The sequence below is a fragment of the Ruegeria sp. BG3 genome (assembly GCF_056538485.1).
In genome coordinates this window covers 168618-223461 of the sequence record NZ_JBQFTE010000004.1, presented here as the reverse complement: position 1 = coordinate 223461, position 54844 = coordinate 168618, and the positions used below count along the sequence as shown (strand labels likewise).

The following is a 54844-nucleotide window of genomic DNA, read 5'->3' as shown; positions in this document are numbered from 1 at the left end:
TCATTGCCATGCTCGAAGATCAAGAGCCCTGCTCAGACGTTGCCCAGCAGCTGTTTGCAGTCGAGAAAGCAATCACCAATGCCAAACGGGTTCTGATCCACGACCATATCGACCATTGCCTGACATCCGAGGACGTGTCGGCCATCGAAGATTTCAAAACCATCACAAAGTACCTCTGACCAATGCTCAGTGTCCTGCAAAATCGCACCTATCGCCACCTTCTGGCAGCTCAGGTCGTTGCGTTGACGGGGACCGGACTGGCAACGATCGCGCTGGGCCTTCTGGCCTATAATCTGGCGGGCGAGGCTGCGGGGATGGTGTTGGGCACGGCTCTGACCATCAAGATGGTCGCCTATGTGGGGATCGCCCCACTGGCGGCGGCGTTTGCAGAACAGCTCGACCGGCGCAGGATGCTGGTGGTACTGGATCTGATCCGGGCCGCGGTCGCCCTGTGCCTGCCCTTCGTGTCAGAGGTCTGGCAGGTCTATGTGCTGATTTTCGTCCTGCAATCAGCCTCGGCCGGGTTCACCCCCGCGTTTCAGGCCACGATTCCCGATGTCCTGACGGATGAGCATGACTACACGCGCGCGCTGTCTTTGTCGCGGCTTGCCTATGATCTGGAAAGCCTGCTCAGCCCGATGCTGGCGGCTGCGTTGTTGGTCTTTGTCAGTTTTGACACGCTGTTTTGGGGGACCGGAGCTGGGTTTATTGCCTCGGCGCTGCTGGTGGTATCGGTTGTTCTGCCCTCACCCAAACCCGCGGAGCGACGCGGAATATACGACCGGACAACGCGCGGCATCCGCATCTATCTATCGACAACACGATTGCGCGGCCTTCTGGCACTCAGCTGGTCTGCAGCCGCGCTCAGCTCCATGGTGATCGTTAATACGGTGGTCCTTGTGCGCGCGGACCTCGGCCTGTCCGAAAGCGCGGTGGCGATTGCTCTGGCTGGGTTCGGAGGCGGCTCGATGATCGCGGCCTTCGTACTTCCCTCTCTGCTGGATCGGTTCAAGGACCGCCGGGTCATGCTGACCGGGGCGACACTTGGCGTGCTGGCAATGGCCGGAGCAGCCATGACATCCGGAACACTCTCCCTACCGCTGCTCACGACCTTCTGGGCCTGCGTGGGCTTCGGCTATTCAATGACTCTGACACCCTCAGGCCGCCTTTTGACCCGCTCGGCCCGGCCCGAAGACCGACCCGCCGTATTTGCCGCCCAGTTCACCCTATCCCATGCCTGTTGGCTGGTCCTCTATCCAATATCGGGGGGGCTGATGACCCGTTTCGGCGCGACCGTGGTCATGACCACGATAACCTGCGTTTCTGCCTTGGGCATCGCTGCTGCACTGGTCATCTGGCCGCGATCCGACAAAGCCCCCTCGGCGCAGAAGCCTTGAGCCTCCGGGCGCTTCTGCTCTACACAAAAGCGACCTTGCCGGAGGCTCCATGGATCAGCTCGACCGCCGCATCATCACCGCGCTGCAGCACAATGCCCGTGAATCGACCACGAATATCGCGGCCAAGTTGGGCGTGGCCCGCACCACCGTGCATGAGCGGATCAAGCGCATGGAAGAGCGCGGCGTGATCGCGGGCTATTCCGTTCAATTGCACGCCACCGACGATGCCCCGCGCGTGCAGGTGATCGTGATGCTTGAGGTCCAGCAAAAGGAAACCACCCGCATCATCAAACGGCTTGAGGCCTACCCCGAGGTCAAACGTTGCCTGTCGATCAATGGCGAATTTGACCTGCTACTGTCTGCCGAGGCCCCGCGGATCGAGGATCTGGATATTCTGGTCGATGAATTGGCTAAAATCCCCGGTGTTCTGCGCACCAATACCAGCGTCGTGTTCGGGCGTCGGATCGACCGAAAATGATGGGGCGATAACCCTCTGTAAACCGATCACTGGCTAGCTTGGCCCGGAATGACCCGAATCCCGGACCGGCAGAATGCCCCAACGTTTCGTCTCGATCGTCTTTGTACTGACGCTTGCGCTGATACCGCAGGTCGGGCGTGCCATGCCGGATGCCCGAACGGGTGATATCTGCGATCAGGCCGCACGCCGCGCTGCACTGTCCGAAGGCGTACCACTGGACGTCCTGCGCGCCATTTCACGGGTCGAGACGGGGCGGACCCATGACGGGCGGCTGCAACCCTGGCCCTGGACCATCAATGTCGAAGGGCAGGGCTATTGGTTCACCTCCGAGGATGAGGCCAAAACCTATGTTTTCCGGATTTTCAAAGCCGGCAAGCGCAGCTTTGACATCGGGTGTTTTCAGATCAACTACCGCTGGCACGGCAAGGCCTTCCGCTCGATCGACGCGATGTTCGACCCGCAGGAGAACGCCACCTACGCCGCAAAGTTTCTCAAAGACCTCTACGCCGAGCTTGGGTCCTGGCCCGCCGCCGCCGGGGCCTATCATTCGCGCACGCCGTCATTGGCCGAGGCCTATCGCGGTCGGTTCCAGACCGTTCTGGCGCAGCTGGACGGGGCCGTTCCGCCGCAAACTCATGTGGCATCGCGGGACCCTTTCACAGGGGCAGCCGCTCCGCTGATCCCGGTACAACCAGTTGAATCCAATGGTGGGTCTCTGGGGTCTTTGGTTCCGGCGGCGGGTGCTGCCACCGCCTTCATCGCATTCAACTAGGAGGTCAGCGTGCCCACCATAAACGCCCGATCCCTGTTTTCGCCCACCGTCTTGTTGGCGCTGGCGCTGATGACCGTCATCGTGATGATGATCTTGCCGATGCCGGCCTGGGTGTTGGATGTGGGGCTGGCCGCGTCCTTCGCGCTGGCTATTCTGATTTTCACCCTGACGCTGTTCATCGAACGCCCGCTGGATTTCTCATCCTTCCCGACGATCCTGCTGGCCTCGCTGATGCTGAGGCTGTCGCTGAACGTCTCATCCACCAAACTGATCATCGGTCAGGGCCATACCGGGCCAAATGCGGCGGGCAACGTGATCGAAGGCTTCGCCAACTTCGTGATGGGCGGCAGTATCTTTCTGGGCCTCGTGGTGTTCTGCGTCCTGCTGATCGTGAATTTCATGGTCATAACCAAAGGTGCCGCGCGGATGGCCGAAGTCGGTGCTCGCTTTGCACTGGACGGGATGCCGGGCAAACAGCTGGCCATCGACAGCGACATGTCCGCCGGGGCCATCGATCACCAGCAAGCCAAAGAGCGGCGCGAACGCGAACAGCAGGAGACGACCTTCTTCGGCTCGCTCGATGGTGCGTCGAAATTCGTCAAAGGTGATGCGGTCGCCGGGCTGTTGATCACGCTGCTGAACCTTGTGATGGGGCTGGTCATGGGCGTGATCGTGCATGGCATGCCGGTCACATCCGCCTTTGAAACCTACGCCATTCTGACCGTGGGCGATGGTCTGGTCTCGCAAATCCCGGCGGTGATCATCTCGATCGCTTCGGCCCTGTTGCTGGCGCGCGGCGGCACGCAGGGCGCGACCGACAACGCCATCTTCTCGCAACTGGGCAAACACCCGGCTGCGCTGGGCACGGTGGCTGTGTTGATGGTTCTCTTCGCCCTCGTCCCCGGCCTGCCCTTCCTGCCCTTCATGCTGGGCGCGGGTGTCTTGGGATACGCGGCCTACAGGGTCCATCAAAAGCAGAGGGCCGAGGCACTTCACGCCCAGACACAAGCGCCCGAGACGGAAACCCCTGTTTCGCAAGCGATCGGAGATATTCTGGATCTGGACGACGTACATCTGGAATTCGCGCCCGACCTTGTCAGCATGGTGCTTAATCCCGGAACCGGGTTGGACGCGCGCATTGCGAATATGCGGACCTATGTGGCCTCGACCTTTGGCCTCATCCTGCCCGAGATTCGCCTGACCGACCGCGCCGAACTGCCCACCGGCACCTATGTCATCAAGGTGCAGGGCGTCGAACAGGCACGTGGCGTGCTGAACCCCGATCTGGTGTTGGCGCTGGTGCAGGACGGGCATGAGTTTCTGCCCGACGGCAATGACGTGACCGAGCCTGTCTACGGTGCCCCCGCACGCTGGATTCTGCCCAAAGATCAAGAGGATGCCGCCCTGAACGGGGCCACCATCGTCTCACCGCCCGAGATTCTGGCGACCCATCTGCTGGAGATCATCAAGCAGAACTTCTCACGCCTGCTGACATTGAAGTCCTTGCGACGTCTGTTGTCCGAAATGACCCGCCTCAGCGATCCTGTCCGGGCCGAGGCAAATCGCAAGCTGCTGGATGAACTGATCCCCGACAAGGTGCCGATCGATACGCTGCACGCGGTTCTGAGGTTGCTGCTGGATGAGCGTGTCTCGATCCGCAACATGGCCCTGATCCTGGAAAGCGTGGCCGAAGCACGCCTGACCACCACCCAGCCCGAAGGCATTTGCGAACTGGTCCGCCAGCGGCTGGGCTTTCAGCTGGTGGCCGAGATGAAGCGTGAGGATGGCTCAATCCCGCTGATCCAACTGGCCCCCGAATGGGAGGATACGTTTGCCAGCTACCAGATTGACGGCCCAGCCGCTGGGCTGGACGTGGCATTGCCCCCCAACCTGTTCAACAAGCTGGCCGACGGTGTGGTGGACAGCGTCGCACAATCCGCCGATCACGGGTTGTTTCCAGCCGTCGTGACCTCGACCCGCCGGCGCCGCCTGTTGCGCTCGATCATGCAGGCGCGCGGGGTGTCCAATCCGGTTCTCTCCTTCGAAGAAATCGGGCTCGAGGCTCGCCCCGCCCTGGTCGGAACCGTACCCGCATGATCGCCCTGCCGCCCGAGCTGTTGGGACAACTCGGCACGGGGCTGTGGCATGCGTTTGCCGTTTTTCTGAGGGTGTCCGCTGTGGTCACCCTCTTGCCCGCTTTTGGCGAACGCAGCATCCCGGTCCGGGTCAAGCTTGCGGTCGCCGTGGCCTTTACCCTGATCGTGTTGCCAGCGGTGCCCTCCCAGCAATCCGGTCCGGGCCTGCTGCCGATGGCGCGCCTGGTCGGCACCGAGGTTCTGGTCGGCATGGTTCTGGGCATGGGGTTGCGCCTGTTTGTGCTGGCCCTGCAGACCGCCGGGTCCATCGCGGCGCAATCGACGTCGCTGTCCCAGCTTCTGGGTGGCGCGGCCGCCGATCCGGCCCCCGCGCTGGGGATGTTCCTGACCCTGGCCGGACTGGCCCTAGCAGTACTGATGGGGCTGCACATCCGCGTTGCCGAGTTCCTGATCCACAGCTACGCCATGTTCCCGATGGGGCGGGCCCTCTCGGCCCCTGATCTATCACAATGGGGCGTCAGGCAAGTCGCCCATAGCTTTGGGTTGGCCTTTGCGCTGGCCACTCCGTTCGTGATCGCCTCATTGATCTACAACCTCGCCCTCGGGGTCATTAACAGGGCGATGCCGCAGCTGATGGTTGCCTTTGTCGGCGCCCCGGCGATCACCTTTGCCGGGCTGTTCCTGCTGTTTGCCGGAGCGCCCTTGATCCTGTCTGTTTGGGCGGATGCGTTGTTCTCATTCACCCTCAACCCGCTGGAATCCGGTCGATGAGCGCGGACGACGACAGTGACAAGTCCTTTGACCCGACGCCACAGAAGCTTCAGAAAGCGCGCGAAAAAGGTGAGGTAGCAAAGTCCAACGATCTGTCCGTTGTTGCCGCCTATACCGGTTTGCTGATCGCGCTACTGACGGTCGGAAAGTTTACAGTCGATCAGATGGGCACATTGTTTGTGGTTCTGATCGACCAGTCGGATGACATCGCGCAGCTTGTTACTTCGGGGCCTGCATCAGCACCGGTCGCCGGAATGCTGAAAGGCGCGCTTTTGCCGGTGGCCCTTCTGTTTGCGCTTCCGACAGCAGCGGTTCTACTGAGCCTTATCGCCCAGCGTGCGTTGATTTTTGCACCCACCAAGTTGCAACCCAAACTCTCGCGGATCTCGCTCCTTTACAACGCCAAGAACAAGTTCGGGCGGAGCGGGCTGTTCGAATTCGCCAAGAGCTTTGCCAAACTGGTGATCTACGGCACTTGTCTGGCCCTGTTCCTCAAGGCCAACCTGACCGAGATCGTTTCCGCCAGCGCCGCTCCAGCCCACAGCTCGATCCTGCTGATGATGAACCTGCTATTTCGCTTTCTGTTCATTGTAATCGCCATCGCGCTTGCGATCGGGGTCGTCGACTACGTTTGGCAATATGCCGAACACATGCGCAAGAACCGGATGTCGCGAAAGGAAATCCAGGATGAGACCAAGGACGCCGAGGGCGACCCGCATGTCAAACAACAGCGCCGCGCACGGGCGCAGGAGATTGCGACCAATCCGATGATGGCCGATGTGCCTAAAGCCGACGTCGTGATCGTGAACCCGACCCACTATGCGGTCGCTTTGAAATGGTCCCGGGGGCCTGGGACGGCCCCTGTCTGCGTGGCCAAGGGTGTCGACGAGGTAGCCGCCGCGATCCGGTCGGCTGCGGGCGAGGCGGGCGTTCCCATCCATTCGGACCCGCCAACGGCGCGCGCGATTCACGCGACCGTCGAGATCGGGCAGGAGATCGCCGAAGAACACTATCGCCCGGTCGCTGCTGCGATCCGTTTTGCCGAAGCCATGCGAAAGCGCGCGAAAAGACAGATTGGATGAAACGCCACGAACTGCCCGCCCTGAAATCGGTCACCGAAGCGGTCTATCAAAGCGAATATCAAAAGCTGCGCCCCGTGTTGGAGGCCGAAGCGCGTGTGCAGGCTCAGTTGGCGCGTCTTGACGCACAGGTCGTGCAAACCCGTCAGGACAGTGCGGTGACCGATGGGTATCAGATCACCGGAACCGATGTTTTGTGGAATGGGTGGGAGGCCGCGACACGGCGGCAATTGAACATGGAATTGGCGCGATGCCGGGCACAGAAGCTTGCAGCCATGCAGCAACTGCGTCAGGCCTTTGGGCGCAAACAAGCCGTTGAACGTTTGAATGACACCCTCAAGGCCGAACAGAAACGCGCGCAGTCACAGCCCAAACCGTGACGACCTCAGGTATCCTGGCGGCTGACACTCATGATCAGGACCTTGGAGACATCATCGCCCAGATCTTTCTTCGCCACTTCAAGCAGAGATTTTCGCAAGGTGTCGAGGTTGTCGGAATGCGTGAAGGCTCCGTCAAATCCACCGGTATTGGCGTGATCGAACAATACTTGCAGAAAACCGTCCCGCAACTTGGGCTCGATCGCGTAGAAGGTTTCGGTGATGGCCGAATTAGCCTCAAGGCTCAGGGACATGGTGACAAGGGCTGAGATCTCCTCATCCTCCACAATCGGCACGACAAATTGCTTGGTGAGTTTAAGGTATTCGAAGCCGCCACCCTCACCCATTTTCCCCTTGTCCTTGGCGGGCTTTGCCTTTGCTTCTTTTTCCGCTTTTTCAACCTTTTCAGTCCCCTCGGGTTCTTTCTTCGTTTCACCGGACCCAAGGAAGGTTCCGGCGCCGATGCCGGCGCCCGTGCCAACGACCAGAAGGATCACGGGAAGCAGTTTCTTGATCATGAGAGCCCCTTAGAACGGCAAAACGGTATCGAGGATCTGCTGGCCGTAGCGCGGCTGTTGCACATCCGTGATCTGCCCGCGACCACCATAGGACACACGTGCCGAAGCAATCTTGTCATAGGTGATCTCATTCTTGCGCGAGATATCCTGCGGGCGCACATAACCCGCCACCAGCAGCTCTCGCAGCTCGAAGTTCACGCGCAGCTCTTGCGCGCCCGAGATCGACAGAACTCCGTTCGGCAGCACATCGATCACCGTCGCGGCCACGCGAAGGGTCAGTTTCTCATTCCGTCGCACCGAACCGCGGCCAGAGCTTGAGGCCTCGGACTCGATCCCAACGGCCTCGTCGAACGAGGCCCCTTCGGGCAGTTTATCCTGTGCCCTTTGTGGCAATCCGAACAGGTGCGGCACCGACAGATTTTCAGATCCTGACCGCGACCTGTTGGTGTTGTTGGAAATCTCAGCCTCTTCATCCAGCTCAATCACGACGGTCAGGATATCGCCTTTCTTGATGGCCCTCTGGTCACCAAGCAGAGACTGCTGCCCCCCACTCCAAAGCGACGACCGATCCACCGTTCGCTGCGGTTGAGTATGCAAGGGCAGGCCCGGCCACAGCATCGCCACCTGTTCCGGCGAATCCTCGGTCGGGGTGAAGCTGGGCGGTTTGCCCAGGTGATCCAGTCGCCCGCAGGCCGAAATCGTAAGTACCGCAAGAAGAAGGGGTTTTGACAATCCAGACATCATTTTACCTCGATTTGACCATCAGACCGGATACGGCCCGTAACTGTTGTCCGCGAGGACAGGTTCATTACTCGAATTCGGTCCCCCACCGCGCCCCGGCCCAGCGCGCGGCCTTCGGTGGTGATCGACAGCGGCTGGCTGCTGAACACCAGAACGACCAGATCATTGCGATCCACAAGCGCGGGCGGACCGACATCCGCCGCACGAATGGGGCGGCCGGGATAGAGTGCGACGCGGGCCTCCTGCCCGATCAGTGCATTCGGATCGGTCACAGCCCCCGGCAGGTCGCGGGGCTTTGTCTCAAGATCTGCGGGCGAGATGATCTCCTTCGCGCGGATCGTCCTGATCGGTACCACAATCTCGGCAAGGGCCCCAACCGGCGCCATCAGGGTCAGGCCAAGCATCAACACACGCATCAGCGCACCTGCGTCGTTGCGCTCATCATCTGATCGACGGCGGTGATGACCTTGGCGTTCATTTCATAGCCCCGCTGGGCCTCGATCAGTTCGGTCACCTCGCGCACGGCATCGACCGAGCTGTCCTCAAGATATCCCTGCCGCAATGTGCCCAAGCCGTCCTCACCGGGGACGCCCTGCACCGGCGCGCCAGAGGCCTCCGTCTCTTTGAAGAGATTGCTGCCAATGGCCTCCAGACCCTTGGCGTTCGAGAAACTTGTCAAGGTGAACTCGCCCAATCTTTGGCCTTCGGGCGCATCGTCGAAATAGGCGTAGACCTCGCCCGACGCGTTGATCGAAATGGACCGCGCATCGTCGGGGATTGTGATCTCGGGTGAGACGGCGAACCCGTCCGATGTCACAATCAGCCCTTCGGCCGAGCGTTTCAGACTGCCATCGCGCGTAAAGGCGGCCTGACCGTTTGGCAGCGTCACCTCAAGATAGCCGCGTCCTTCGATGGCCACGTCCAGATCATTCCCCGTCGCCGACACGGCCCCTTGTGCCAGCTGCACCGTCACAGCGGCAGGGCGCACGCCCAGACCCAGCTGAATACCCGTTGGCAGCACCGTCCCGTCTGAGGCATTGACCGCGCCGGCCCGCGCCATCTGTTGGTAGTGCAGGTCCGCGAACTCGGCCCGGCGCGCGTTGTATCCGGTGGTATTCATATTCGCGAGGTTGTTCGAGATCGTCTCGACACGCATTTGCTGCGCGGTCATACCTGTCGCTGCGATTTTCAATGCCCGCATGGGATGTCTCCTTTCTTAGCGCATCAGCGCCTTGAGCGCGCCGCGTACCCGTTCATGTTCGGTTTCGAGAAAGCTCTGACCCAATTCGTAGGAGCGCTGGATTTCGATCAGCCGGGTCACCTGAGCGATGGCGTTGACATTCGACCCTTCGAGAAAACGGTGCAGGACAACAGGCTCATCAACGGGTTCAATATTGCCCGTGGTACTGAACCGCGTATTGCCCTCACGCACCAGATCCTTGAGTTCTTCGACGCGGTAGACCCCGATCTGACCCAGCAACTGCCCTTCGACACTGAGCGTGCCGTCGCTGCCTACATCAATCGAGGCCGCATCGGGCGGAATGAAAACCGGCGAGCCATTGCTGTCCAACACCCGCGCGCCATCCGGGGCGACCAAATCGCCCTCGGCATTGGGAGAGAAGCTGCCCGCGCGGGTCAGGCGGTTGCCTTCCGGTTTTTCCACCATAAAGAAGCCATCGCCTTCGATGGCAAAGTCGAACTGCCCTCCGGTTTCGGTCAAGACCCCTTGCTGGTGGGAGGTATTGCGCGCCTCGGCCCGGCTCATGGACAGGGACGGATTACCCGGCATGTCGCGGACAAATTCCGAGAACACCAGCCCCTGCGCGCGGTAGCCGGTGGTGTTAGCGTTGGCGATATTATTCGCCACCAGCCGCATTTCATTCATCAGCCCGGATTGGCGGGACAAGGTGACATAGGCGGTATCCATCAGCGACCTCCTGCGATCAGCGGAACCAGGGTTCCCGTGAAAAACGTGACAAGTGTCTGGGTCATGAACCCCATCGAAATCCAGAACACGACGACGATGGCGATCAGCTTGGGCACGAAGGTCAGCGTCATCTCCTGCACCGAGGTGAGAGCCTGAAACAGACCCACGATCAGGCCCGAGATCAGCGCCACCGTCAGGATCGGGACCGAGGTGATCACCGCGACCCAAAGCGCCTGACGGACGATGTCGTAGAAAAGACCTTCGCTCAGCATGGCTCAGACCGGCATTCTCAGGATTTCCTGATAGGCCTCGACCACCTTGTTGCGGACGATCACGGCGGTTTCGACCGCAAGTTCAGTCTGGGCCAGAGCCTGCACCAGCGCATGCGGGTCGGCCTGCCCGGTCATCGCGGCCTGCGACATCTGCTCGCTCTGCTTGAGGGTTGTGGCAAAGTCCTGAAACGTTGAACGCAGGCCTTGTGCCATGCCTTCATGGTCAGGATTGGCCTGCGTTGCAGGTCGGGCCACAGTGTAGTTCTGTGCGGCGGTCAGGGATCGGATATCCATTCTGGTTCTCCTTTATTTTCTAAGCAATTCCATAAGGGACGAGGACATCTGCCGCGTCTGATCGAACATCTTGAGGTTGGCTTCGTAGCTGCGCTGGGCCTCACGTGCGTCGGCGATCTCGATCATCAGATCGACATTCGAGCCGAGGTAGTGCCCGCTTTCATCCGCGAGCGGATGACTCGGGTCGTGAATGCGCGACAGGTCGCGGCGATCCAGCTGCACGCGGCCCGCCTGCACCATCGCCTTGCCGTCCTGCTGGACGGTCTCAAACGGTACGGTTTTACGCCGGTATCCGGGCGTATCCGCGTTCGAAATATTCTCGGACACGTGCCGCAAACGGGCAGCCTGCGCGCGCAACGCACTGGCCGAGGCGGATAGGGAATGGGAAAAATCGCTCATTTCAAACGCTCCTTACCCACGGCCCAGACTGGTGCGCAGAATGCCAATGGACGAGCGATAGATCGCCAGAGCGCGGTCATGCTGGCGCTTGACCTCAATCGCTTTGAGCATCTCGCCTTCCAACGACACGCCATTGCCATTGGGATCGCCGTGCGGTTCAGCCTCAAACTCGGCCCATGTCTGCCCGGCTGGGCTGCTGCCGTTCAGATGACCCTGCCGGGTGGCGGTCATTTCGGTCTTGGCCGAGGTGTTTTCGAATGCGGTTTTAAAGGCCTCGATATCGCGGGGCTGGTAGCCCGGTGTATCAGCGTTGGCCATGTTGCGCGCAATGACAGCCTGCCGTTGTCCGGCATGGGTTGCCATTGCGTACGCTGTCTTAAAGACGTTCAGGTCAGAGAACATCGGGGCTTCTCCCTCGATCAATTTCAATCAAGGCTTAACCCCGATTCCTTTAGAAACCGTTTTCAGAACCCAGTTGGAGAACCCACAATGTCAGATCTCGATCCGATGCTTCTGAAATACGAATTCGACAGGCTGTCTGCGGTGCGCCATGTGGGCCTTGTGTCCGGCGTGGCGCATGGGGTGATCGAGGTCAGCGGCCTGACCGAACACGCGCGAATCGGTGACCTGCTGACGCTCCACCGCCGCGCGGGTCCCGATCTTGAGGGCGAAGTTCTGCATGTGGGGGCCGAGCATATCCACATGATTCCCGGCTCTGCGCCCGATGGCGTCAGCCTTGGCAACCGGGTGAGCCGGAAGGCCTCACCCGAGTTTGCGCCGGGGATGCATTGGTTGGGTCGGGTCATTGACCCGTTTGGCCGGGCGCTGGACGGGAAACCGCTGCTGCCGGGGGCGCAGGCGCGGGACATTGTGCAACCTCCTCCGCCCGCTGTTGAGCGCAAACCGCTGGGTGAGCGGATAGCAACGGGTCTGTCTGTACTAAACACCATCCTGCCGATCGTGCAGGGCCAGCGCGTGGGTCTATTCGCTGGCTCGGGTGTGGGGAAATCGACGCTGCTGGCGACTCTGGCCCGGTCGATGCAGGCGGATGCGGTTGTGGTGGCTCTGGTCGGGGAACGCGGGCGCGAAGTGAATGAATTCGTGGCCCATGCGCTGGGGCCCGAGGCGATGAAACGCGCGGTTGTGGTGGCGGCGACCTCGGATCAGTCCGCTCTAGCCCGTCGCCGCTGCGCGTGGTCAGCGATGTCGGTGGCCGAGTATCTGCGAGATCAGGGCCTCAACGTGTTGTTCCTGGCCGATTCGGTCACGCGTTTTGCCGAGGCGCATCGTGAAATCGCCGTGGCGATGGGGGAATCCCCCTCGCTTCGCGGGTTCCCTCCGTCGGTGACCCCTTTGATCGCCAATCTGTGTGAGCGCGCCGGTCCGGGCACACAGGCGCAGGGCGACATCACTGCCGTTTTCAGCGTTCTGGTCGCTGGCTCCGATATGGACGAACCCGTTGCGGATATCTTGCGTGGCGTTCTGGACGGCCATATCGTCCTGAGCCGCGACATCGCTGAGCGCGGGCGATTCCCCGCGATTGACCTCAGCCGCTCTGTGTCGCGCAGCCTGCCTGCCGCCGCGACTGAGGCCCAGAACCAGATGATCTCGGAAGCCCGCAAACTGGTAGGCAGCTACGAGCAGTCCGAGGTGATGATCCGGGCCGGGCTCTATGCCGAGGGTACGGATCCGCTGCTGGATCAGGCCGTGCGTGTTCATGATGAGCTGGACAGCTTCTTCGGCAAAACCGATCCGGAGGGTATTGAGAACAGCTTCAACCGGTTGTCCCTGATCCTGCGCAGGGCATCTGCGGGTTTGCCGCGATGAGGCGAAATCCCAAGCATTTTAAGTGTTAAGCCGCCCTTAAGACCTGCACTGCTACGCCTGTAAGTGGGTGATAAAAAGGTGGTGGAGATGGGTGCGCAAACCAATGCGGCGCCAATCATCATCAAGAAGAAGCGTGTATCAGGTGGCGATGGCCATCACGGTGGCGCGTGGAAGGTCGCATATGCGGACTTCGTCACGGCCATGATGGCTTTCTTCATGTTGATGTGGCTGCTAAATGCAACGACCGAAAAACAACGCAAAGGGCTGGCGGATTACTTCTCGCCAACGATTCCGGTGAACCCGGTCTCAGGTGGGGGCGATGGGGCCTTTGGCGGCAACAACATGTTTTCCGAGAAAACGATGGTGATGGACGGATCGGGTGCAAGCGCCCGTTTCCCGACCGATGCCCGGAAGGCGCGCGGCTCCACCGGGGTGGATGCCGACGGCGCAGGCAAAGGAACGACCGAGGAGTTCTCGACGCTCGAGGCGCAGCTATTGGGGCGCACGGGTGAGAGTATGGTGTCGGACAAAGTGCTGAAGCACATCGTCACGCGAGTCACCGACGAAGGGCTGGTGGTCGAACTGTTCGACACCGAGGATCAGCCTCTGTTCGAATCGGGAACAGACAAGCCGACCACGATGATGCGCGCGCTTGCCCTATTGGTGGCCCGATCATCGGATCTGGTGCGCAATGACGTCGCCGTCGAAGGGCATGTCAGCGCGTCTCCGGTGGTTCTGGCCGACAACCCGGCTTGGGATCTGTCCACCGCGCGGGCGCAGGTTGTCCGGCAGCTTCTTGAGGATAGAGGGTTTTCAGAACAGAGGCTTGACCGGGTGACCGGGCACGCGGACCGAGAGTTGTCGAACAGCAATCCCATGGCCGTGCGCAACAACCGGATCGAGGTGATCTTTCTGCGAAATCGCTAAAGGATAGGTGGCATTTTACCTGTTAGCGCGCTGTTAAGGCCCAGCGCGTTACCTGTTGCATCAACGATTGACGCAACAGAAGGGCGTGCCAATGACCATTTCCTCTTCGCTGAATGCCGGTGTGGCGGCGTTGAAGGCCAATGCCAACAGGCTGGCTACGATTTCAGACAACATCGCCAACTCCTCAACCTACGGCTACAAGCGGGTGGAGACGGATTTTCACTCCATGGTCACCTCGGGCCAGGGGGGCAGCTATTCCGCCGGTGGTGTGCGCACTACGAGCCAGCGACTGATTGATCAACGCGGCTCGCTGGTCACAACGAACAACTCGACCGATTTGGCGGTGCGCGGGCGGGGCATGCTGCCGGTGCGGCCAAGCTCGCAGATTGCGGGTGGCTCGAATGAGATGCTGCTGACCACCACCGGGTCGTTTCGCACCAATGATCAGGGCTATCTGGTCACCGAATCGGGTCTGGTGCTTCTGGGATGGCGCGCGAACCCGGATGGCTCGATCCCTGCTGTGCCACGGGATACGCCCGCGGCGCTTGAGCCCATTCAGCTGAGTGTAAACCAGCTGTCCGGTGCTCCGACAACACAGATGAACCTTCGCATGAACCTGCCCGCGACCGCCACAGATGCGGGCGCGCCGGGTGATACGCAGCCTCTGTCCGTTGAATATTTCGACAACCTGGGCAAATCCGAGAGCGTCGATATCGAGCTGGTACCAACCGTTCCGGCAACAGGGTCCGGCAATGAATGGACCATGATCATGCGCGATTCAGCGTCAGGCGGGGCGGTGATCGGCGAATACACTCTGACCTTCACCGACAGCCGGACCGCTGGCGGTACGCTTGCCACGGTCACTCCTGTTTCGGGCGGCGCGTATGATCCGCCAACCGGCAGCGTAGTGGTGAACGTCGCGGGCGGACCAATGGAGATCAATATAGGTCAGATCGGCGATGCGGATGGGATCACGCAGCTTTCGGACACCTTCGCTCCCGTCTCGATCACGCGCGACGGGTCAGCGGTGGGAACGATGACCAGCGTTCAGGTCGATGAAAACGGATATGTCTATGCCTTCTACGACACTGGCGTCAGCCGCCGCATGTTCCAGATCCCTCTGGCAGATGTCCCAAACCCCAACGGCCTGACCGCGCTGGATAGCCAGACCTACGCACCCTCGCGTGAAAGTGGCACGTTCTTCCTGTGGAATGCGGGCGAGGGCCCCACGGGTGACCTCGTATCCTTCGCGCGCGAGGAATCCACCACGGATGTCGCGACCGAGCTGACCTCGATGATCAAGACCCAGCGCGCCTATTCCTCAAGCGCCAAGGTGATCCAGACCGTCGATGAGATGCTGCAGGAAACCACCAATATCAAACGCTGATTTTGACCCTCGGAAAGGACCCGTCGGATGAACCTGTCGACAGCTTTGAACAACGCCATGACCGGCCTGACCGCCACCAGCCGGGGTGCGTCGGTCGTTTCCGGAAATATCGCCAACGCCCTGACACCCGGTTATGCGAAACGCTCATTGGAGCTGACCACCAGCCTGATTTCAGGCAATGGCGTCCGCACCGCAGGCATCATTCGGCATCAGGACCCGGTTCTAACGGCCAATCGCCGCGCCACTGACGCCGATCTGTCGCACCAATCCGCTTTGGCCGACTTTCACACTCAGCTTGAAAGGGTCGTGGGCACGCCCGAGGACGCGGCATCTCTCTCCAATCGTCTGGCCGAGTTCGAAAGCAGCCTGATCACCGCCGCCAGCCTGCCTGACTCGGTCGAGCGTTTGGACCAAGTGGCCCGTAGTGGCAGCGATCTGGCCGCTAGTCTGAACCGGGCATCCGAAGGATTGCGCCAGTTGCGTTCGGACGCGGACCGGACGATCGGGTCGCAGATCGCCAGCCTGAACCAGACCCTCAAGGACATCGAGGATCTGAACGCTAGAATCCCTGCGATCCGGAACTCGGGCGGTGACATCAATGCCTTTCTGGATCAGCGGCGGGTTCTGATCGACCAGGTCAATGAGCTGATTCCGGTCAATGTCGTCCCGCGCGACAATGACCGTGTTTCTCTCTACTCTGATGGCGGGCTGATCCTGCTTGAGGGCAAAGCGGCTGAGTTTTCCTTCACCACAACAGGCGACACTCAGCCCCATATGACTGTTGGAAACGGCCTGCTATCGGGGCTGGAGATGAACGGAAACCCGGTCCGGACCAGCGGTGATACCGCGCAGATCCGCGGCGGGGCCCTGGCGGCCCAGTTTGAAATCCGCGACCAGCTTGCGCCCGAGGTGCAAACCCAACTCGACACGGTTGCGCGTGATTTAGTGGAGCGGTTTGAAACACCCGGGCTGGATCCAACGGCCTTGGCCACCGATCCGGGTTTGTTCACGGACGGCGGAAACCGTCTGGATTTGACGATGCTGACCGGGATTGCCTCTCGCATCAGCCTCAACACGGTCGTCGACCCGGATTCCGGTGGCGACAGCTGGAGGCTGCGTGCAGGTCTCGGCGCTGCTGCCCCGAACGACCCCGGAGATTCGACCCAGCTGCAGGCCTTCAGCGCCGTTCTGGTTGAATCCCGCCCGGTCGCCGGGGCGATCTTTGGCACCGGCAACATGCGCGCCTCAGAGATCGCCGAGGCTATGATGTCGCGCGTTGGCGCAGATGCCCATGTCGCCGAACAACGCAAAACATTCGCCACCGGTGCCCAGAAGCAGATGCAGCAGCTAGAGGCGGAGCAGGGCGTTGATACCGATCAGGAACTGCAACAGTTGATGCAGATCGAACAGGCCTACGCGGCCAATGCGCGTCTCATCTCGGTCGTGGATGAGCTGATGGACACTCTATTGAGGCTATAAACATGACGCTGACATCCATAGGTGATCTTGCCCGAGGTCTGACCTTGCAGACCCGGTCCACCCAGATCAAGCAACAGATTGAAACGCTTTCGTATGAAATGTCGACCGGCAAGGTGCAGGACGTCTCAGGCCATCTGGGCGGCGACTATTCGCATCTCCTCGATTTGGACCGCAGCCTGACGCGATTGGATGCGTTTGGCACCGCCACGTCCGAGGCCAAGCTGTTCTCGGACGCCATGCAGCAAAGCCTCGGCGTGTTCAGTGACTCAACTGGCGAGATGACGGCAACGTTGCTGGCCTTTGGAACGGCAAACCACGCTGTGACGCATGAACAAGCCTCGGTCCAAGCCCGGAATGAGCTGGACACGATGATGTCAGCGCTGAACACCCGGATTGGCGGTCGCAGCCTGTTTTCCGGCACTGCGACGGATGTCTCGCCGCTGCCCTCGGCCGAGACCTTGCTGACCGCGCTTGAGGCTGAGTTGACGGGCTTGGTGACTGTGACCGACATTCGCAACGCAGCCGAGGCTTGGTTCAACGACCCCGCAGGTTTCGACGCAGTGATATACCAAGGGTCGAACGCCGCACTGCCGTCCATGCAGATTGCCGAGAATGAACGTATTACTCTCGATATCACGGCGACGGACCCTGCGCTGAAGGCGGCGCTCAGGGATGTTGCTATCGCCGCGCTTGTTGCCGACGATGCTTTGGCAGTGCCAAACGATCAGCGCACCGGGCTGTTCAAGCAGTTGGGCGTTGCCCTGGCAAATGCGCAGGATGACACGGTCATTTTGCGGGCCGAGGTCGGTGCAGCCGAAGCGCGCGTCGAACAGGCGACAACCCGCAACGCCGCCGCGCGCACCAGTCTGGAATACACTCGCAACGCCCTGATCAAGGCCGATCCCTATGAAACGGCCACCAAGCTTCAGGCCGTGCAGTTCCAATTGGAAAGCCTCTATTCCGTCACCGTTCGCAATGCGAACCTATCACTGGTGAACTTCCTGAGATGAGGGTTCTTGTTTTTCTTTTGGCTCTGATGCCCTGCCTTGCTTTCGCCGGCGCAATCCGTCTGAAAGATCTGGTTGATTTCGACGGGGTTCGCGGCAACGACCTGGTCGGCTACGGCCTTGTCGTAGGCCTGAATGGAACCGGCGACGGGTTGCGGAATTCCCCCTTCACCGAAGAGATCATGTCCAACATCCTCGAACGGCTGGGCGTGAATGTGAATGGCGAGGATTTTCGCCCCAAGAACGTGGCCGCCGTCCTTGTGACGGCCAGCCTCCCCCCGTTTTCGCGGGTCGGAGGGCAAATCGACGTCACTGTCTCGGCCATCGGGGATTCGAGCAGCCTTTTGGGCGGCACGCTGATCATGACCCCTTTGAACGCGGCGGACGGGCAAATCTATGCCGTGGCCCAAGGCACAGTTCTGGCAGGCGGCGCATCGGCTGAGGGTGAGGCCGCGACCGTCGTTCGGGGCGTTCCGACCTCGGGCGTAATCCCATCCGGCGCGCGGGTCGAGCGCGAGATCGACTTTGATTTGTCTACCCTGACCCAAATGCGTTTAGCCCTGCGTGAGCCTGATTTTACGACAGCGGGGCGGATCGAAACGGCCATCAACCGCGAATTCAACCGCGCCGTGGCCATTATGCGCGATTCCGGAACTGTTGAGCTGAACATCGCGGCAACTCAGTCCGTGTCGACAGCGCACGCAATCGGTCGGATCGAAAATATTCTGGTTGAGCCTGAAACCAAGGCCCGTGTTGTGGTGGATCAGCGCTCGGGCACGATTGTCATGGGGCAAGAGGTTCGGATCTCTCGGGTCGCGGTGTCGCAAGGCAACCTGACCCTGACGGTGGAAGAGGCTCCGATTGCCGTACAACCCAACCCGTTCGCTGACGGAGAGACCGTCGTGGTGCCTAGAACCTTCGCCGGCATCGAAGAAGAGGAAGGCACCGGTCTGGCCGAAATCTCAGAAGCCACCACCCTATCTGAGGTCGTGGCAGGGCTGAATGCCCTGGGGGTTTCGCCGCGCGACATGATCGACATTTTGAAAACGATCAAAGCCGCGGGCGCCCTGCATGCCGAATTCATCGTACGATAGAGGCCCCCTTCACGGGCCGGGCCTCTATTTTGATTTCCAACTATCCAGCCAACGGCGGAACCGACTGCGCCGTTCATCTATGGCGTCGCCTGCGGCATAGATCCCATCTTCCATCGACTCGAGCATCGGGTCGATCCGCGCCTGACGGAACCGGCGCCAGCGCACCCAAAGCGCCCAGACAATGGCAGCAAAGACAGTCAGGAAGGCAATGTTGAACCATGGGATGATCCGCGCGTCTGGACCTTCGACCGGATTGATAAAGACGGCGTTGGGAAAGATCGACATGAACTCATTGCGCCAGCCATAGTGGGTTACAACAACCCAGTCGGGATTGTTCTTGTCCGAAATCGCGTCATTGGCCTCGGTGTACAGGTTGGCGGTGTCGAACTTGAAATAGAACGGCCAGCCCCAGCCGGTATCCTCATTTCGGTAGACGATGGGCTTCCCGTTAGCACGGACGGCCTGGATAAACTGCACGTCGCGGTTCGACAGGCTGGCGGATTGATCTTCGGGCTCGGACCAGAAAATACGGGTCCAGTCGTTCAGGTCTTGCCGTTCTTCATAGGTGTTGACGATGCGCACGACATCATGCTGCGGGAGCGAATATTGCAGGATCACAGCGACGGTGCCCCAGAAGATGATGATGAACGCCCATTTCACATAGGCCATGCCGTAACCCTCACATATAATTCACGATGTAGATCAATGCGCCGATTGCCACCCAAGGGACAATATACACCGCCAGGATCAGTTTGCGCCGGAACGAATTGTCATAGACGTGCAGCCCGCGTTCCACAAAGGCTTCTTTATTTCCCTGTTTGCCCTTCTTATCCCACCACGTCTCAAGCTTGCGACGGCGAACGCCGCGCGAATAGAACGACAGCGCGAAATAGGCAATTGTCTGCAGAACCAGCAGGACCAGAAACAGGCGCATCGCTCCGAACATATCAACTCCTCCCGACGGCGCCCCAAGGTCCGACCCGCGCGATGATTGTATCGCTGACACGATCTTCTCCGCTCATGTCCGGTTCATGACCGAACAGAGCCGCACGAGCACCGGATTTATCCACTTGATACTCGCGGGCCAGAAACTCGGCAACATAGGCCTTCTTGGCCTCGGGCCATGTGGCGTAGGTTTTGTAGAACAGCTCTTTGTGACAGATGAACATCTGGCGTGGGTCCAGCGGAGCCAGTTCGGACAGCAACATATTCACCAAATCGCGGTATGGCGTATCCGCGGCGCGCAACGTGTAGAAATACGCCGGATGGTCCGAGGTGATCCGCGGCCAAGGCCCCCCATCCGTCGCCCAGCGCAAGAGTTTGGCGAGACCGTGATATGCCTCGGGCAAGCGATCCGAGTGGTTTCGCGCCAAACGCCTCATATCGCGGCGATCCAGCCCCATCAGATCAACATCAGCATCTGCGGCGGCGGCAACGGTCAGAAAATCCATCTTTTGCTGAAGGATCGCCGCCGCATCCACGCCGCGCGCCTTCACGATGGGTTCCACCAGATCGTTATAGTCGAGGAATTTAGCAATCTGGTTCCGTTGAGACGGGTCAAACGTATATTTGATTTTCAGATCATCAGGCTTTTCGCCGATGCAAATCGCCGCCGGGTGATCCATGTCCGGGAACAGGTACAGCCCGCCGAAATGTGCCGTCCAGAAGTTGCGCTGCTCAAACGCCGTGTGGCGGAGGTGGACCGGGTTGCGGGTGACGTCGCCGGTTTCTTTCGCCGTTTCGATCATCTGGGCGATCAGGACATCATCGAACCACGCATCCTCTTCGGTCTTGAACTTTTCGACCATGCCCGCCAGCTGCTCGGCTTTGCGCAGGGTGCCGCCTGCTGTATCGGCCTCAATCTCGATCTTGCGCAGGTTTAGAAGATCATTGGGCGTGGTGAGTTTGAAGACCGAGTTCACCAGTTCACCGGCCACCGCATCTGTGGCGGTCAGGGCGAACAATTGCGCCTCGTTCATCTCGATAAACTCACGCAGAATATCGCGCGAGGTCGAGAATTTGACGTTCAGCAAAGGCGCGCGTTTCTGCTCGGTCGTCAGCAGGATGAACTGCCGGTTAACCCCATTGGGGTTGAGGTAGAGCGGGTCGTCCAGCTCAATCCCCACCTCCGGCGAATAGCCCGAGATATCGACATGGAAATCCGTCAGAGCCGTGGTCTTGCCCGCCAGATGCTGAAACGCGCGGTTATACCGCTCGACCAGAGCCGGGCTGGAGATGTGGACGAGGTTGCCGAACATCAGGCCTTTTTCGATGAGACGGATCATTCGTCGATCCGAACAAATACTGGAATCACCGCGTCACTATCCGCTGCGATGAACTCAGGTTCTACGAAGTAACTTGTCTCTTTCGCCACTATTCCTACTTTGCTCAGTACGAAACCAATCAATTCCGATTGTAGTTCCATGATCAGAAAAACGACTTGTGAAGACCACTCTATCCAACTTTTCGCAAGCTCGTCTGGATCTTCGAATTTCTTGTCCGCATCAGAAAATCGTCGCAGTCGCTCCACGAACATCAACCGTTCTCCCAAAACGCTGTACGAGTTGCAGTCCAGAGAATTTAGGTAAACTGACGCATCCGCGTTTTCAGGCAGACTTTTGATATTCTTTTTAGCCAAATCGAAATCATAGTGAAAACTCACATCGTTTCTAATATTTAGATTCTTCGCTCGGCCATCGGAGCTTTTTAACTCATTAATATTTCTCCCTTTTTTCTGAATTAGCGCAAAAATCTCAGAATCTGTCGATTTAGCTTTCTTACTCACTTGTCTGAGGAACTCATGAGCCTCAAAAGCCTTAGAAGTTAAAGTTCTAAGAACCACATTGTATTGCAGATCAGCTGCAAATTTAACTGGGCCAATGTCGTCTACCTGCTGCTCAGTGAGCCTCAGAAATCGCGCGAAAACGTTTAGTTCAATGCAAATGAAGGATAGCATACCAAGTACGGCCATCTCTTCCTTGGTCATCCAACTAAGATCAGACTTCGTTAGTTTGAACTCATTAAAGCGGATTGGACTATCGCTCACCCCTTCCCCTCCAGATGTAGCCGATTGGCCTCTTCTATCCGACGCATTTCACGGGCGTTCTCAATAGCGACCTTGTCGCTCTTGTTGGCGGACCGGAATTCACTATCCAGTTGGGTTTTCGTCTGTTGCGTCACTTATCTCATCCCACCCTCTTGAAACGCCAAACAACCACAACCGCCAGCACCAACAACGGCAATGCAAACGCCCGCGCTGTGATCTGCAGGTTGAACCCGATGTAAGACACCACGCTACCCTCAAACAGGATCAGGGACTCTTCCCATGAGGTGCCCTCGAAGCCGCTGCTCGCGTTCACGCCGAACTGGGTCAAGAACAGCACCGCTACAGCAGCCAGAAATCCGATCACTCCCCAACGCAGAGGTAGGATCAGACCCAATACAAGCGCAAAGCCAGAAATCGCGTAGACGAGCATTATCCCTTCCCCTCCAGGTACCGCCGCTTGGCCTCTTCCATACGGCTCATTTCGCGCACCGCGTTTTCGATGGCGACCTCATCGCTCTTGTCGGCATAACGGAATTCGCTGTCGGCGTAGCGGTTGATCTCCTGCATCACCATCTCGACCGTAATCGGCTGGCGCAGGTCCTCGATCATCGCCTTCTTGGTGTCGTAGTCGCGGAACAGGAACAGGTCTGGGTTTTCCATCCACTCGTCGGGCAGTTCGAAATCCATAGCGCGGACCTTGACCGCGTCGGTGATGTTCTTGATCGCGCGGCCGGTAAAGCGCTCATCCGCCTGTTGGATCGCCTTGAGGTAGGTGCCCAGCTTGGCGATCGTGTCCATCTGGCCGATCTCGTCGGAGACTCGGTCATAGACCTGCAGCAAAGCGTCCTCATGCGGTCGGGAATGGCTTTCGAAACTGGCGGCGACGGCCTTTTTGATCTCTTGCGCGGCATAGGCTTCGTGTTCGCCCAGCGGGATATCGTGGTTGCGGCCCATCAGCAGGTGCAGGATGTCGATGTAATCCTCGCGCGTTTGCGGCCCGTCCACCAGGAACCGGGCGCCCGCCCGCTGGCGCAGGGCGTCGTCCACATTCTCGGGGTAGTTCGAGAACATGCCAAACGTGCAGTTGCCGCGCACGACGGTGTTGGCGCCGGCAAAGCTCTCCATCAAAACGGCAGTGATTTCCAACTGCCCGGCCGAGGACTGCCGGTCGCTGCGTTTGCCCGCCAGCTGGTCAATGTCGTCGATTGTGCCGAAGCCAATGACTGAGGGGTCGATGATCGTGTTGATGAACGCCTTGGCGTTCTGGCCGGATTTACCCTGATAGCTGTCGATATTGTCGGTGCTCAGGTTCTGATAGCGAAACGGATAGCCCGCGTTCTGGCAATAGTCGTTGATCAGACCGGCCATCATCTGGATCAGAGTGGTTTTGCCGGTGCCCGGTTTGCCGTCACCCATGAAGGTAAAGATGAACCCGCCGAGTTCCGCGAACGGGTTCAGACGTCGGTCGAAGTCATAGGCCATCAGCATCTTGGCCAACTTCATCGCCTGATACTTGGCGATATGGTTGCCCACGACCTCATTCGGTTTCTTGAACGTCATGGTCAGGGTGGTGGATTTCGCCTTAGAGGCCGGTTCGAACCCCCGGATCGTCAGATCGTCGGCCTCGATATGCCAGGCCGCATTCTGGAACGGGGCCAGATGGCCTGCGGACTGGGCGCGCAGGGCGACCTTGTCCATCAGCTGCTCGGCATAGGCGCTGGTGGCGGCGATCAGGTGCGCGTCGTCCAGGGCGTGTTTGGTCAGCACCTGATCCAGCTCCCATAAGGCACCGTGCAGGGCAAGCTGGCCATTGTCGGTCAGAACCTCTTCGATCTCGCCCAGATCAACTGTGGTTTCGCCCAAATGGGACGACATCAGATAAGCAAACGCATTGCCGAATGTGTGCGATGTGATCAGCGCCTCAGCCGTCAGCAACTCCGAAAACTCGGTCTTACGCGCAACAGGCAGATCCCCCGCCAGATTGGCACGCTTCAAATCTGCCAACGGAGTCTGTTCTGCATATGCCTCGGCAACGGCCAGAGCGATGGCAATCGCGCGCCGAATGGCCTGCTGGGTGGTCGCCTGTGGCGGAGACACGAGCGTATCACCATCATCCGACGCCTCGATCCGCTCAACCAGATGCACCCCATCCGTCCGCGCGGTGCGGCGTGTCACCAAACCGGGCGTGGTCGATCGAAACCGCCGCCCCGTCGACACGCCCGAGGACCGCTCGACCGCCATATCAACGGGTTTCGCAATCCGCGGCGCGTGTTCGAACCCGTTCAAAAGGGCCGTCGCCGCCGGGTAATGCTTGCGAATATCGTCTTCCCGCAATTCCATCTGATCTGACGTCAAACTCATCTCAAAAACCGCCCATTCTTCTTCTGTTCAAAAATACCTCCGCCGGAGGCAAAAATTCTAATAGCGCAACACCTGCCCCGATTTGCTGACCACGAATTTGCGCACATCGGCAAAGCCCGGCGGGTCGCGCTCGGCCAGTACCTGAAACGGACGCTGAGGCAGAATGATCGAACGCTGGGTGCGCGTCGCCCCGGTCTCAGCCCCTTGCCCGCCAAACGGGTCCAGCGCAAACACCTCACGCTCGACGGTCGAGAACCACCCGGCGCGTTCCTCGATCACCTCTTCGCTTTCCAGCTCCTCAGTCGTCCAGGCCAGCGCCCAATCCTGACCCTCCGGTGCCTGCGCGTCCTCTAGCACTTGCCGCAAGGGGCCGGATTGTTCCGTGAAGGCTGAGGAATACATCGGCCCCACATGAATGCGGCGCAGATGTTTGGGATGCAGGTCGTCGAAATCCTGATCAAAGCCCTTGGCGATGGTCACCAGTTTCAACCCGCCTAAGGATTGCGCCATCAGATGTGCCTGCACCTCGGGCCAGCGGCGTTGGTCTTTGGGCAGGGCAGTCTTGCCGCTATCCTCCAACTGCATCAGGTAGATGACCGGCAGATTGATCTGGCTGTCATAAACCGCCCAATGGATCATGAACTTGCGCCGTTCACCCTCATTCCCGATCCAGTGGCATTCGGGATCGTTGCGCGCCCAGAACAGCTCTCCTTTCAGCAATTCCTCATAATAGAGCCGTTGGGACAGCGCGAATTGCAGTTTGGTCGGGATTTCCTGATCGCCAATAATGGTGCGGACCATGTCGGTTTTCAGATCATCGGCTGAGGGCATATTCGCCAGATGCACCTGAGCCTGCTGCGCGTCATTGGCCATGGTCAGCAACTCGGCCGCCACCGGAAACCCACTGTCGCGCTTGTCCATGGCGAGGCTGCCAAAGAACCGCCCCGTATCGCGCCCGACTAGCAGATATTTCATGCTGAGCGCGCGGAAGGTGTAGAGCAACCCCGAGAGGTAGCGCGACACAATCCGCACCTCTTGCTTGCTGATAGCGCCCTCAGCCTCCATCGTCGCGGCCACGCGCAGGAGGTGGACGGTGATCACCTCGAATTTGCGAAAATAGCGGCGCGAGGCGAAGGTGTCAGTCAGGCCGACATGGTCTTGGGTGGGGTTAGTCTCCATTAGTCTCCACCGTCTCCGTCCCCATCCGCGTCTCCTGAGTGATACCCATCAGTGTCATTGTGGAACGCGATTTCGGCCGAAACCGGGTCTTCCTTTTTGTAAATTAGATAGACCAAGTGCCCGATCCCTGCGAACACTGCGATCCCAATAGCCGGAGCCCAAAGGGACTCCGTGATCCAGTAGAAGATTACGCCAAGGCCGATAGCGAACCAGCGCAGGATCATCGCATTCTCTACCCATGCGGGAAGCTGAATGTCCCTGCGCGTAAGACCCGATGTATAACGGTTATTGGTGTGTTTAGTCACAACGGTGACCCTCAAGAACCCCCATACAAATTCTTATCATGCTTCTCGACAATCGAGGCAAAGCGACGGGCAAAGCGTTCATCCGCCTTGGCCTTTTTCTCCAGCACGTCGCGGGCAAAGACCATGTGGTCCTCATGCGCCTCAAGCATGTCGGCCATTTTCTGGTTGGTCGCGGTGCCGATGGCGGCCATGGCGGTTTGCGCCTCTTGGTCGGTCTGCACGCCGATCTCGTTGATGCGGTGGGCCACGTCCTGCTGCTGCGCGGTTTTCAGCGATTTGGTCAGGGCGTCATACAGCACAACGCGCTGTTGCGTGTCTGTCTGCAGCTTGTTGATCAGCACCATCTGCGTCGCCGCCTGGTTTTGCAGCGAGTCGACCCAGGTCTTGCCCTTTTCAATATAACGCTCCAGCGTTTGCGATTTGGCCAGCTTGACCTGTTCCTCCTGAACCTTGGCGTTGTATTGCTTGTTCAGCTCGGCCAGCTCGGTTTCCAGCTGAGTACGCGCGGCGGCGTCCTGTTCGACGCTGATCTTGTTTTCCAGGGTGATGATCGTCGGGTCCATGCCCTGAATCTCAGCCCGCAGCGCCTCGAGCTCCGCAACGGTCGCTTCCCGGTCGTCCAGCGTGACGGTCAAGTTGTCCTCGACCTTGACCCGCTGTTCTTCCAGCACGGACAGTTGCCCCTCCAGCAGTTTGACGATCACGTCGGATTTGGCGATCAGGTCCTGCAGCTTGTCGTCGATATTGGCCGTGCGCATCCGTTCCTGTCGCATCGACTCGGATTTGCCTTTCGAGAAGATGCCAACAAACGACTCCCACCCGGTTTTCGAGCGCATCTCGTCGAAATCCTTGGAAAACGCGCTGGTGACATCGTCCAGCCCCATGATCAGCTCGGCGATGTTGGCGTTCATCACTTCGGTATGAGCATGCACGTCCTCAAGCGTGGCATTTTCGATGTCGATATCCGCCTCGGCCGTACCGATTTTGGCGCGTGCGGCCTCGATCCGTGAAGTCAGGCCTTCGATCTGCGATTGCGACTCACGCACTTTGGACTGAGTCTCTTTGATCAATGCCTCAAATTGCTGGTTCGACATCTATGCTATCCCTTTTTCTTTATATTTCTAAATAGATAGGTAATGTAACACCCATTTACATCCCCTATCGCTCGGAAATTTCGAAAACTGTCGCAAACTCCCAAGAGAAATGAAAGCCATATGGCACGGACAGGGGGCTAAAGTCCCTGCGCGGTGGAAAAGGGGCACAACTGGGTTCATCGCCGCGCGACAATGGACATAGACAAAGCGCATGACACCTGCTTGGGTGCGCGCAACGCAAATATTGCCGGAGGCTGACCCATGCTGGACGCAACGACCGATCTGAAATCCCTGCTCAAGAATCCCGACCTTCTGGTGACCAAAGCCTATATTGGCGGCCAATGGGTTGATGGTGATAACGGCACGTTCGAAGTGACCAACCCCGCGCGCGGGGACGTGATTGCCGAAGTTGCCGATGTCAGCCGCGCGCAAGTCGCAGGCGCCATCGCGCAGGCCGAAGCCGCGCAGAAGGAATGGGCCAAGCTGACCGGCAAGGAGCGCGCCGCCATCCTGCGCCGCTGGTTCGACCTGATGATGGAAAACGCCGAGGATCTGGGCAAGATCCTGACCGCCGAACAAGGCAAACCGCTGGCCGAGGCCGTTGGCGAAATCGGCTATGGCGCCTCCTTCATCGAGTTCTTCGGGGAAGAAGCCAAGCGGGTCTATGGCGAGACCATTCCCGGCCATCAGCGCGACAAGCGGATCATGGTGATGAAACAGCCGATCGGCGTGGCGGCTTCGATCACGCCTTGGAACTTCCCCAACGCGATGATCACTCGCAAGGCGGGCCCGGCACTGGCCGCTGGCTGCGCATTTGTCGCGCGCCCGGCGACAGAGACCCCTCTGTCAGCCCTGGTTCTGGCGCTGCTAGCAGAACGGGCGGGCGTGCCTGCGGGTGTCTTCAACGTCGTGCCGTCGACTCAGGCCAGCGAGACCGGCAAGGAGTTCTGCGAGAACCCCGGCGTGCGCAAGCTGACCTTTACCGGCTCGACCGAAGTGGGCCGCATCCTGCTACGCCAGGCGGCCGATCAGGTCATGAAATGCTCGATGGAGCTGGGCGGCAACGCGCCCTTCATCGTGTTCGACGATGCCGATCTGGATGCAGCGGTCGAAGGCGCGATGCTGTGCAAGTTCCGCAACAACGGTCAGACCTGTGTCTGCGCCAATCGCATTTACGTGCAGGCCGGCGTCTACGACGCCTTTGCCGCCAAGCTGAAAGCCGCAGTTGAAGCGCTCGAAGTTGGCGACGGACTGAGTGCTGGCACAACCACCGGCCCCCTGATCAACGACGACGCGGTGGCCAAAGTCGAAGAGCATATCAAGGATGTCACAGACAAAGGCGGCGCGGTTCTCACCGGCGGCTTGCCTCATGATCTGGGCGGCACCTTCTTCCAACCCACGATCGTGACCGGCGTGACTCAGGACATGATGGTAGCACAGGACGAAACCTTTGGCCCACTGGCGCCCTTGTTCGAGTTCGAGGACGAAGATGATGTCATTGCCATGGCCAATGATACGATCTTCGGCCTGGCATCGTATTTCTATGCCAAGGACCTGAGCCGCGTCTACAAAGTGGCCGAGGCGTTGGAGTACGGCATCGTCGGCGTGAACACCGGCATTATCTCGACCGAGTTGGGCCCATTCGGCGGCGTCAAGCAATCCGGCCTTGGCCGTGAAGGCAGCCATCACGGCATGGAAGACTATATGGAAATGAAATACGTCTGCCTGTCGGTCTGAACTGGAAGACTGCCCCCTCTCATCGCGTTGAGGGGGGGGCACTTATTTGACAGGGCCATCCTCGCCTGAAATCTCCTCATTCCCCAAAACAGAGCGAAGATGCTAGAATGTGGGGGCCGTCACTAATGCACGTATCTCAACGCTTCGCGCACCCCGGGTTTTTCCCCTCGGCCGGGTTGAATGTTGGGAAATTGTTGGTGCCGCTGACGGGCATCTAATTCATGCTTCAGTGTGTTTAATTGCGCGCCATGATGTCAAAAATACATATTTTTTCAATGAGTTATATGTTCCGCTATATTCCATGTATAGATTGTAGGCAACGGGTCCAAAAAATGAAAGCAGAGAAACGTCTCAGTGGTTTTTACCCTTTGGCCTCGAAGATGTGACAATGAGAACACCTGCAGTAGGTGAGGGGCTATCGGCACGGGGCAGCCAATACCATCACCCACGTTTGGTCCGCCGCTTCATAAAGCGCGAATACCTTAGCCTTGCGTGACAGCATATTGGCTCGATGCCCCCGCGACTGCGCCCAAGCTGAAATCACGGCATCTAAGTCATGATGACCCTGGGCGATATTTTCAGCCACAAAGCACCATTTATAACCTTCCCTGTTTACCCGTTCGCCCACGTCTGACCCGTTTGATCCGGTATGCGAAAAGAATTCCTTCCTCACCATGTCTTCAGCATGGGACTTGGCGGCTTTCTCCAATTTTAGACTGTAGCTGAGCGTTGGGCGACCTTTGCTTTTGCGGAACTCGTTCAGTTCGTTCGTTGCCAATGCGTTTGCCGCGAGAGCCGTAGGGGTTAAAAACGCCAAGACTTTCAATAGGCGTAGCATCTTATGCCTGCCCGGTTCGGTCTAAATTGTTCAGTTCGGGGTTTTTGAAAATCTTAGGGCGCACAATCAGGTCTCTTTAAGCCAAGGAACTAGTACCAGAGATTCAATACGGGCAGAAATTAGCTATCTTGGCGGAAGGTACGACGCGCCGAACTCGTACCCCCTCATTCACAATCGCAAACCCCATTCAAGACGCGCCGTACTTACCCGCTATCGAATCTGAATGTTTGAATTGTGACAGTTTGATGAAAGAAAGGCGGGAAGTTCGTTTACGTAACGGAAGGCGCTTCATTCCTATCGCTGTTTGTGTGAGGGCTTCGTTGGGTGACACACCGAACCAATTAACCCCCTCAAATCCAGTCGGAAAAACCAGAACGTTCTAAAATACAAGCATGCCACCCACAATCACAGGATCGCATTGTGGCTAAATTGTGTCCACGATTCATTGTGAAACTTTCCGTTTCGGACCTGGAAACAAATCGTTTCACCATAAAACTGGGCAATACGGGGTTTCCCCAATTTTAACCAAACAGCTTTAGTGTCAAAGTAGGACAGACTTCACGCACCTCCACTCACTCACGGGTGAGTAAAAGGGGTTGGTCCTTACCCCCTCGACCAACCCCTCACATCACCAACATCCCCAAGAATTCGAAATACAGACGCCTTGAGCGGACATTGGTGTTTTGCGTAAATTCACTCTTTGGGTCTGGCGAAGCTAAGACGCCCAACCTCGCACAAACTAGGTCTTGCGTGTAGCCTTTGGAGTCATGCGCAACCTCTACTCCAACACCATTCCGGCGGCAGCGATGCTCCAACTGTTCAACGTGGCCGTTGAACGTAACACGCTCCAGAAAGCTGAGGGCAAGAAACTCGGTGGTTCTGTGATTGAACTTGTCGAAAGAAACAATGCCTGCTCTGGGAAATAGACGAGAACTTGATGCGGTCGGAGCAACACCGACTGGTAGGCCAAATTTTGTCTGCAGTTTGGCGTTTAACTTAACTCAGATCAGATGAGGAGATGTAGTCTCCCAAGCGTATTTTGTTGTTGGAAAAACCTATGCGATAGTTATTTCATTGCTCAACAGTGTTTTTTTGTGTGCCTTCCGCAGCAAATCCAGCCGTTGCCTAAACGCAAGGCTTTGGGACAAATTCCATTCACATGCAAGCCTTTCCGAGTACGCACTATCCAGTCATCGCCGCGTCTACACAAGACGCGACAATCGAAGTTTAAGGTAGCCAGTCAGGCTATAGCCGGTGCGATACTGGTTGGAATGGCGCCCGCAGCTGGCTGTCGTCAAAATATTTTTGACTGACAATGACAGCTCAAAAAAGTCATGAACCCGGTGCTTGCTGCAGAGCTGGGTATAGCGATTGTAGAATTCAGTCAGGCGTATTGGGAAAACAACTACCAAGCCTAACTTAGGTGCACTTACAAGAACCGCTACTTCCACTCCTACCATCCAGATCCAGGTCCGTTTTGCTACCACGCTCCTCAAGATCCCGAGCGTCAATTCGGCCCATACTACTCGCCTCCGTCTCATCAACCTGCTCCACATCGCCACCGCGACGGCGGTCAAGGGTAACACCATCGTCACGGCGACGGTCATTGGCACCATCATCATTTACGGTCTAGAGTAGAACGCCAAAAAAAGGGCGCGCTTTGCAACAGCACGCCCAGTCCAACAGGGAGGAGAAAAACTCGCGTTCTCAAATACACCAACGCTAGTTCATCAATGAAAATAGTTTGGCCGATTCTGTTTGAGTAGTCTGTGACTCGGATTACACATCCAAGAATTTCTGGGTAGGTTCTGACGAAGTTGTCCAAACCCAACGACGACTGGACAGATAGATGCTCGACTAGCCCGCGCTGGAAGGCGGTGCCACGCTTGAAGCCGCTTCAACTTGCCTTAGTGCATTGGGTACGAACAGCTCACTAAACCCGGCAATGAATCCAAACAGCAAGTACGTCCACGGTTTCAGTGCAGGCTCTATAGATGCAAGCAGCCAATCACCTGAAATCAGGAATATAGCGACGCCTGCCGCAATCACCCCTATGGGGATACGGATGAAACCCGTATAGACCATCTCCCAAAGCGACACGGAGTGATCCACCCGTATGCTGCTTACGGATCCGGAGACGGAAAAAAACGCACCAATTGCACCTAATGCTAAAATGTCTAAAGCGTGGACGTTGAACGAATCTGATGAGCCGGCCACCAATAGATTTGAAAACGGCCCTGAAAATCGTAGAGCAACCCAAAGTATCAATATCGCGAAGAGTGCGAACAAATTCCCCTGCACATAGCGCATCCGGTTCTTGCTGTCGCGAAGTTTTGTAATGTGGTTGCGAACGTGATTGAGAAGCTCTTTTGCAACTTTCTGGTTGCCCTCGTAGGCCATTTCCATAGCCCGCGCCATCATCTCAGTCGCCCTTCTACGGAGAGAATTTGAGCTTCCAGTATCGAGACTGCCAGACCTACATATGCTATCGACTAAGTCACAAATATAAGCCAATTCGCCTGCGACGCTACTAAGGTTTGCACGGAGCTCTTTTGCGCACTCGTAGTCCTCGGGAAACTTCGTTCGCAACCAAATATGATCCAAGCGGCGCCCTTTTGCGCTACCAAAGACGCCATTCTTGGACGTGTCCCCGGCATCATCGACAACAGAGTCTGACCCGTCATTCACTTCCTGCACAACCGAATAAATTATGAACCTGTCAGTTCCAATCAAAACACGGTCTACAGTGTCGCAAAGTGGATCTTTCTCGCCTTTCCTTATACGTTCAGATTCCGCGATTTGGCACTTATCTACATTGCAAATACTATTTTCAGCTGCTTCCTGGGGCAGCCCAGAATGCTCGTTCATTGGAATTTTCCTGTCATATTCTTTGAACTGAAATTTGAGGCGTATTGTACCACAATCTGCAGTTTTTGCACAGTAGCGGCGTTCCACGATAACCAGAGGTGGAACTGCGCCTTGGTATTATTGCGGCTGCCGTTGAATCGTTTCGCAGCTAGTCTATCAACAAGACCTCAGTAGTCTCGCGCCCTAAGTCCACGCACTGATTGACTAGGGATTCACTTGCGGTCGTGCATTTGCCGACTATGAAGAAGTTGAAAAATCGCCTTCTATTTGCGACAATTGAGTCCTGTTTTTTGCTCCTTTTTCTTCACGGTTGATGCCATGGATGAAGAACTTACCAACCAAATAGAACTGCGGCGTTTGGAACTTGAAGCCGAACGTGAAATTAAGCAGCTCGAAAACGAAGCTCGCGCACGAGAAGCAGAAGCTGGCATTAAAAAAGTAATATTCGGGACAATGATTGTTGGAATCGTTGCCGCTCTATTTCCCTTTCTTAGTGCACTGGCCGAGCTATCAACAACAAAACAAATTGAGCGCATCAAAGCGTCAGCACAGCTGCAAATTGCTACGGAGAAGAACAAGTTGGACAAAGAGCTCGCTAGAACACAGGCCGAGCTCCAACGTAAGAGTGACACACATACAAGACTGGAAAGCTTCGCAAATGAGGGACGTGCTGCCGACATAGATAAAAGGATTGTGTTGGCGCAGTACTATTCACATTTGACTATCGACGAAGAAGACAGGACCCGCTGGGTGACATTCTTGAAGTTCCTTGAAGACTTAAAGTCGGAAGAGCGGCAAGCAAAATTGAGCTTGCAAAGAGCTTCAAGCCTAGAAGAGCGAACCGAGGCACGCGATAAACTTCGCAGCATACAGTCGATAACAAGAACGACGTCTTCGTTTGAAGACAAAGGCGAACTTCGCCCGTCTGAGTTTGTTCTGGAGCTACAACACTTGACGTTTACCGAGCGTTGCGCCGATGAGGTTTTTGCCAATCGGGACAACTCAAAAATGGGTAGTTGGTACAAGGACGGAATTTTTGGCCCATATACGGAAAGATGCGTCATGGCAGCCCTAGGCGAAATTGACTTTCTTCCTGAATTGCATGACCGGCAGGCTCTTTTTTTTACTCATGAGGGTCGGAGTGCTCTTATCTCCGCTTTAAGGGGCGAAATGCCGGTAGAACGCCTCAAAGACCTAAAGTGGGAAGACAGTAGCCGTGTTTTCCGTGATGACCCTCTGGTAACGCAATGTCTTCGTTTTGCTTGTCAGGAAAGTAGATTGCTTGTGCTGCCAAGTGCATACGACCTCGCCGAAGCGGCTAGTCAAAGTCTATTGCAAAACGATCAACCCTGAACCAACAACGCGTTGAAACCGGCGAGCCTCTCTGAACAAAGCCAGCAATGGCGTGGTATGGCACAACACCGCAGGTTCATTTTTGCACATGTGCGACAAGCGCGATTGGGATAGTAGCTGTTTCAAGTGGTTCCGCATCCGGTCGTTTCCGAAGGAGCCGCCGTTGGTGGTGACTAGAGAGTAAAAACCAAGGGCGCCCCTTGAAAAGGGCCGTTTAAATTTTTCGGTTCAGTTCCGATACAACATATACGAACTCTTGAGAGTAGCGACGGCCTACCCTCGTTGATCAGGTCTACATTGTAAAAGAGATCTAAAACAGCGAACGCATAGAGCTGCCGTTCCCAAAGCCCGATAGTGCAAATGCAGCGAATGTCTACGAGCTGGCCCAGAATACCCCTTACTTTACCCAGCAAATTTCAGGCACGGCGACATTCTATTTGTCCGCTGAACCGACGTTGAACACCTAAGGCGAACCTACGAATCCCATTGAAACTGCCAGATGTCCGATACAAGCCCTGAGTGAACTAAGTGCCCTAGCCACCAACCCTCTAACGATTTGATCTTGTTATCGATGTCCGTCCTTTTTTGAACCTCATCGAACTCATGGATGGTTTAAATATTTTTCCCGGCGAGCAGTACTCTTCGTGAAGTCTGCGACCCATACACCGAAGCAAAGACCACTGAGATTGTAAATGACAGGACGATACAAACTGCAGTCGTCCTCACCTCCAAGAAAGCTGTTAAAGGCAGGAAGGCAACGTCGCCGATTCAAAACAAAACGACCATGCAAAATAAAAAACAGGCAATCAGTATCAGGACAAGGTTTGATCCGACGTTCTTGCGCGCTCGGATTTGTTTTCTTGGGCCCTTCTTGGGTGAGCCATAAGGGATCGAAATCGATCAATTAAACTGCCTAGTTTTTGGAGCGAAAACACGTTTACAAGACTAGAAACAATTGTAAATTCTCCGACCTACGAATGGCAATTCGGCGTTTAAATGGCAAAAGTAATCCAGATGAAAGAACTCGGCGACAACGTTTTTGCAGGCATATTGACTAATTGGTTGGTTTCGAGTGTGGGAAAAGTCATACCATTTTCCACCAAATATCTGATATAAATAAAATTTCATACAAAAACTGGTGCCGCTGAAGGGACTCGAACCCCCGACCCCATCATTACGAATGACGTGCTCTACCAGCTGAGCTACAGCGGCACCGTTGGTCCTCCGAAGCTGAATTCGGAAGGATGCGAAGGCTTCTTTAATTCGTCAGGTCTGCGCCTGCAAGCCCGGATCAGCGCGCCGAGGCTTCATGAAAATTCTGTGACACAATAGGGTTCCCGGTTGACCACCAATATATATTTCCATAATTCATGAAATATGATAGAAGAGATCACCGATCAGCTGGCCATTCTGGGGCATCCGCAACGCATCACAGTCTTTCGCATGTTAATGCGACGGTTTCCTGACACCGTACCAGCGGGTGAGCTGGCCTCGGAGCTGGATATCAAACCCAGCACCATGTCGAATTATCTGAATGCGCTGCAAAGGTCCGGGCTGGTGACTCAGGAACGCTCAGGCACGTCCCTGCTTTATTCCGTCGATATGACAAAAGTGCAGGGAATGCTGGATTTTCTGGTTGTCGATTGCTGCCGGGGTCGTCCCGATATCTGCATGCCTTTCACACAAGGAAATGAAGACATGACTGACCGCAAGTTCAACGTCCTGTTTCTATGCGTGGGCAATTCTGCCCGCTCGATCTTTGCCGAAACCCTGCTGCGTGAGTTGGGAGATGACAGGTTCACCGTCTACTCAGCCGGAACGCAGCCCGCGTCCGAGTTGAACCCCTTTGCTGTGCAAGTGCTGCAGGACAAGGGTCACGATACTTCGGTCCTGCGCTCCAAGCATATGTCGGAATTTGCGGCCGACGGGGCGCCGGAGATGGATTTTGTTTTTACCGTTTGCAATCAAGCTGCGAACGAAGACTGCCCGGCCTGGGAAGGCCAACCGATCAGCGGCCATTGGGGCATGGAAGACCCGGTGAAAGCTACCGGAACCGATGCCGAGAAAAGCCTCGCCTTTCAAAACGCCTATGGCGCGCTGAAGCGCCGGATCGAGGCGTTTACCTCTTTGCCGGTCGAAAGCCTTGACCGGATCGCCCTACAATCTGCTGTCGATGACATCGGCAGAACCTCTGTCGGAGACTGAAATGACCACATATGCTGTGAATGGCCTGGGCCGGATAGGAAAACTGGCCCTGAAACCGCTGTTGGAGAAAGGCGCCAAGATCGCCTGGATCAACGACGCGGTCGGAGATGCCGAGATGCACGCGCATCTGCTGGAGTTCGACACGGTTCATGGCCGTTGGGACGCCACTTTCGAGCATGATGACGAAAGCGTCACCATCAACGGCACCCGCCTGCCCTTCATTGGCACCAAGGATCTGAGCGCCCTGCCGCTGGACGGCGTCGATGTGGTGATCGACTGCACCGGTGTCTTCAAGACCGAGGCGAAACTGGCCCCTTATTTCGAGGCGGGCGTGAAGAAGGTTGTTGTGTCGGCCCCGGTCAAGGACGGCCCGACTGCCAATATCGTGATGGGTGTGAATGACGACATCTACGATCCGGCGACCCATCAGATCGTGACCGCAGCCTCTTGCACCACGAACTGTCTGGCCCCGGTGGTCAAGGTGATCCACGAGAATCTGGGCATCCGCCACGGCTCGATGACCACGATCCATGACATGACCAATACGCAGACCATCGTGGATCGTCCCGCCAAGGACCTGCGGCGTGCGCGGTCGGCGCTGAACTCACTGATCCCGACCACGACCGGCTCGGCCACGGCGATCACGCTGATCTACCCTGAACTCAAGGGACGTTTGAACGGCCACGCGGTGCGGGTGCCCCTGTTGAACGCCTCACTGACCGACTGCGTGTTTGAGGTTGAACGTGAGACCACCGTCGAAGAGGTCAACGCCTTCTTCAAAGCCGCCGCCGAAGGTGAATTGAATGGCATTCTGGGCTATGAGACCCGGCCTTTGGTGTCGACCGACTATACCAACGACGAACGCTCTTCGATCGTCGATGCGCCGTCGACCATGGTGGTGAACGGGACGCAGGTGAAAATCTATGCCTGGTATGACAACGAGATGGGCTATGCCCACCGTCTGGTCGATGTGGCGCTGATGGTCGGGGCCTCGCTGTGACCGATCGGCCCGAGGGGCTGTCGGCCTATATCGCGGTCACGGCGGCCTATTGGGCCTTTATGCTGACCGACGGGGCCCTGCGAATGCTGGTGCTGTTGCACTTTCATACGCTTGGCTTCTCGCCGGTGCAGCTGGCCTATCTGTTTGTCCTTTATGAAATCGCTGGGATGGTGACGAACCTTGCAGCGGGCTGGATCGCGGCGCGGTTTGGCTTGACCTCGACGCTCTATGCCGGGCTTGGGTTGCAGGTGGTGGCGCTGCTAGCGTTGACGCAACTAGACCCTAATTGGGCGATTGGCGCATCTGTGGCCTTCGTCATGATCGTGCAAGGCGCAAGCGGAGTGGCCAAGGATCTGGCCAAGATGTCCTCAAAATCCGCAGTGAAATTGCTGGCCCCGACCGAGGGCGGCGGGCTGTTTCGCTGGGTAGCGGTGCTGACCGGATCCAAGAACGCGGTCAAAGGGCTGGGCTTCCTTCTTGGTGCAGCCATGCTGGCAACGCTGGGCTTTCAGGCGGCGATCATTGTGATGGCAGTCGTTCTGGCGGTGATCCTGTTCGCTGTCATCCGCTTTATGCCCCCCGGCCTGCCTAAAGGGCGCAAGGGCGCGAAGTTCTCTGAAGTCTTCTCGAAATCTGCCAACGTCAATTGGCTGTCCGCCGCGCGGGTCTTCCTGTTCGGTGCCCGCGACGTGTGGTTCGTGGTCGGCATCCCTATCTATTTCTACGCCGTCCTCTCGGATGGTACGGAAGAGGGCAACCGCGCCGCCTTTTTCATGATCGGCACCTTCATGGCGTTCTGGATCATCCTCTACGGCGTTATTCAGGCCAACGCGCCCAAGATCCTACGGGCCTCAGACCGGTCCGAAGGTGATTTGATCCGCGCTGCACGCAGCTGGGCCGCAATGCTGTTCTGCGTTCCAGCGGCTCTAACACTGGTAGTTTTGCTATCTTCCGGGCCTGAAACATGGCTGACAATCACGTTGGTTTTGGGCCTGCTGGTGTTTGGAGCAATCTTCGCCGTCAACTCATCCCTGCATTCCTATCTGATCCTCGCCTTCACAAAGTCCGAGCGGGTCACGATGGATGTCGGCTTTTACTACATGGCCAACGCGACAGGCCGCCTTTTGGGCACCGTCCTGTCCGGCTTTACCTATCAGGTCGGCGGGCTGCCCCTTGTGCTGGGCACAGCGGCTGTCATGGTGGCCCTTGCGGCGCTCACTTCGGGCAAGCTTACCGACCAAACAACTGAGGCATATTCATGAGCATCTTCGAGCGCTATCTGACCATCTGGGTCGCCCTCGCCATGGTCGGCGGCGTACTGATCGGACTGGCCGCGCCCGGTCTGGTCGGCCTGATCGCCGGGGCCGAGGTGGCAAGCGTCAACTTGGTCGTGGCCCTGCTGATCTGGGCCATGGTCTATCCGATGATGGTCGGCGTCGATTTCAAAGCGGTCGCGGGCGTGGCCCGGCAACCCAAGGGCCTGATCGTGACGCTGGTGGTCAACTGGTTGATTAAGCCCTTCACCATGGCCCTGCTGGCAGTGTTGTTCTTCGACTACATCTTTGCCCCGTGGATTCAGCCGGAAGATGCTGCACAATACACCGCGGGTCTGATCCTCTTGGGGGCCGCACCCTGCACCGCGATGGTGTTTGTCTGGTCGCAACTGACCAAAGGCGATGCGACCTACACTTTGGTGCAGGTGTCGGTGAATGACCTGATCATGGTCGTGGCTTTTGCGCCAATTGTGGCCTTTTTGCTGGGGGTCACAGATATCTCGGTCCCGTGGCAAACGCTTGTTCTGGCCACCGTTCTTTATGTGGTTTTGCCCCTGATTGCCGGTTTGATCACCCGCAAGCGGCTGGGTTCGCAAGAGGCCATCGACGCCTTCTCCGCCCGCGTCAAGCCTTGGTCGATCATGGGCCTGATTGCAACGGTGGTGATCCTGTTCGGCCTTCAGGGAGAGACGATCCTGGCCAAGCCCATGGTCATCGTCTTGATCGCCGTGCCGATCCTGATCCAAAGCTATGGCATCTTCGCGGTGGCCTATGGGGCCGCCTATGCCCTGAAGGTCCCACACCGCATCGCCGCCCCTTGCGCAATGATCGGAACCTCAAACTTTTTTGAGCTGGCCGTAGCGGTCGCCATCAGCCTGTTCGGCCTACACTCCGGGGCGGCGCTTGCAACGGTGGTGGGTGTTCTGGTCGAGGTGCCGGTGATGTTGTCACTGGTTGCCTTCGCCAACCGCACGCGGGCCCGGTTTCCCGAACCCGCGACGTAGTAAACCATTCACCGCACCGAATGATCATAAAGCACCGCAATCGCCGCCGAGGCGATGCGAGTGCGGCGATCATCGGCGCGGCTGGTCAGCATGATCGGAACCTGCGCGCCCAAAACAATCCCTGCGGCCTCAGCTCCGGCCAGATACATGAGCTGCTTGGCGATCATGTTGCCGGCCTCAAGGTCCGGCGCGACCAGTATATCGGCCTGCCCCGCCACGTCGGATTTGATGCCCTTGGTCGTGACAGCACGCATCGACACGGCGTTGTCAAAAGCCAGAGGGCCATCGAGCATACCACCCGTGATCTGCCCGCGATCCGCCATTTTGCACAGGGCACCAGCCTCGACCGTGGATTGCAGCCGGGGTGTGATGGTCTCAACCGCTGACAGGATCGCTACTTTTGGCGTCTCGATCCCGATGGCGCGAGCCAGATCAATGGCATTCTGAACCATGTCCGCCTTGGTCTGCAGATCGGGCGCTATGTTGATGGCCGCATCGGTGATCAGAAGCGGTTTGGAGTAGGTCGGCACATCCATGACATAGACATGGCTCATCCGGCGTTCGCTGCGCAAACCATTGGCCTTAGAGACAACGGCGGACATGACCTCATCCGTGTGCAACGCGCCCTTCATCAGGGCCTTCACACGACCATCCCGCGCCAGATGCACCGCCCGTTCGGCCGAGGCATGGCTGTGCGGTGTATCAATGATCTCGAGTCCGCCGATATCCAACCTGGCCGCATCCGCCGCATGTAGAATTCGGCTGCGCGGGCCGACCAAAACAGGCTCTAACAAACCTAAATCCCGGGCCGAGAGCGCCCCCTCCAACGCACTTTCATCACAGGGATGGACCACGGCTGTGGGCAATGGGTCCATTTTCTGAGCCGCGCTCAGCAATCGGTCATAGGAGGCGCCCCGGTGATGCAAAACCAAATCCGGCATCGCCATTCGTGGCCTTTTGACTTTTTTGTCTGGCGCGATCACAACGGCCTGTCCGGTGATGACAGGTTTGCCTTCGCCAGTCGTACAGAGACAATCCAGAGTGACGTGCTTCTTCTCGGGCTGCTTTTCGGTCACGGTGACGCGCACAGTGACCGTATCGCCGATGCCAACGGGTTTGAGGAATTTTAGAGTCTGATCCAGATAAATCGTCCCCGGCCCAGGCAATTGCGTGCCCAACACATTGGATATCAGCGCACCGCCCCACATGCCATGTGCGACGACTCTGTGAAAGACATCCTCCTGCGCGAAGGCCTCATCTACATGGGCCGGGTTCACATCGCCGGAAACCGCTGCAAAGGCGTCGATATCCTGTGCGGTCAGGGTACGCGAAAGTTCGGCCGTATCTCCGACGTTGATCTCATCAAACGGCCGGTTTTCGATGAAGCCGATGCCGGTATCCTCATCCGATGACATTCATTCCCCTTTCAATACAAAAGCCAACCCTTGGGCAGACACCCCGAACAGTTGCTGTTCAAAGACCCATAAAGGCTCAATATGACAGAGACATGCAAGCGCCGCGACGGTCAGACCGCGCGATCCTGTGCGCGATACGAACCCGGGCTGCGGTTAGTCCATTTCCGGAATGCGCGGTGAAAATTCGCCGGGGCCGAGAACCCCGTATCGAACGCAATCTGCTCGATACTGTCGCCGCTTTGCTGCAGGGCGCGGATCGCAATATCGCGGCGCAGGGCGTCCTTGATGTCCTGAAACGAGGTGCCCTCGTCCTTGAGACGCCGGTTCAGGGTCCGGGGCGTCATCTTCAGAGCAATGGCCGCGTCGGGAAGCTGACTACTTTTCCAAGACGTCCGATACAGGAACGCACGGACCTGTAGGCTGTTTGTATGCGCGCGCGAGTTGGTGAATATCCAGTCGATCGGTGCGCGCTCCAAGAAGAGGGACGCCTCAGCCGGGCTGCGCGTGATCGGGGGATCAAAGCGGCGCGGATCGAACAGAATGCTGGTCTGCGGGGCATCGAATGTCACCGCGCAGGGGAAGACAACCGCATAGTCCGCCGCAAAACCGGGCCGCGCAAAGGCAAAGCGAACGGCCTTTACCGGCGTTTCCGACCCGCCCAGCCATGACAGCAGCCCATGCGCAAGTTTCAGGATCAGCATATGGCCAAAGCGCTGGGGTGCCGTGTCCTGCCGATACGGTACCAGCGAAAGTTCAGCCAAATCCGACCCGGTGCGCAGCTCCAGATGAAAATCATCCAGCAATAAATTCCAGAATGTCGAGAAACGATACAGCGCCGAGGTCAGGCTGCTTGCTTCGCGCAGGACGGTCACAAGATGCTGCAAGGCGCGTGGCCGAATGGGACGGCTCCAAAGGCCCATCATTTCGTCCCCGGTCTCAGGCGCGGCCAGTTGGTACAAGCGGGCGATTTCCTGAAGCGTCACGCGCTGCGCAGGCTCTGACGCACTGGCGTGCAGGCCCGAACGGCTCAGCAGAAACTGCATCTGATCTGCACTACAACACACCCTCAGCGCCTCAAGCCAATCCTGGATAAAACCGGCTGAAACAGTTGTAAGTGAGATGGGGTCATTGCTGACCATGATCGCCCCCAGTTTGGCAATATCGGATAGTAACTTGGCAATATATGAGCTTTTCGGCAAGCTGCACGGCAGATAAATGACGTAAAACCACAATTACCATTGGGGGAATCTGGCATGTCCTATCAGCCACCCGTGCAGGATCTGATGTTCTGTATCGAACACCTGTCCCATTGGGAAACAGTGTCCACTTTGGACGCATACTCGGACTTCGAACTGACCGATATCGGCGCTGCGCTAGAGGGATATGCGCGGTTCTGCAGCGAACAGATCGCGCCGCTGTCCCATATCGGCGACACGTTGGGCGCGCAGTTTGACAACGGTCGCGTGAAAATGCCCGAAGGGGACGCGCAGGCCTATGCGCAATTTATTGAAATGGGCTGGCAAGCCCTTACACACCCACCTGAGTTTGGCGGCATGGGACTGCCACGAACGGTTGGTGCGGCGGCGGTCGAGATGCTGAACGCCGCCGATATGAGCTTTGGCCTGTGTCCCTTGCTGACCGATGGTGCGATCGAGGCGCTGCTGCTGACAGGCTCGGACGCGCAGAAAGCCACCTATTTAGAGCCTTTAATTGCTGGGTGCTGGTCGGGCACGATGAACCTGACCGAACCCCAAGCAGGCAGCGATCTGGGTCGCGTTTCGACCAAGGCGGTGCAACGCGAAGATGGCAGCTATGGCGTGTCCGGCACCAAGATTTTCATCACATATGGCGCGCATGACCTGACTGAGAACATCATCCATCTGGTTCTGGCCCGTACCCCTGGCGCGCCCGCCGGACCGAAGGGGCTGAGCCTGTTCATCGTCCCGCAGAAGATGGTGGCAGAGGATGGCTCGATCGGGGCCGAGAATGCCGTGAACTGTGTCAGCATCGAACACAAGCTGGGCGTGCGCGCCAGCCCAACGGCGGTACTGGAATACAAAGACGCCACTGGCTTCCTGATCGGTGAGGAAAACCGCGGGTTGGAATACATGTTCATCATGATGAACGCCGCGCGCTTTTCGGTCGGCGTTCAGGGCATCGCGACATCAGAACGCGCCTATCAGCGCGCCTTGGCTTATGCGCGGGACCGGGTCCAGAGCCGCCCCGTGAATGGTCAGGTCAAGGACGCGGTTGCGATCATCCAGCACCCCGACGTGCGCCGCATGTTGATGCGGATGCGCAGCCTCACAGAAGGCGGGCGCGCCATGGCGGCGGCCACAGCCGGGCTGCTGGACATCGCACACCATCAGGATGATCCGGACATGGCCTCTCTGGCCGAGTTCATGGTTCCGCTGGTCAAGGGCTTCTGCTCGGAACGCGCGGTCGAGGTCGCCTCTCTGGGCGTTCAAATCCATGGCGGCATGGGCTTTATCGAAGAAACTGGCGCCGCTCAGCACTATCGCGACGCGCGCATTCTGCCGATTTACGAAGGCACCACCGCCATTCAGGCCAACGACCTTCTGGGTCGCAAGGTCATGCGCGACGGGGGCGAGACCGCCCGCCGGTTCGCCGCCCGCATCACAGCGACCGAAGCCGAGCTGGCAGAAGGCGATGCCACCGCGCAAGCCATCGGCGCAAGCCTTGCGCAAGCACGCGGCGCGTTTGAAGCCGCCTTGGAATGGCTGTTGGAAAACAGCCGCAAAGACATCGACGCCGCATTTGCGGGCTCGGTCCCGTTCCTGATGCTGGCAGGTACGCTTGCGGCGGGTTGGAAACTGGCAAAAGGTGTCGCCCCGGCGCAAGCGGCGTTGAACGAAGGGCAGAACACGCAGTTCATGACCCAGAAGATCGCCACAGCGCTGTTCTTTGCCCAGCATATCCTGCCCGAATGCAATGTCGAACACACCCGCATCTTGCACGGCGCGCGCAGCTTGCTTGACGCGGCCTTCCTCGAATAACGCCTCCAAAAGGATCTGACTCATGAATGATGTCGTGAACCCCGCCACCTATGAGAACCTCGCAATTTCCGAGCGTGACAATGGCCTCTATGTCGTGACCCTGAACCGCCCGACCAAGCGCAATGCACTGGACGTGGCCACGATCGAAGAACTGATCCGCTTTTTCAGCGGCGCGCGCATGGCCGGCGTGCGGGCTGTTGTGCTGACCGGCGAGGGCGATCACTTCTGCGCGGGTCTTGATTTGGTTGAACACTGGAAGGCCGACCGCAGCCCCGATGACTTCATGCATGTCTGCCTGCGCTGGCATGAGGCGTTCAACAAGATGGAATATGGTGGCGTGCCGATCATCGCCGCCCTGAAAGGCGCGGTGGTTGGCGGCGGGCTGGAGCTTGCCAGCGCCGCCCATATCCGCGTCATCGATCCCGGCACCTATTTCGCCTTACCCGAAGGTCAGCGCGGGATTTTCACGGGCGGAGGCGCAACCATCCGCGTCTCGGACATGATCGGCAAATATCGCATGATCGACATGATCCTGACCGGCCGCGTCTATCAGGGGCAACAGGCCGTCGATCTGGGGCTGGCACAGTACATCACGGAAGACGGTGGCAGCATGGCCAAGGCAATGGAACTGGCAGACCAAATCGCGCAGAACCTGCCTTTGACCAATTTTGCCATCTGTTCGGCGATCAGCCATTTGAATAACATGTCCGGTATGGATGCAGCTTATGCCGAAGCCGTGGTCGGCGGTGTGGTCAACACCCAACCCGCCGCCCGCGAACGGCTGGAAGCCTTTGCCAACAAGACCGCCGCCCGCGTGCGGCCCAACAACTAAGACAGGCGGGACCCGGATGCGCCACCATTTCGAAGCTCTTCAGAAGACACGGGCCAACCACGTGCCTTTGTCACCTTTGTCCTTCCTGCGCCGCGCCGAAACCCTGCACGGCGCGCGCACCGCCGTTATCTATGGTGATATCCGACGAAGCTGGGCGGAAACCGCCGCCCGCATTCGCGCGGTGGCAAGTGGATTGGCCGCGCTTGGCGTGCAGAAGGGCGATACGGTCTCGGTCCTCAGCCCGAACATCCCGGAACTGTTTGAGCTGCATTTTGCCCTGCCCCTGGCCGGAGGGGTGCTGAATACGCTCAACACAAGGCTCGAGCCCGAAACCATCGCCTATATTCTGGATCATGCGGACACCAAACTGGTGATCGTGGACCGTGAACTGGTCCCGCTTCTGTCCAAAGCCTTTGATCTGCTGGGTCGCACAATACCTGTGGTCGAAATCGCCGATCCTGCGGCCACTGGTGAAACCCTCGGCGGCCAGACCTATGAGGCGCTGACCACGGCCCCGCCCCTGCCTATCGATCTGCCTGATGATGAGTGGGACGCGATTGCGCTGAACTACACCTCAGGCACCTCGGGTCGCCCCAAGGGCGTCGTCTATCACCACCGTGGTGCTTATCTGATGGCGCTGGGTACGGGCACCGCGTGGCATATGCCGCCCTATCCAGTCTATCTGTCTGTCGTGCCAATGTTCCACTGCAATGGCTGGGGCCATCCCTGGTTGATGGCGATGCTCGGTGGGACGGTTGTCTTTACACGCATCCCCGCCGCAGACCGTATTCTGGACGCGATCCGCACCCATGGCGTGACCCATTTCGGAGCCGCCCCCATCGTGTTGCAAATGCTGGCTGAGGCCGAAAGCGACGCCGCCCCGTTTGATCCGGCAATCCGGGTGCTGACCGCCGGTGCGCCTCCCCCGCCTTCGGTCTTGGAGAAGACCCGCGCGATGGGGTTTGACGTCATGCAGGTCTATGGCCTGACCGAGACTTACGGCCACATCTCGCAATGCCTCTGGCAGGAGGAGTGGAACGATCTCAGCCCTGCGGAACAGGCTGAGTTGCAGGCCCAACAGGGCATCGCCTTCCCGATGGTTGAAGAGGTCACGGTGATCGACCGCGACAACGGCGCACCGGTGCAGCGCGATGGAGCCACACAAGGTGAGATCGCCATTCGGGGCAACACGGTCATGGCCGGGTACTACAAAGACGCCGAGGCAACCTCGAACGCCTTCGAGGACGGCTGGTTCTGGTCCGGCGACGGAGCTGTGATGTATGAAAACGGCTACATTCAGATCCGCGACCGCCTGAAGGACGTGATCATCTCGGGCGGCGAAAACATCTCATCCGTCGAGGTCGAAGCGGTGCTATACCGCCATGACGCAGTGCAGGCCGCCGCCGTGGTTGCAATGCCGCATGCGAAATGGGGCGAGGTCCCCTGCGCATTTATCGAATTACGCGACGGGACAGAGGCAAACGCCGAGGACATCATCGCCTTCTGCCGCGATCATCTGGCCGGGTTCAAAGCCCCAAAAGCAGTTGTTTTCGAGACACTTCCCAAGACCTCGACCGGTAAAATCCAGAAATTCCAACTGCGCGACCGCGTCAAAACACTGTCGCTTTGACATAGCTCTGCCCGGGTTTATCCAATAACGCTCGGGCAAAGCCCCAAACCCTTGGCAAACACGTCTCGGTCTGTCTGGGAAATCATGGTGCTGCTGGAGAGAATTGAACTCTCGACCTCTCCCTTACCAAGGGAGTGCTCTACCTCTGAGCTACAGCAGCATCGTGGGCGGGTGATTAGACTCAAACGAAACGCGGCGCAAGGGTGTCTGGACGGTTTTTTTCGCCTCCTGTAGAGAAAGACCATGGCAGACAAAGATACACCTAAAAAACACGGCAAATCCGGTGATACGCGGGAAGAGCGGCTGAAAGAGGCGCTCAAGGCCAACATGGCGCGGCGCAAGGCGCAGGCCAAGGCGCGGGCGGCCTCGGATGACAAAGCCGACAAGGACAAGGGATAAGAGCAGATGGATTCGATTCTGGTGACGGGCAACGGCCCGCTGAACGGTAAGATACCGATTGCGGGGGCCAAGAATGCGTGCCTGACGCTGATGCCCGCGACGCTACTCAGCGAAGAACCGCTGACGCTGACCAACGCGCCACGCCTCAGCGATATCAAGACCATGACAGCGCTGCTGCAATCGCTGGGGGCTGAGGTGTCCGCGCTGCAGGACGGTCAGGTGATCGCGATGTCCAGCCATGATCTGACCAGCCAGACGGCGGACTATGACATCGTGCGCAAGATGCGGGCCTCGAATCTGGTGCTGGGGCCGTTGCTGGCGCGATTCGGGCAGGCGGTCGTGTCGCTGCCGGGTGGCTGTGCCATTGGCGCGCGTCCGATGGACCTGCATGTCGAAGGGCTTGAGGCCTTGGGCGCCGAGATCGAACTGAAAGACGGGTATCTGCACGCCAAGGCTCCGGGCGGGCTGAAAGGAGCGGTGCATGAGATGCGCTTTGCCTCGGTCGGGGCGACCGAAAACATCGTCATGGCCGCAACCTTGGCCAAAGGCACCACTGTTCTGAAGAACGCTGCGCGCGAACCCGAGATTGTCGATCTGGTGGAGTGTTTGCGCAAGATGGGCGCTCAGATCTCGGGCGAGGGGACCTCGACAATCGAGATTCAGGGCGTCGACCGCCTGCACGGTGCAACCCACCAAGTAGTGACAGACCGGATTGAGCTCGGCACCTATATGCTGGCCCCTGCGATCTGCGGTGGCGAGGTAGAACTGCTGGGCGGGCGTATGTCGCTGGTCAGTTCCTTCGTGGAAAAACTCGAAGCCGCAGGCGTCAGCGTTTCGGAAACCGAAAAGGGCCTGAAAGTTGCGCGCAAGAATGGGCGTGTGAGGGCGGTAGACGTGGTCACTGAGCCGTTCCCCGGCTTCCCCACTGACCTGCAGGCGCAGATGATGGCGTTGATGTGTACGGCCGAAGGGACCTCGGTTCTAGAGGAGCGCATTTTCGAAAATCGCTTCATGCACGCGCCGGAGCTGACCCGCATGGGTGCGCAGATCGAGGTGCATGGCGGGACGGCCACGGTCACTGGGGTTGAGCGGCTGAAAGGCGCGCCGGTTATGGCCACCGATCTGCGGGCTTCGGTCTCGTTGATTCTGGCGGGCTTGGCGGCAGAAGGGGAAACAACCGTCAGCCGGGTCTATCATCTGGACCGCGGATATGAGCATGTGGTGCGCAAGCTGGAAGGCGTGGGTGCCAAAATCGAGCGGATCAAGGGCGAATGACAGACGCAAGTTTTGAAGACGGCCGCGAAGCGCCGCTGAATCTGGGTGCCGAGGATGGGGACGACCTGCAGGTGATCTCTTCGCTTGCGCAGGATGCGGTGTTCCCGGTGACCGAGATGAAATGGCAGCCCTCGCAGCGCCGTTTCGGGCTGTTGTTGAACCGCTTCCGGTGGGAGGACAAGGATGCCGCCACGCGCCGCGACCGCCCATTTGAGCGCGTGCAGTCGGTTCTGGTGTTCGACTCGGTGCTGTCGGTCGCTAGTCAGGGGATCGACCGACGCGACACGGATATGGTGATGTCGCTGCTCTCGGTCGATTTCGAGGCGGGCGAGGACGGCGCGGGCCAGATCCTGTTGACGCTAGCAGGCGACGGCGCGATCCGCCTGACGGTCGAGGCGATAGACGTCACTCTGAAAGACGTAACGCGCCCCTATCAGGCCCCCTCGGGCCAGGCACCGCACCATCCAGAATAAACGCGGCATATCGCAGGCCTTCTCCGGACCCGCCTCGGGTCTGGAGCTGCGCCGTGCGACCGTGTTCGATGTGTTTCAGATTAGCCAGGTGCTGATCCGCTCGATCACCCATCTCTGCGCGGCGGATCACCACAAAGATCCCGAACTTTTGGCGTTGTGGACCGCCAACAAAGACCCGCAGACCGTTCGCGGCTGGATACAAGGCGGCTCGGATATCTGGGTGGCTGAGCTAGACGGACAGATCGTGGCCGTTGGAGGGCTGCGCCACGGCTCGATGATCTCACTGCTTTATGTCGATCCCGGCCATGTGCGGCGTGGTATCGGGCGGGCCCTGCTGGCCCGACTGGAGCAGGAGCTGGCGGATCAAGGCTGCGCACAGGCCTATCTGGATGCCACCCACACAGCGCGGGCCTTCTACCTCAGATATGGCTGGGTTTCGGCGGGCGATGTGGAAGAGTGGCACGGGATGACCCAATTCCCCCTGCGCAAATCGCTGCACCCGGCCGAGAAGGGTTGAGACCAGCCCGTGCGGACGATATGTCCCCGTGAAACGCTCCGGAGTGCCAGATCATGCCCGTTTTCTTCGACACCACCTCGCCAGAGTTTGAGGCCGCCTTTCAAACGCTGCTATCGGCTAAGCGCGAAGACAGCCCGGATGTGGATGCCGTGGTGGCCGGGATCATCGACGATGTCCGCAACCGTGGCGATGCGGCGGTGATCGAGCTGACCTCGAAATTCGACCGTCTGGAACTGACGCCCGAGACACTGGCCTTTTCGGCCGACGAAATTGCCGAAGCCGTCGCACAGGTAACCCCCGAAGACCGCGCCGCGCTGCAACTGGCCGCAGAGCGCATCCGCGCCTATCACGAAAAGCAGATGCCCGAAGACCACCAGTGGACCGATGAGACCGGGGCGACGCTTGGTTGGCGGTGGTCTGCGGTCTCAGCGGCGGGTCTTTACGTGCCGGGCGGATTGGCCTCCTACCCTTCATCAGTTCTGATGAACGCAATCCCGGCCAAGGTGGCAGGGGTTGAGCGGCTGGCCATCGTCGTGCCCACGCCGGACGGTCAGGCAAACCCGCTGGTCCTTCTGGCGGCGCAACTGTCCGGTGTGGATGAGATCTACCGTATCGGCGGCGCGCAGGCCGTCGCCGCGCTGGCCTATGGCACCGAAACCATCGCTCCGGTCGACAAGATCACCGGCCCGGGCAATGCCTTTGTCGCTGCCGCAAAACGCCGGGTGTTCGGCAAGGTCGGGATCGACATGATCGCGGGTCCTTCGGAGATCCTCGTGATCGCCGACAAGGACAATGAGCCCGACTGGATCGCGCTGGACCTGCTTAGCCAGGCCGAACATGATGAAAGCGCGCAGTCGATCCTGATCACGGATGATGCCGGATTTGGTCAAGCCGTGGCGCTGGCCGTCGAAAAACGACTTGATACCCTACAGCGCCGCGCCATCGCCGGCGCCAGCTGGCGGGACTTTGGTGCGATCATCACCGTGCGCGATCTGGATGAGGCTGCCGCGCTGTCGAACCGCATCGCGCCGGAACACTTGGAACTCTGCGTGGCCGACCCGGTCGCGCTGAGCGAACAGACCATCCACGCAGGCGCGATTTTCCTTGGGCAGTACACTCCGGAGGCCATCGGAGACTATGTCGGCGGCCCCAACCATGTGCTTCCCACCGCACGCTCGGCGCGGTTCTCATCCGGCCTCAGCGTGATGGATTTCCTCAAACGCACCACCCTCAGCCAGATGACCCCCGAAGCGCTGCGCGCGATCGGCCCCGCGGCCGAGACACTGGCGCAATCGGAAAGCCTCGAGGCGCATGGTTTATCCGTCACCGCACGTCTGAACCGGCTGAACGGCTGATGGGACGCAACGATCGCCAGCTTGTGGCGTTTCTGTGCGTTGCCCATTGAAATCCATTGTTATAGGTCTGAGCAGACGTGAAGGATTGTGACCGTTAAAATGACCCGTATCTCGCATATCGAACTGGATGACCGGAACCTGCCCCCGCCGACCCCTGAGATCGAGCAGGAGCGCAAGGTCGCCATCTATGATCTGCTTGAGGAGAACAGCTTTGACCTGCCTCAGCGGGATGATCGCGCCATTCCCGACGGCCCCTATCACCTGCAGCTTTCGATCCGCGACAAACGACTGGTCTTTGATATCAGCACCGAAGACAGCCAGAAGGCAGCTGAATTCCACCTGTCCCTCGGGCCGTTCCGACAGGTGGTGAAGGACTATTTCCAGATCTGCCAAAGCTATTTCGACGCGGTCAAATCTCTGCCGCCCAGCCAGATCGAAACCATCGACATGGCCCGGCGCGGTATTCACAACGAAGGCAGCCGGGTTCTGCAGGAACGGCTGGAAGGCAAGGCCGACGTAGACACCGACACCGCCCGACGCCTGTTCACGCTGATCTGCGTGCTACATTTCGGAGGCTAACGGGTGACGCCTCTGCCGCAGTCCATTCTGTTCTGTTGCGACCACAACTCGGTTCGGTCTCCGATGGCCGAAGGCATCATGAAAAAGTTCTATGGCACCGGCACCTATGTGCAGTCCGCCGGCGTCCGCAACGATCTGGATATTGACGGCTTCTGCATCGCAGTCTGTCAGGAAATGGGCGTTGAGCTGTCCCGCCACCGCACCCGATCCTTTGACGAGATGCAGGAATGGGGTGACGATCTCAGCTCGTTCGACCTGATCGTCGCTTTGTCCCCGGCCAGTCAGCGCAAAGCGCTGGAGCTGACCCGGATTTTCCACCTCGATGTCGATTATTGGCCAATAATGGACCCTACCGGGATGGGCGAGACACGGGAATCAAAGCTACATCACTACCGACAGACCCGCGATCAGATCATCAAGCATCTGAAAGACCGCTGGGGCGAACCAACGGAGTGACCCATGAACCAGACCGTGAAGACCTATTTCGACGCCTTCAACGCCGGTGATGTCGATGGCATGCTGGCCTGTCTGTCCGATGACGTGGCCCACCATGTGAACGAAGGCCAGATCCGCGTCGGCAAAGAGAAATTCGCAGCGTTCTGCGCCCATATGAACCGCTGCTACAAAGAGAACCTGACCGATATCGTGGTGTTCGATGCCGAAGGTGGCACCCGCGCCGCGGCCGAGTTCATCGTCAACGGCACCTATCTGGAAACCGACGAGGGCCTGCCCGAAGCGCGCGGCCAGGGCTACCGCCTGCCAGCAGGCTCGTTCTTCGACCTGCATGATGGCAAGATCACCCGCGTCACCACCTTCTACAACCTTGCGGACTGGACCAAACAGGTCTCGAATGGCTGAGGTCACCTCTGTCCGGCCCCTGACCGGAGCGGCGCTTGAAGCCGCTCTGGACGACGTCGCGCGCCTGCGGATCGAGGTATTTCGGGCCTGGCCTTACCTCTATGACGGCGACCTGAAATACGAGCGCAGCTACCTGCAATCCTATCGCGACAGTGACAAGGCCATCGTTGTCGGCGCCTTCGACAATGACCGCCTTATCGGAGCCTCGACGGGCGCGCCTTTGACCGACCACGCTGACGATTTTGCCGCCGCGTTTAAAAGTACAAGCCTGGACCTGTCACAGATTTTCTACTGTGCCGAATCCGTCCTTCTGTCCGACTACCGAGGTCAAGGCGTCGGTCACAAATTCTTCGATCAGCGCGAAGCCCACGCCCACGCGCAGGGTTTCACCAAATGCGCCTTCTGCAGCGTCCAACGCCCGGCAGATCACCCAATGCGGCCCGAATCCTATCACCCACTTGATACGTTCTGGAGATCCCGCGGCTACGAACCATTACCCGGAACCATCGCTCAATTCTCGTGGAAAGATGTCGGGGACGAGGGCGAGACACTCAAGCCATTGCAGTTTTGGATCCGGGATTTGTCAGCATGAGCCTTGCCGGCAGTCTCCGGTGCCATACCCAATCAACGCAGGCTTAAACTGCAGCCACGTTCTGAGAAAGTCCTGTAAGACCAGCGAGGCAAAGTTCTCAACCTTGACGCCTTCGACTGATTAGACCGTATTTCACGGCCCAGCCGCGGAGTGACCTGGTCTTGCGCTTTTTCGGGACCACGCTGTCTTTGCTCTGGGCGCCACCTTTGCGATTGAACTCATAGACGTCAATGACACGTTCCGCGCAGCCGCAGGCCTCACCCATGCCGACCTTGGCGAAATAGAACTTCTCGAAGCTTTCAGGTTTTTGCATGGTGCCCTCCGGGTGCGATTAAACCACATGGGCCTTAGACCTCCAATTCACTTTGTCGTCGTTTTGTCGGGTGGAAAGGTTGGGCCTGTACACGCCCAGCCATCGTCACTTAGTGTCCCGACAAATCAGTATCGAAGGACAGATCGATGAGAGTCGCCACCGCCGCCTACGACCTCGATTGGCTCGACAGTTGGGCGCAGTATGAGGACAAGTTGAACGCCTGGGTGGCGCGGGCCGCCGGGAACGGAGCCGAGTTACTGGTCTTTCCCGAATACGGCGCCATGGAACTTTCGACACTGGACGGGGCCGACGTGGCAGGCGATCTGGAGCAGTCGATTCAGGCAGTCTCGGACCGGATGGACGAGGTGCAAAACCTGCACCAGCGCTTGGCGAAGGAATACAAGGCCTACATCCTAGGGGCTTCGGCCCCAGTCGCAACAGGTGCAGGGCGTCCGGTGAACCGGGCGGAACTTTATGCGCCGGATGGCCGTCAGGACCATCAGGACAAGCAGATCATGACCCGGTTCGAGCGCGAACAATGGGACATCGCCCCCGGCGGCCCTCTTAAACTGTTCGACACGGCATTGGGCAAGATCGGCGTATTGATCTGCTATGACAGCGAATTCCCCCTGCTAGGCCGCGCCTTGAGCGATGCGGATCTAATCCTTGTCCCCTCCTGTACCGAAGCGCTGGCCGGATATTGGCGCGTGCGCATCGGGGCGATGTCGCGTGCCTTGGAAAATCAATGCGTTACGGTCATGGCGTCCTTGGTGGGGAACAATGACTGGTCCGAGGCCGTGGATATCAACACCGGCACAGGCGGCATTTTTGGCCCGCCTGACAAGGGCTTTCCACAGACGGGCGTTCTGGCCGAAGGTGTGTTGAACCAACCGGGCTGGACCTATGCCGATATCGACCTGAGCGCCATCGCCGATGTCCGCGCCGACGGGCATGTCCTGAATCGCACCCACTGGGACGAGCAATCCCCCCGAGTCGAATCTGTCACATTCTCCGCGCTTTAATGATTCCGCCCTTGAAATAAGGGAAAAATAGGCTCATTTAAGCGCACATCCTCGCAGATTCTGCGAGTGCAACGTAATGATGGAGACAACATGGCCAAGGAAGATACGCTCGAATTTCCCGGTGTCGTGAAGGAACTCCTGCCTAATGCGACGTTTCGGGTCGAGCTGGAAAACGGCCATGAGATCATCGCACATACGGCAGGCAAGATGCGCAAGAACCGCATCCGTGTTCTGGCCGGCGACAAAGTTCAGGTCGAGATGACCCCTTACGATCTGACCAAAGGTCGGATCAACTACCGCTTCAAGTAACGCCCTACCTCATGGCGTTTATCCTCGGATCGGGCAGCCCAAGGCGGCTGGACCTGCTGGCGCAGCTTGGCGTGCAGCCCGATGCCGTGCGCCCTCCTGACATTGACGAAACACCTTTGAAGAGCGAGCTTCCGGTTCCCTATTGCAGCCGTATTGCACGCGAAAAAGCGCAGGCAGTTCAGGCAGATAGCGCGGATATCGTCCTGTGTGCTGATACCACGGTGGCGCTGGGGCGACGCATTCTGGGCAAACCCGAAAACGCAGGCGAAGCGGCCGAGTTTCTGCATGCTCTGTCCGGGCGTCGGCACCGGGTTGTGACCTCGGTCGCGGTGCGCTGCGGAGGTCGGGTTTTGCAGCGTGACGTGGTCTCTCAGGTCAAGATGAAACGCTTGTCGGATGTCGAGGTGAACGCCTATCTTGCGACAGATGACTGGCAAGGCAAGGCGGGTGGCTATGCCATCCAAGGTCCGGCCGGGGCGTTCATTCCCTGGATTTCCGGATCGTTCACCGGCATCGTGGGCCTGCCCTTGTCCGAGACCGCCGCACTTTTGCAGGCAATCGGCTACCCATTGTACAGAGAGGCGCCATGAAAGGCCGCACAATCGTTCTGGACCATATCGAGGGCCGCGAAGCAGCCGCGCTGATGGTCGACGGCAAGCTCGACGATTTTCTGATCGCCGGAGACGCACCGCCCCCCGGCACGATCTACCGCGCCCGCGCGGATCGTCCGGTCAAAGGCCAGGGCGGCATGTTCCTTACTACCCCGGACGGTCCTGCCTTTCTGCGTCAGGTCAAGGGCCTCGCACCCGGAGCGCTGCTGCTGGTGCAGGTGACAGGTTTTGCCGAACCGGGCAAAGCCGTTCCGGTCACCAACCGCGTTCTGTTCAAAAGCCGCTATGCGATTGTCACACCCGAAGCTCCGGGCCTGAACATCTCGCGCAGCATCAAGGATGAGGATGAGCGCGACCGCCTACTGGAAATCGCCCACGAGGTCATGGGTGACAGCGCCTATGGCCTGATTCTACGGTCATGCTGCGTTGGTGCGGATGCAGATGACATCGCCGAAGACATCGGTGCCATGCTAACGCAGACCGAACAGGTCCTGAACGATCCGGGCACCGAGCCTGAAACCCTGGCCGAGGGCGACGGCCC

The 54844-nt window shown here is 58.4% G+C and carries 62 protein-coding genes and 2 tRNA genes (2 of these 64 only partly in view); 37 read left to right on the top strand and 27 right to left on the bottom strand.

The window, feature by feature from the left end:
- From ACR0AI_RS08625 to ACR0AI_RS08590, 8 genes are all read left to right on the top strand, one after another.
- Positions 1-179, top strand: the 3' portion of a protein-coding gene (locus tag ACR0AI_RS08625; protein ID WP_480673200.1) for a metal-sensing transcriptional repressor. The gene continues 76 nt to the left of window position 1, outside the view; the window shows 179 of its 255 coding nt (coding positions 77-255); its start codon lies beyond the left edge, outside the window; it ends in the stop codon at positions 177-179.
- 3 nt (positions 180-182) lie between these two features.
- Positions 183-1397 (top strand): MFS transporter, encoded by a 1215-nt coding sequence (locus ACR0AI_RS08620; protein ID WP_480673198.1) that lies wholly within the window; start codon positions 183-185, stop codon positions 1395-1397.
- Positions 1398-1446: 49 nt separating this feature from the next.
- The gene (locus ACR0AI_RS08615) at positions 1447-1875 is read left to right on the top strand and encodes an Lrp/AsnC family transcriptional regulator (protein WP_480673196.1); all 429 of its coding nucleotides are present in this window, start codon (positions 1447-1449) and stop codon (positions 1873-1875) included.
- 73 nt (positions 1876-1948) lie between these two features.
- Positions 1949-2647, top strand: coding sequence for a lytic transglycosylase domain-containing protein (locus ACR0AI_RS08610; protein ID WP_480673194.1), 699 nt, complete (start codon positions 1949-1951; stop codon positions 2645-2647).
- A gap of 69 nt (positions 2648-2716) precedes the next feature.
- Positions 2717-4744 carry a flagellar biosynthesis protein FlhA gene (flhA, locus tag ACR0AI_RS08605; RefSeq protein WP_480673357.1) on the top strand — a complete coding sequence of 676 codons (2028 nt, stop codon included), beginning with the start codon at positions 2717-2719 and terminating at the stop codon, positions 4742-4744.
- Positions 4741-5514, top strand: a complete 774-nt coding sequence (locus tag ACR0AI_RS08600) for a flagellar biosynthetic protein FliR (RefSeq protein WP_170689411.1) — start codon at positions 4741-4743, stop codon at positions 5512-5514. The genes flhA and ACR0AI_RS08600 overlap by 4 nt, the downstream gene beginning before the upstream one ends.
- A complete protein-coding gene (gene flhB / locus ACR0AI_RS08595) occupies positions 5511-6596 on the top strand; it encodes a flagellar type III secretion system protein FlhB (RefSeq protein WP_480673192.1) in 1086 nt (361 codons plus the stop codon). The genes ACR0AI_RS08600 and flhB overlap by 4 nt, the downstream gene beginning before the upstream one ends.
- Positions 6593-6973 (top strand): hypothetical protein, encoded by a 381-nt coding sequence (locus ACR0AI_RS08590; RefSeq protein ID WP_170689413.1) that lies wholly within the window; start codon positions 6593-6595, stop codon positions 6971-6973. Before flhB ends, ACR0AI_RS08590 begins: the two co-directional genes overlap by 4 nt.
- Before the next feature lie 5 nt (positions 6974-6978).
- On the opposite strand, the gene ACR0AI_RS08585 is transcribed toward ACR0AI_RS08590, so the two are convergent.
- The 9 genes from ACR0AI_RS08585 to ACR0AI_RS08545 are packed head-to-tail and all read right to left on the bottom strand — an operon-like array spanning position 6979 to position 11523.
- The gene (locus ACR0AI_RS08585; protein ID WP_480673190.1) at positions 6979-7488 is read right to left on the bottom strand and encodes a flagellar basal body-associated protein FliL; all 510 of its coding nucleotides are present in this window, start codon (positions 7486-7488) and stop codon (positions 6979-6981) included.
- Positions 7489-7497: 9 nt separating this feature from the next.
- Positions 7498-8229, bottom strand: a complete 732-nt coding sequence (gene flgH, locus ACR0AI_RS08580) for a flagellar basal body L-ring protein FlgH (protein ID WP_170470939.1) — start codon at positions 8227-8229, stop codon at positions 7498-7500.
- Entirely contained in the window at positions 8229-8645 is a 417-nt protein-coding gene (gene flgA / locus ACR0AI_RS08575; protein ID WP_480673188.1) for a flagellar basal body P-ring formation chaperone FlgA, read from the bottom strand. The genes flgH and flgA overlap by 1 nt, the downstream gene beginning before the upstream one ends.
- A complete protein-coding gene (gene flgG / locus ACR0AI_RS08570) occupies positions 8645-9430 on the bottom strand; it encodes a flagellar basal-body rod protein FlgG (protein ID WP_170470935.1) in 786 nt (261 codons plus the stop codon). The genes flgA and flgG overlap by 1 nt, the downstream gene beginning before the upstream one ends.
- Positions 9431-9445: 15 nt before the next feature.
- Positions 9446-10156, bottom strand: a complete 711-nt coding sequence (locus ACR0AI_RS08565) for a flagellar hook-basal body complex protein (RefSeq protein ID WP_480673186.1) — start codon at positions 10154-10156, stop codon at positions 9446-9448.
- The gene (locus ACR0AI_RS08560) at positions 10156-10428 is read right to left on the bottom strand and encodes a flagellar biosynthetic protein FliQ (protein WP_170379938.1); all 273 of its coding nucleotides are present in this window, start codon (positions 10426-10428) and stop codon (positions 10156-10158) included. The genes ACR0AI_RS08565 and ACR0AI_RS08560 overlap by 1 nt, the downstream gene beginning before the upstream one ends.
- Positions 10429-10431: 3 nt before the next feature.
- Positions 10432-10722: a flagellar hook-basal body complex protein FliE gene (fliE, locus tag ACR0AI_RS08555; protein WP_170463000.1), complete on the bottom strand. Its 291-nt coding sequence runs from the start codon at positions 10720-10722 to the stop codon at positions 10432-10434.
- Positions 10723-10734: 12 nt separating this feature from the next.
- The gene (gene flgC / locus ACR0AI_RS08550; RefSeq protein ID WP_170479807.1) at positions 10735-11121 is read right to left on the bottom strand and encodes a flagellar basal body rod protein FlgC; all 387 of its coding nucleotides are present in this window, start codon (positions 11119-11121) and stop codon (positions 10735-10737) included.
- Positions 11122-11133: 12 nt separating this feature from the next.
- Positions 11134-11523 carry a FlgB family protein gene (locus tag ACR0AI_RS08545; RefSeq protein ID WP_480673355.1) on the bottom strand — a complete coding sequence of 130 codons (390 nt, stop codon included), beginning with the start codon at positions 11521-11523 and terminating at the stop codon, positions 11134-11136.
- A gap of 87 nt (positions 11524-11610) precedes the next feature.
- Between ACR0AI_RS08545 and ACR0AI_RS08540 the strand changes: the two genes are divergently transcribed.
- From ACR0AI_RS08540 to ACR0AI_RS08515, 6 genes are all read left to right on the top strand, one after another.
- Positions 11611-12948: a FliI/YscN family ATPase gene (locus ACR0AI_RS08540; protein ID WP_480673183.1), complete on the top strand. Its 1338-nt coding sequence runs from the start codon at positions 11611-11613 to the stop codon at positions 12946-12948.
- A gap of 87 nt (positions 12949-13035) precedes the next feature.
- Complete coding sequence (locus ACR0AI_RS08535; RefSeq protein WP_170689421.1) at positions 13036-13875, top strand: flagellar motor protein MotB; 840 nt, start codon at positions 13036-13038, stop codon at positions 13873-13875.
- Positions 13876-13966: 91 nt separating this feature from the next.
- Positions 13967-15262 carry a flagellar hook protein FlgE gene (locus ACR0AI_RS08530; RefSeq protein WP_480673181.1) on the top strand — a complete coding sequence of 432 codons (1296 nt, stop codon included), beginning with the start codon at positions 13967-13969 and terminating at the stop codon, positions 15260-15262.
- A 27-nt stretch (positions 15263-15289) separates the two neighbouring features.
- A complete protein-coding gene (flgK, locus tag ACR0AI_RS08525; protein WP_480673179.1) occupies positions 15290-16741 on the top strand; it encodes a flagellar hook-associated protein FlgK in 1452 nt (483 codons plus the stop codon).
- A 2-nt stretch (positions 16742-16743) separates the two neighbouring features.
- A complete protein-coding gene (locus tag ACR0AI_RS08520) occupies positions 16744-17751 on the top strand; it encodes a flagellin (protein ID WP_480673177.1) in 1008 nt (335 codons plus the stop codon).
- On the top strand, positions 17748-18842 hold the full coding sequence (locus ACR0AI_RS08515) for a flagellar basal body P-ring protein FlgI (RefSeq protein ID WP_170800443.1): 1095 nt from the start codon (positions 17748-17750) through the stop codon (positions 18840-18842). The genes ACR0AI_RS08520 and ACR0AI_RS08515 overlap by 4 nt, the downstream gene beginning before the upstream one ends.
- 24 nt (positions 18843-18866) lie before the next feature.
- On the opposite strand, the gene ACR0AI_RS08510 is transcribed toward ACR0AI_RS08515, so the two are convergent.
- The 10 genes from ACR0AI_RS08510 to ACR0AI_RS08465 form a co-directional block, all read right to left on the bottom strand.
- The gene (locus tag ACR0AI_RS08510; protein ID WP_480673174.1) at positions 18867-19511 is read right to left on the bottom strand and encodes a DUF1523 family protein; all 645 of its coding nucleotides are present in this window, start codon (positions 19509-19511) and stop codon (positions 18867-18869) included.
- A 10-nt stretch (positions 19512-19521) separates the two neighbouring features.
- Positions 19522-19788, bottom strand: coding sequence for a hypothetical protein (locus tag ACR0AI_RS08505; RefSeq protein WP_480673172.1), 267 nt, complete (start codon positions 19786-19788; stop codon positions 19522-19524).
- Between the two features lies 1 nt (position 19789).
- Positions 19790-21127, bottom strand: coding sequence for a DUF6638 family protein (locus tag ACR0AI_RS08500; RefSeq protein WP_480673170.1), 1338 nt, complete (start codon positions 21125-21127; stop codon positions 19790-19792).
- Positions 21124-21888: a hypothetical protein gene (locus ACR0AI_RS08495; protein ID WP_480701293.1), complete on the bottom strand. Its 765-nt coding sequence runs from the start codon at positions 21886-21888 to the stop codon at positions 21124-21126. The genes ACR0AI_RS08500 and ACR0AI_RS08495 overlap by 4 nt, the downstream gene beginning before the upstream one ends.
- Positions 21885-22022: a hypothetical protein gene (locus ACR0AI_RS08490; protein WP_480673166.1), complete on the bottom strand. Its 138-nt coding sequence runs from the start codon at positions 22020-22022 to the stop codon at positions 21885-21887. Before ACR0AI_RS08490 ends, ACR0AI_RS08495 begins: the two co-directional genes overlap by 4 nt.
- Before the next feature lie 5 nt (positions 22023-22027).
- Positions 22028-22318, bottom strand: a complete 291-nt coding sequence (locus tag ACR0AI_RS08485; RefSeq protein ID WP_480673164.1) for a hypothetical protein — start codon at positions 22316-22318, stop codon at positions 22028-22030.
- A complete protein-coding gene (locus ACR0AI_RS08480; RefSeq protein WP_480673162.1) occupies positions 22318-24249 on the bottom strand; it encodes an AAA family ATPase in 1932 nt (643 codons plus the stop codon). Before ACR0AI_RS08480 ends, ACR0AI_RS08485 begins: the two co-directional genes overlap by 1 nt.
- A gap of 57 nt (positions 24250-24306) precedes the next feature.
- Positions 24307-25428, bottom strand: coding sequence for a hypothetical protein (locus tag ACR0AI_RS08475; RefSeq protein WP_480673160.1), 1122 nt, complete (start codon positions 25426-25428; stop codon positions 24307-24309).
- Positions 25428-25652 carry a hypothetical protein gene (locus tag ACR0AI_RS08470; RefSeq protein WP_480701291.1) on the bottom strand — a complete coding sequence of 75 codons (225 nt, stop codon included), beginning with the start codon at positions 25650-25652 and terminating at the stop codon, positions 25428-25430. The genes ACR0AI_RS08475 and ACR0AI_RS08470 overlap by 1 nt, the downstream gene beginning before the upstream one ends.
- Before the next feature lie 92 nt (positions 25653-25744).
- A complete protein-coding gene (locus ACR0AI_RS08465) occupies positions 25745-26827 on the bottom strand; it encodes a hypothetical protein (RefSeq protein WP_480673157.1) in 1083 nt (360 codons plus the stop codon).
- Positions 26828-27088: 261 nt separating this feature from the next.
- On the opposite strand from ACR0AI_RS08465, the gene ACR0AI_RS08460 reads away from it, so the two are divergent.
- Positions 27089-28564 (top strand): NAD-dependent succinate-semialdehyde dehydrogenase, encoded by a 1476-nt coding sequence (locus ACR0AI_RS08460; RefSeq protein WP_480673155.1) that lies wholly within the window; start codon positions 27089-27091, stop codon positions 28562-28564.
- A 415-nt stretch (positions 28565-28979) separates the two neighbouring features.
- On the opposite strand, the gene ACR0AI_RS08455 is transcribed toward ACR0AI_RS08460, so the two are convergent.
- Positions 28980-29402: a CAP domain-containing protein gene (locus ACR0AI_RS08455; protein WP_480673153.1), complete on the bottom strand. Its 423-nt coding sequence runs from the start codon at positions 29400-29402 to the stop codon at positions 28980-28982.
- A 767-nt stretch (positions 29403-30169) separates the two neighbouring features.
- Here ACR0AI_RS08455 and ACR0AI_RS08450 point away from each other — a divergent pair.
- Entirely contained in the window at positions 30170-30328 is a 159-nt protein-coding gene (locus tag ACR0AI_RS08450) for a hypothetical protein (RefSeq protein ID WP_480673151.1), read from the top strand.
- 931 nt (positions 30329-31259) lie between these two features.
- Here ACR0AI_RS08450 and ACR0AI_RS08445 read toward each other — a convergent pair.
- Entirely contained in the window at positions 31260-32270 is a 1011-nt protein-coding gene (locus ACR0AI_RS08445) for a hypothetical protein (protein WP_480673149.1), read from the bottom strand.
- 318 nt (positions 32271-32588) lie between these two features.
- Here ACR0AI_RS08445 and ACR0AI_RS08440 point away from each other — a divergent pair, with 318 nt between their 5' ends.
- Positions 32589-33623 (top strand): hypothetical protein, encoded by a 1035-nt coding sequence (locus ACR0AI_RS08440; protein WP_480673147.1) that lies wholly within the window; start codon positions 32589-32591, stop codon positions 33621-33623.
- A 601-nt stretch (positions 33624-34224) separates the two neighbouring features.
- On the opposite strand, the gene ACR0AI_RS08435 is transcribed toward ACR0AI_RS08440, so the two are convergent.
- Both ACR0AI_RS08435 and ACR0AI_RS08430 read right to left on the bottom strand, forming a co-directional pair.
- The gene (locus tag ACR0AI_RS08435; protein WP_480673145.1) at positions 34225-34527 is read right to left on the bottom strand and encodes a hypothetical protein; all 303 of its coding nucleotides are present in this window, start codon (positions 34525-34527) and stop codon (positions 34225-34227) included.
- 232 nt (positions 34528-34759) lie between these two features.
- A tRNA-Thr gene (locus tag ACR0AI_RS08430) sits at positions 34760-34835 on the bottom strand.
- 165 nt (positions 34836-35000) lie between these two features.
- Between ACR0AI_RS08430 and ACR0AI_RS08425 the strand changes: the two genes are divergently transcribed.
- From ACR0AI_RS08425 to arsB, 4 genes are read left to right on the top strand one after another with little or no spacing between them, the layout of a single operon-like run.
- Positions 35001-35828 (top strand): arsenate reductase/protein-tyrosine-phosphatase family protein, encoded by an 828-nt coding sequence (locus ACR0AI_RS08425; RefSeq protein WP_480673143.1) that lies wholly within the window; start codon positions 35001-35003, stop codon positions 35826-35828.
- Between the two features lies 1 nt (position 35829).
- Positions 35830-36828 (top strand): ArsJ-associated glyceraldehyde-3-phosphate dehydrogenase, encoded by a 999-nt coding sequence (locus ACR0AI_RS08420; RefSeq protein ID WP_480673141.1) that lies wholly within the window; start codon positions 35830-35832, stop codon positions 36826-36828.
- Positions 36825-38090, top strand: coding sequence for an organoarsenical effux MFS transporter ArsJ (arsJ, locus tag ACR0AI_RS08415; protein ID WP_480673139.1), 1266 nt, complete (start codon positions 36825-36827; stop codon positions 38088-38090). Before ACR0AI_RS08420 ends, arsJ begins: the two co-directional genes overlap by 4 nt.
- On the top strand, positions 38087-39106 hold the full coding sequence (gene arsB, locus ACR0AI_RS08410; RefSeq protein WP_480673137.1) for an ACR3 family arsenite efflux transporter: 1020 nt from the start codon (positions 38087-38089) through the stop codon (positions 39104-39106). The genes arsJ and arsB overlap by 4 nt, the downstream gene beginning before the upstream one ends.
- A gap of 8 nt (positions 39107-39114) precedes the next feature.
- On the opposite strand, the gene ACR0AI_RS08405 is transcribed toward arsB, so the two are convergent.
- Positions 39115-40521, bottom strand: coding sequence for a bifunctional enoyl-CoA hydratase/phosphate acetyltransferase (locus tag ACR0AI_RS08405; protein WP_480673135.1), 1407 nt, complete (start codon positions 40519-40521; stop codon positions 39115-39117).
- A 110-nt stretch (positions 40522-40631) separates the two neighbouring features.
- Positions 40632-41660 (bottom strand): AraC family transcriptional regulator, encoded by a 1029-nt coding sequence (locus ACR0AI_RS08400; RefSeq protein WP_480673133.1) that lies wholly within the window; start codon positions 41658-41660, stop codon positions 40632-40634.
- A gap of 114 nt (positions 41661-41774) precedes the next feature.
- Between ACR0AI_RS08400 and ACR0AI_RS08395 the strand changes: the two genes are divergently transcribed.
- Genes ACR0AI_RS08395 through ACR0AI_RS08385 form a run of 3 tightly spaced genes read left to right on the top strand, consistent with a single transcriptional unit; the run spans position 41775 to position 46000 of the window.
- A complete protein-coding gene (locus tag ACR0AI_RS08395) occupies positions 41775-43538 on the top strand; it encodes an acyl-CoA dehydrogenase family protein (protein WP_480673131.1) in 1764 nt (587 codons plus the stop codon).
- 22 nt (positions 43539-43560) lie between these two features.
- Positions 43561-44370 carry a methylthioacryloyl-CoA hydratase gene (gene dmdD, locus ACR0AI_RS08390; RefSeq protein WP_480673129.1) on the top strand — a complete coding sequence of 270 codons (810 nt, stop codon included), beginning with the start codon at positions 43561-43563 and terminating at the stop codon, positions 44368-44370.
- A gap of 16 nt (positions 44371-44386) precedes the next feature.
- A complete protein-coding gene (locus ACR0AI_RS08385; protein WP_480673127.1) occupies positions 44387-46000 on the top strand; it encodes an AMP-binding protein in 1614 nt (537 codons plus the stop codon).
- An 85-nt stretch (positions 46001-46085) separates the two neighbouring features.
- Here the strand turns inward: ACR0AI_RS08385 and ACR0AI_RS08380 are convergent.
- Positions 46086-46160: transfer RNA gene (locus tag ACR0AI_RS08380), tRNA-Thr, on the bottom strand.
- 83 nt (positions 46161-46243) lie between these two features.
- Here ACR0AI_RS08380 and ACR0AI_RS08375 point away from each other — a divergent pair.
- The 9 genes from ACR0AI_RS08375 (at position 46244) to ACR0AI_RS08335 (ending at position 52048) form a co-directional block, all read left to right on the top strand.
- Positions 46244-46399 carry a hypothetical protein gene (locus ACR0AI_RS08375; RefSeq protein WP_480673125.1) on the top strand — a complete coding sequence of 52 codons (156 nt, stop codon included), beginning with the start codon at positions 46244-46246 and terminating at the stop codon, positions 46397-46399.
- Positions 46400-46405: 6 nt separating this feature from the next.
- The gene (gene murA / locus ACR0AI_RS08370) at positions 46406-47674 is read left to right on the top strand and encodes a UDP-N-acetylglucosamine 1-carboxyvinyltransferase (RefSeq protein WP_480673123.1); all 1269 of its coding nucleotides are present in this window, start codon (positions 46406-46408) and stop codon (positions 47672-47674) included.
- Positions 47671-48147 (top strand): DUF2948 family protein, encoded by a 477-nt coding sequence (locus tag ACR0AI_RS08365; protein ID WP_170462971.1) that lies wholly within the window; start codon positions 47671-47673, stop codon positions 48145-48147. The genes murA and ACR0AI_RS08365 overlap by 4 nt, the downstream gene beginning before the upstream one ends.
- A 70-nt stretch (positions 48148-48217) precedes the next feature.
- Positions 48218-48664, top strand: a complete 447-nt coding sequence (locus tag ACR0AI_RS08360; RefSeq protein ID WP_480673121.1) for a GNAT family N-acetyltransferase — start codon at positions 48218-48220, stop codon at positions 48662-48664.
- Positions 48665-48717: 53 nt separating this feature from the next.
- The gene (gene hisD / locus ACR0AI_RS08355) at positions 48718-50019 is read left to right on the top strand and encodes a histidinol dehydrogenase (RefSeq protein ID WP_480673119.1); all 1302 of its coding nucleotides are present in this window, start codon (positions 48718-48720) and stop codon (positions 50017-50019) included.
- Positions 50020-50118: 99 nt separating this feature from the next.
- Positions 50119-50598 (top strand): UPF0262 family protein, encoded by a 480-nt coding sequence (locus ACR0AI_RS08350; protein WP_170379879.1) that lies wholly within the window; start codon positions 50119-50121, stop codon positions 50596-50598.
- 3 nt (positions 50599-50601) lie between these two features.
- Positions 50602-51054 carry an arsenate-mycothiol transferase ArsC gene (locus ACR0AI_RS08345; protein ID WP_170462968.1) on the top strand — a complete coding sequence of 151 codons (453 nt, stop codon included), beginning with the start codon at positions 50602-50604 and terminating at the stop codon, positions 51052-51054.
- Between the two features lie 3 nt (positions 51055-51057).
- Positions 51058-51456, top strand: a complete 399-nt coding sequence (locus tag ACR0AI_RS08340; protein ID WP_480673117.1) for a ketosteroid isomerase-related protein — start codon at positions 51058-51060, stop codon at positions 51454-51456.
- Complete coding sequence (locus tag ACR0AI_RS08335; protein ID WP_480673115.1) at positions 51449-52048, top strand: GNAT family N-acetyltransferase; 600 nt, start codon at positions 51449-51451, stop codon at positions 52046-52048. The genes ACR0AI_RS08340 and ACR0AI_RS08335 overlap by 8 nt, the downstream gene beginning before the upstream one ends.
- 97 nt (positions 52049-52145) lie before the next feature.
- On the opposite strand, the gene ACR0AI_RS08330 is transcribed toward ACR0AI_RS08335, so the two are convergent.
- Complete coding sequence (locus ACR0AI_RS08330; RefSeq protein ID WP_170462965.1) at positions 52146-52361, bottom strand: hypothetical protein; 216 nt, start codon at positions 52359-52361, stop codon at positions 52146-52148.
- 146 nt (positions 52362-52507) lie between these two features.
- Between ACR0AI_RS08330 and ACR0AI_RS08325 the strand changes: the two genes are divergently transcribed.
- From ACR0AI_RS08325 to ACR0AI_RS08310, 4 genes are all read left to right on the top strand, one after another.
- Positions 52508-53383: a carbon-nitrogen hydrolase family protein gene (locus ACR0AI_RS08325; RefSeq protein ID WP_480673113.1), complete on the top strand. Its 876-nt coding sequence runs from the start codon at positions 52508-52510 to the stop codon at positions 53381-53383.
- 90 nt (positions 53384-53473) lie between these two features.
- On the top strand, positions 53474-53692 hold the full coding sequence (gene infA, locus ACR0AI_RS08320) for a translation initiation factor IF-1 (protein ID WP_005978431.1): 219 nt from the start codon (positions 53474-53476) through the stop codon (positions 53690-53692).
- Positions 53693-53703: 11 nt separating this feature from the next.
- Positions 53704-54282 (top strand): Maf family protein, encoded by a 579-nt coding sequence (locus ACR0AI_RS08315; protein WP_475217210.1) that lies wholly within the window; start codon positions 53704-53706, stop codon positions 54280-54282.
- Positions 54279-54844, top strand: the 5' portion of a protein-coding gene (locus ACR0AI_RS08310) for a ribonuclease E/G (protein WP_480673110.1). 457 nt of this gene lie beyond the right edge of the window; 566 of the gene's 1023 nt are visible here — the first part of the coding sequence; its start codon is at positions 54279-54281; the stop codon falls past the right edge of the window. The genes ACR0AI_RS08315 and ACR0AI_RS08310 overlap by 4 nt, the downstream gene beginning before the upstream one ends.

Coding starts and splice junctions, on each gene's coding strand:
- ACR0AI_RS08340 (WP_480673117.1), top strand. CDS start 51,058: ATGAACCAGACCGTGAAGACCTATTTCGACGCCTTCAACGCCGGTGAT.
- ACR0AI_RS08510 (WP_480673174.1), bottom strand. CDS start 19,511: ATGGCCTATGTGAAATGGGCGTTCATCATCATCTTCTGGGGCACCGTC.
- ACR0AI_RS08325 (WP_480673113.1), top strand. CDS start 52,508: ATGAGAGTCGCCACCGCCGCCTACGACCTCGATTGGCTCGACAGTTGG.
- ACR0AI_RS08425 (WP_480673143.1), top strand. CDS start 35,001: ATGATAGAAGAGATCACCGATCAGCTGGCCATTCTGGGGCATCCGCAA.
- ACR0AI_RS08615 (WP_480673196.1), top strand. CDS start 1,447: ATGGATCAGCTCGACCGCCGCATCATCACCGCGCTGCAGCACAATGCC.
- ACR0AI_RS08365 (WP_170462971.1), top strand. CDS start 47,671: ATGACAGACGCAAGTTTTGAAGACGGCCGCGAAGCGCCGCTGAATCTG.
- ACR0AI_RS08590 (WP_170689413.1), top strand. CDS start 6,593: ATGAAACGCCACGAACTGCCCGCCCTGAAATCGGTCACCGAAGCGGTC.
- ACR0AI_RS08600 (WP_170689411.1), top strand. CDS start 4,741: ATGATCGCCCTGCCGCCCGAGCTGTTGGGACAACTCGGCACGGGGCTG.
- ACR0AI_RS08450 (WP_480673151.1), top strand. CDS start 30,170: ATGCGCAACCTCTACTCCAACACCATTCCGGCGGCAGCGATGCTCCAA.
- ACR0AI_RS08405 (WP_480673135.1), bottom strand. CDS start 40,521: ATGTCATCGGATGAGGATACCGGCATCGGCTTCATCGAAAACCGGCCG.
- ACR0AI_RS08350 (WP_170379879.1), top strand. CDS start 50,119: ATGACCCGTATCTCGCATATCGAACTGGATGACCGGAACCTGCCCCCG.
- ACR0AI_RS08515 (WP_170800443.1), top strand. CDS start 17,748: ATGAGGGTTCTTGTTTTTCTTTTGGCTCTGATGCCCTGCCTTGCTTTC.
- ACR0AI_RS08375 (WP_480673125.1), top strand. CDS start 46,244: ATGGCAGACAAAGATACACCTAAAAAACACGGCAAATCCGGTGATACG.
- ACR0AI_RS08610 (WP_480673194.1), top strand. CDS start 1,949: ATGCCCCAACGTTTCGTCTCGATCGTCTTTGTACTGACGCTTGCGCTG.
- ACR0AI_RS08540 (WP_480673183.1), top strand. CDS start 11,611: ATGTCAGATCTCGATCCGATGCTTCTGAAATACGAATTCGACAGGCTG.
- fliE (WP_170463000.1), bottom strand. CDS start 10,722: ATGGATATCCGATCCCTGACCGCCGCACAGAACTACACTGTGGCCCGA.
- hisD (WP_480673119.1), top strand. CDS start 48,718: ATGCCCGTTTTCTTCGACACCACCTCGCCAGAGTTTGAGGCCGCCTTT.
- ACR0AI_RS08565 (WP_480673186.1), bottom strand. CDS start 10,156: ATGGATACCGCCTATGTCACCTTGTCCCGCCAATCCGGGCTGATGAAT.
- ACR0AI_RS08585 (WP_480673190.1), bottom strand. CDS start 7,488: ATGATCAAGAAACTGCTTCCCGTGATCCTTCTGGTCGTTGGCACGGGC.
- flgG (WP_170470935.1), bottom strand. CDS start 9,430: ATGCGGGCATTGAAAATCGCAGCGACAGGTATGACCGCGCAGCAAATG.
- ACR0AI_RS08485 (WP_480673164.1), bottom strand. CDS start 22,318: ATGCTCGTCTACGCGATTTCTGGCTTTGCGCTTGTATTGGGTCTGATC.
- ACR0AI_RS08440 (WP_480673147.1), top strand. CDS start 32,589: ATGGATGAAGAACTTACCAACCAAATAGAACTGCGGCGTTTGGAACTT.
- ACR0AI_RS08505 (WP_480673172.1), bottom strand. CDS start 19,788: ATGTTCGGAGCGATGCGCCTGTTTCTGGTCCTGCTGGTTCTGCAGACA.
- ACR0AI_RS08395 (WP_480673131.1), top strand. CDS start 41,775: ATGTCCTATCAGCCACCCGTGCAGGATCTGATGTTCTGTATCGAACAC.
- murA (WP_480673123.1), top strand. CDS start 46,406: ATGGATTCGATTCTGGTGACGGGCAACGGCCCGCTGAACGGTAAGATA.
- ACR0AI_RS08620 (WP_480673198.1), top strand. CDS start 183: ATGCTCAGTGTCCTGCAAAATCGCACCTATCGCCACCTTCTGGCAGCT.
- ACR0AI_RS08535 (WP_170689421.1), top strand. CDS start 13,036: ATGGGTGCGCAAACCAATGCGGCGCCAATCATCATCAAGAAGAAGCGT.
- ACR0AI_RS08530 (WP_480673181.1), top strand. CDS start 13,967: ATGACCATTTCCTCTTCGCTGAATGCCGGTGTGGCGGCGTTGAAGGCC.
- ACR0AI_RS08400 (WP_480673133.1), bottom strand. CDS start 41,660: ATGGTCAGCAATGACCCCATCTCACTTACAACTGTTTCAGCCGGTTTT.
- flhB (WP_480673192.1), top strand. CDS start 5,511: ATGAGCGCGGACGACGACAGTGACAAGTCCTTTGACCCGACGCCACAG.
- ACR0AI_RS08545 (WP_480673355.1), bottom strand. CDS start 11,523: ATGTTCTCTGACCTGAACGTCTTTAAGACAGCGTACGCAATGGCAACC.
- ACR0AI_RS08330 (WP_170462965.1), bottom strand. CDS start 52,361: ATGCAAAAACCTGAAAGCTTCGAGAAGTTCTATTTCGCCAAGGTCGGC.
- ACR0AI_RS08420 (WP_480673141.1), top strand. CDS start 35,830: ATGACCACATATGCTGTGAATGGCCTGGGCCGGATAGGAAAACTGGCC.
- ACR0AI_RS08445 (WP_480673149.1), bottom strand. CDS start 32,270: ATGAACGAGCATTCTGGGCTGCCCCAGGAAGCAGCTGAAAATAGTATT.
- flgC (WP_170479807.1), bottom strand. CDS start 11,121: ATGAGCGATTTTTCCCATTCCCTATCCGCCTCGGCCAGTGCGTTGCGC.
- ACR0AI_RS08475 (WP_480673160.1), bottom strand. CDS start 25,428: ATGGAGACTAACCCCACCCAAGACCATGTCGGCCTGACTGACACCTTC.
- ACR0AI_RS08385 (WP_480673127.1), top strand. CDS start 44,387: ATGCGCCACCATTTCGAAGCTCTTCAGAAGACACGGGCCAACCACGTG.
- ACR0AI_RS08335 (WP_480673115.1), top strand. CDS start 51,449: ATGGCTGAGGTCACCTCTGTCCGGCCCCTGACCGGAGCGGCGCTTGAA.
- ACR0AI_RS08465 (WP_480673157.1), bottom strand. CDS start 26,827: ATGTCGAACCAGCAATTTGAGGCATTGATCAAAGAGACTCAGTCCAAA.
- dmdD (WP_480673129.1), top strand. CDS start 43,561: ATGAATGATGTCGTGAACCCCGCCACCTATGAGAACCTCGCAATTTCC.
- ACR0AI_RS08520 (WP_480673177.1), top strand. CDS start 16,744: ATGACGCTGACATCCATAGGTGATCTTGCCCGAGGTCTGACCTTGCAG.
- ACR0AI_RS08315 (WP_475217210.1), top strand. CDS start 53,704: ATGGCGTTTATCCTCGGATCGGGCAGCCCAAGGCGGCTGGACCTGCTG.
- ACR0AI_RS08560 (WP_170379938.1), bottom strand. CDS start 10,428: ATGCTGAGCGAAGGTCTTTTCTACGACATCGTCCGTCAGGCGCTTTGG.
- ACR0AI_RS08500 (WP_480673170.1), bottom strand. CDS start 21,127: ATGATCCGTCTCATCGAAAAAGGCCTGATGTTCGGCAACCTCGTCCAC.
- flgH (WP_170470939.1), bottom strand. CDS start 8,229: ATGTCTGGATTGTCAAAACCCCTTCTTCTTGCGGTACTTACGATTTCG.
- ACR0AI_RS08455 (WP_480673153.1), bottom strand. CDS start 29,402: ATGCTACGCCTATTGAAAGTCTTGGCGTTTTTAACCCCTACGGCTCTC.
- flgK (WP_480673179.1), top strand. CDS start 15,290: ATGAACCTGTCGACAGCTTTGAACAACGCCATGACCGGCCTGACCGCC.
- infA (WP_005978431.1), top strand. CDS start 53,474: ATGGCCAAGGAAGATACGCTCGAATTTCCCGGTGTCGTGAAGGAACTC.
- flhA (WP_480673357.1), top strand. CDS start 2,717: ATGACCGTCATCGTGATGATGATCTTGCCGATGCCGGCCTGGGTGTTG.
- ACR0AI_RS08460 (WP_480673155.1), top strand. CDS start 27,089: ATGCTGGACGCAACGACCGATCTGAAATCCCTGCTCAAGAATCCCGAC.
- ACR0AI_RS08470 (WP_480701291.1), bottom strand. CDS start 25,652: ATGATCCTGCGCTGGTTCGCTATCGGCCTTGGCGTAATCTTCTACTGG.
- ACR0AI_RS08480 (WP_480673162.1), bottom strand. CDS start 24,249: ATGAGTTTGACGTCAGATCAGATGGAATTGCGGGAAGACGATATTCGC.
- flgA (WP_480673188.1), bottom strand. CDS start 8,645: ATGCGTGTGTTGATGCTTGGCCTGACCCTGATGGCGCCGGTTGGGGCC.
- arsB (WP_480673137.1), top strand. CDS start 38,087: ATGAGCATCTTCGAGCGCTATCTGACCATCTGGGTCGCCCTCGCCATG.